This window comes from Nostoc sp. PCC 9305, assembly GCF_963920915.1.
Classification (GTDB): domain Bacteria; phylum Cyanobacteriota; class Cyanobacteriia; order Cyanobacteriales; family Nostocaceae; genus Nostoc.
Genome location: NZ_CAWUDN010000048.1, coordinates 1 through 57,036 on the forward strand (window position 1 = coordinate 1; position 57,036 = coordinate 57,036).

32 protein-coding genes and 1 pseudogene are annotated in these 57,036 nt (G+C 42.0%); 21 read left to right on the forward strand and 12 right to left on the reverse strand.

The window, feature by feature from the left end:
* Positions 1–177 precede the first annotated feature (177 nt).
* The gene (locus ACM0OX_RS18705) at positions 178–2,394 is read right to left on the reverse strand and encodes an AAA family ATPase (RefSeq protein ID WP_414516563.1); all 2,217 of its coding nucleotides are present in this window, start codon (positions 2,392–2,394) and stop codon (positions 178–180) included.
* Positions 2,395–3,079: 685 nt separating this feature from the next.
* On the opposite strand from ACM0OX_RS18705, the gene zwf reads away from it, so the two are divergent.
* The 11 genes from zwf to ACM0OX_RS18760 all read left to right on the forward strand — a co-directional run bounded on the left by zwf (position 3,080) and on the right by ACM0OX_RS18760 (position 24,939).
* Positions 3,080–4,459 carry a glucose-6-phosphate dehydrogenase gene (gene zwf, locus ACM0OX_RS18710; RefSeq protein WP_414516564.1) on the forward strand — a complete coding sequence of 460 codons (1,380 nt, stop codon included), beginning with the start codon at positions 3,080–3,082 and terminating at the stop codon, positions 4,457–4,459.
* 289 nt (positions 4,460–4,748) lie between these two features.
* Positions 4,749–6,239: a glutamine synthetase family protein gene (locus tag ACM0OX_RS18715; RefSeq protein WP_414516565.1), complete on the forward strand. Its 1,491-nt coding sequence runs from the start codon at positions 4,749–4,751 to the stop codon at positions 6,237–6,239.
* Positions 6,240–6,941: 702 nt separating this feature from the next.
* On the forward strand, positions 6,942–8,306 hold the full coding sequence (gene gntT / locus ACM0OX_RS18720; protein WP_414516566.1) for a guanitoxin biosynthesis MATE family efflux transporter GntT: 1,365 nt from the start codon (positions 6,942–6,944) through the stop codon (positions 8,304–8,306).
* A 71-nt stretch (positions 8,307–8,377) separates the two neighbouring features.
* A complete protein-coding gene (locus tag ACM0OX_RS18725; RefSeq protein WP_414516567.1) occupies positions 8,378–11,749 on the forward strand; it encodes a non-ribosomal peptide synthetase in 3,372 nt (1,123 codons plus the stop codon).
* Positions 11,746–17,886, forward strand: coding sequence for an amino acid adenylation domain-containing protein (locus ACM0OX_RS18730; RefSeq protein ID WP_414516568.1), 6,141 nt, complete (start codon positions 11,746–11,748; stop codon positions 17,884–17,886). Before ACM0OX_RS18725 ends, ACM0OX_RS18730 begins: the two co-directional genes overlap by 4 nt.
* A gap of 109 nt (positions 17,887–17,995) precedes the next feature.
* Entirely contained in the window at positions 17,996–20,161 is a 2,166-nt protein-coding gene (pabB, locus tag ACM0OX_RS18735) for an aminodeoxychorismate synthase component I (protein ID WP_414516569.1), read from the forward strand.
* Between the two features lie 129 nt (positions 20,162–20,290).
* The gene (locus tag ACM0OX_RS18740; protein WP_414516570.1) at positions 20,291–20,887 is read left to right on the forward strand and encodes a hypothetical protein; all 597 of its coding nucleotides are present in this window, start codon (positions 20,291–20,293) and stop codon (positions 20,885–20,887) included.
* A gap of 16 nt (positions 20,888–20,903) precedes the next feature.
* Positions 20,904–21,542, forward strand: coding sequence for a cupin domain-containing protein (locus ACM0OX_RS18745; RefSeq protein WP_414516571.1), 639 nt, complete (start codon positions 20,904–20,906; stop codon positions 21,540–21,542).
* A 119-nt stretch (positions 21,543–21,661) separates the two neighbouring features.
* Positions 21,662–21,961: a chorismate mutase gene (locus ACM0OX_RS18750; RefSeq protein ID WP_414516572.1), complete on the forward strand. Its 300-nt coding sequence runs from the start codon at positions 21,662–21,664 to the stop codon at positions 21,959–21,961.
* A gap of 188 nt (positions 21,962–22,149) precedes the next feature.
* Positions 22,150–23,565: a GNAT family N-acetyltransferase gene (locus tag ACM0OX_RS18755; RefSeq protein WP_414516573.1), complete on the forward strand. Its 1,416-nt coding sequence runs from the start codon at positions 22,150–22,152 to the stop codon at positions 23,563–23,565.
* 396 nt (positions 23,566–23,961) lie between these two features.
* Positions 23,962–24,939: a hypothetical protein gene (locus ACM0OX_RS18760; protein ID WP_414516574.1), complete on the forward strand. Its 978-nt coding sequence runs from the start codon at positions 23,962–23,964 to the stop codon at positions 24,937–24,939.
* A 216-nt stretch (positions 24,940–25,155) separates the two neighbouring features.
* Here the strand turns inward: ACM0OX_RS18760 and ACM0OX_RS18765 are convergent, their stop codons facing one another.
* The 6 genes from ACM0OX_RS18765 to iolM form a co-directional block, all read right to left on the reverse strand.
* On the reverse strand, positions 25,156–26,292 hold the full coding sequence (locus ACM0OX_RS18765) for an aminotransferase class I/II-fold pyridoxal phosphate-dependent enzyme (protein WP_414516575.1): 1,137 nt from the start codon (positions 26,290–26,292) through the stop codon (positions 25,156–25,158).
* A gap of 54 nt (positions 26,293–26,346) precedes the next feature.
* Entirely contained in the window at positions 26,347–27,582 is a 1,236-nt protein-coding gene (locus tag ACM0OX_RS18770) for a DUF4336 domain-containing protein (RefSeq protein WP_414516576.1), read from the reverse strand.
* A gap of 156 nt (positions 27,583–27,738) precedes the next feature.
* Positions 27,739–28,494, reverse strand: coding sequence for a sterol desaturase family protein (locus ACM0OX_RS18775; protein ID WP_414516577.1), 756 nt, complete (start codon positions 28,492–28,494; stop codon positions 27,739–27,741).
* A 284-nt stretch (positions 28,495–28,778) separates the two neighbouring features.
* Positions 28,779–30,143 (reverse strand): guanitoxin biosynthesis MATE family efflux transporter GntT, encoded by a 1,365-nt coding sequence (gntT, locus tag ACM0OX_RS18780; protein WP_414516578.1) that lies wholly within the window; start codon positions 30,141–30,143, stop codon positions 28,779–28,781.
* Positions 30,144–30,542: 399 nt separating this feature from the next.
* On the reverse strand, positions 30,543–30,971 hold the full coding sequence (locus ACM0OX_RS18785) for a VOC family protein (protein ID WP_334843000.1): 429 nt from the start codon (positions 30,969–30,971) through the stop codon (positions 30,543–30,545).
* A gap of 165 nt (positions 30,972–31,136) precedes the next feature.
* Complete coding sequence (gene iolM / locus ACM0OX_RS18790) at positions 31,137–32,324, reverse strand: scyllo-inosose 3-dehydrogenase (RefSeq protein ID WP_414516579.1); 1,188 nt, start codon at positions 32,322–32,324, stop codon at positions 31,137–31,139.
* Positions 32,325–32,502: 178 nt separating this feature from the next.
* On the opposite strand from iolM, the gene ACM0OX_RS18795 reads away from it, so the two are divergent.
* The 10 genes from ACM0OX_RS18795 (at position 32,503) to urtD (ending at position 46,089) form a co-directional block, all read left to right on the forward strand.
* On the forward strand, positions 32,503–32,670 hold the full coding sequence (locus ACM0OX_RS18795) for a hypothetical protein (protein WP_414516580.1): 168 nt from the start codon (positions 32,503–32,505) through the stop codon (positions 32,668–32,670).
* Between the two features lie 253 nt (positions 32,671–32,923).
* A complete protein-coding gene (locus ACM0OX_RS18800; RefSeq protein ID WP_414516581.1) occupies positions 32,924–35,941 on the forward strand; it encodes a UPF0182 family protein in 3,018 nt (1,005 codons plus the stop codon).
* A gap of 397 nt (positions 35,942–36,338) precedes the next feature.
* A complete protein-coding gene (locus ACM0OX_RS18805) occupies positions 36,339–38,375 on the forward strand; it encodes a bifunctional metallophosphatase/5'-nucleotidase (RefSeq protein ID WP_414516582.1) in 2,037 nt (678 codons plus the stop codon).
* Positions 38,376–38,379: 4 nt separating this feature from the next.
* Positions 38,380–39,270 carry an isopenicillin N synthase family dioxygenase gene (locus tag ACM0OX_RS18810; RefSeq protein WP_414516583.1) on the forward strand — a complete coding sequence of 297 codons (891 nt, stop codon included), beginning with the start codon at positions 38,380–38,382 and terminating at the stop codon, positions 39,268–39,270.
* A 39-nt stretch (positions 39,271–39,309) separates the two neighbouring features.
* Entirely contained in the window at positions 39,310–40,449 is a 1,140-nt protein-coding gene (locus ACM0OX_RS18815; RefSeq protein WP_414516584.1) for an NAD(P)/FAD-dependent oxidoreductase, read from the forward strand.
* 159 nt (positions 40,450–40,608) lie between these two features.
* The gene (locus ACM0OX_RS18820; RefSeq protein WP_414516585.1) at positions 40,609–40,959 is read left to right on the forward strand and encodes an ester cyclase; all 351 of its coding nucleotides are present in this window, start codon (positions 40,609–40,611) and stop codon (positions 40,957–40,959) included.
* A gap of 644 nt (positions 40,960–41,603) precedes the next feature.
* Positions 41,604–42,920: an urea ABC transporter substrate-binding protein gene (gene urtA, locus ACM0OX_RS18825; protein WP_414516586.1), complete on the forward strand. Its 1,317-nt coding sequence runs from the start codon at positions 41,604–41,606 to the stop codon at positions 42,918–42,920.
* A 138-nt stretch (positions 42,921–43,058) separates the two neighbouring features.
* Positions 43,059–44,219, forward strand: coding sequence for an urea ABC transporter permease subunit UrtB (gene urtB / locus ACM0OX_RS18830; protein WP_414516587.1), 1,161 nt, complete (start codon positions 43,059–43,061; stop codon positions 44,217–44,219).
* A 30-nt stretch (positions 44,220–44,249) separates the two neighbouring features.
* Complete coding sequence (urtC, locus tag ACM0OX_RS18835) at positions 44,250–45,368, forward strand: urea ABC transporter permease subunit UrtC (protein ID WP_414516588.1); 1,119 nt, start codon at positions 44,250–44,252, stop codon at positions 45,366–45,368.
* A complete protein-coding gene (gene urtD / locus ACM0OX_RS18840; protein WP_414516589.1) occupies positions 45,343–46,089 on the forward strand; it encodes an urea ABC transporter ATP-binding protein UrtD in 747 nt (248 codons plus the stop codon). Before urtC ends, urtD begins: the two co-directional genes overlap by 26 nt.
* A gap of 18 nt (positions 46,090–46,107) precedes the next feature.
* Here urtD and ACM0OX_RS18845 read toward each other — a convergent pair whose 3' ends face one another.
* The 5 genes and pseudogenes from ACM0OX_RS18845 to ACM0OX_RS18865 form a co-directional block, all read right to left on the reverse strand.
* Positions 46,108–46,716, reverse strand: a complete 609-nt coding sequence (locus ACM0OX_RS18845) for a Uma2 family endonuclease (protein ID WP_414516590.1) — start codon at positions 46,714–46,716, stop codon at positions 46,108–46,110.
* A gap of 334 nt (positions 46,717–47,050) precedes the next feature.
* Positions 47,051–49,609, reverse strand: coding sequence for a CHAT domain-containing protein (locus ACM0OX_RS18850; RefSeq protein ID WP_414516593.1), 2,559 nt, complete (start codon positions 49,607–49,609; stop codon positions 47,051–47,053).
* 564 nt (positions 49,610–50,173) lie between these two features.
* Positions 50,174–51,280 carry a calcium-binding protein gene (locus ACM0OX_RS18855; RefSeq protein WP_414516591.1) on the reverse strand — a complete coding sequence of 369 codons (1,107 nt, stop codon included), beginning with the start codon at positions 51,278–51,280 and terminating at the stop codon, positions 50,174–50,176.
* Between the two features lie 445 nt (positions 51,281–51,725).
* Entirely contained in the window at positions 51,726–54,917 is a 3,192-nt protein-coding gene (locus ACM0OX_RS18860) for a filamentous hemagglutinin N-terminal domain-containing protein (RefSeq protein ID WP_414516592.1), read from the reverse strand.
* Positions 54,918–55,163: 246 nt separating this feature from the next.
* A pseudogene (locus ACM0OX_RS18865) lies at positions 55,164–57,036 on the reverse strand (filamentous hemagglutinin); the annotation flags it as partial.

Here is a 57,036-nt window from a genome sequence, read left to right on the forward strand (position 1 = left end):
TCTGATTAACTCAGCCCTGCTGGGTCATTTTGTATGGCTTAGTCTAAACTCCAGAGAATTAATTACACAATGTCATTACGAATTGAGCAAAGCAGAATGTTCGCGTAGTCTTTTGTAGAGAAGATAAGTAATTCGCTTGCGGCTACCCACAACTGTGATTTGATAGCCAGAAAGCGTTCATCCGCTAATATTTAAAAATGCCACACTGCTTGACCAATTAACGGTTTGGTTGAGTAAGTAACGAATAAACAAATTTTTAATAGTCTGTATTTCCTCAGCAGTCAAATTTGCCGCCAGACGGTCGGAAAAACTTGGTCGATTAAGATTAGAAGTAAATAAACGCTTGATAAAATTATCCGAGATGTGCATTGGTGTCAAATACTGTTCAAGAACCACTTGTACGTAGTGTCCATTTGAAGCAAAAGCGTGGCGCAAATCGTCAGCGTCCCAGTTAAGCATGGGGTCAGAGGTATCTGTATAAATAGCTTCTTCCGCTAAAACTAATCGCTCATACAATTGAGTATCGAGATTTTGACTGGGCAGTAAGCGGTAAAACCTTTGGGTATGCCGAGGTACTGTCTCAGCTAAAATAAGCTTGACTGAGTGCGGGAGCAATTGACTTAAAATTTCAGCAGCAAGTCCCTTGTCTGATTCCGAGGCTAGTATATTGCGCCCGATAATAGAGTCAAACTGTACATTTGGGGCAAGAGATGCCAGCATTGCAGGTATCTGTGCAACAGATGCAGTAAAAACTATTGGTCGCATTGTTTCAGGAAGTGCCGCAGCTTGTTCAATTAAAGCATTGGCATCAGAGCGATCGCGAACACAGGCATAAACCCCACCTTCTGGAACTTGTCGGATTGCTTCCCAAGTAAGTAAACCAGTGGCGGCATTTAAATCTAATACTAAATGATGACGTTGTAATTGAGCGAAAGTGAAAATGCGATCGCGCACAGATGCTAATTGTGTACTTACCTGAGAAAGTGTGCGTTGCAACCAGCGCTCATCTGCTCGGTCAACAGTTCCATAAGTCATGATTTCTATTGGTGCAACACCAATACCTTCTACTATTGCAGCAAGTTGAGCTTCCCGACGACGTGCCACTTGTGTAGCGATTTGGTGTTCATAGCCTTGGGTTGATGGTTGGTAAAACAATTGACCTTGCAAGCTGGTGGGTAAATATTGCTGTTCTACCCAATGATCTCGATAAGCGTGAGGATAGAGATAACCCGCCCCATGTCCAAAACCTTTTTTATCCCGACTAGCATCTTTTAGATGAGTGGGAACTTCTGCAACATTCTCAATTTCTACTGCGGCTAAAGCATCAAAAAAACCCATCAGGCTATTGGACTTTGGTGCAGTTGCTAAATAAAGTACTGCCTGTGCCAAATGATAACGCCCTTCCGGCATCCCCACGCGATCGAATGCTTCGGCACAGGCATTTGTGACCACAACCGCTTGTGGATCGGCTAATCCGACATCTTCACTGGCCAGAATTAACATCCGACGGAAAATGAAACGCGGGTCTTCACCTGCATAAACCATTTTAGCCAACCAGTAGAGTGCTGCATCTGGGTCAGAACCTCGTAAGCTCTTGATAAAAGCACTGATGGTATCAAAATGGGCATCCCCTTCTTTGTCGTATAAAACAGCACGCTGTTGAATTGATTCTTCTGCCACTGCTAGGGGAATATGAATAACACCTGTAGCATCGGGAGGTGTAGTCTCTACAGCCAGTTGCAAAGCATTTAATAACGAACGAGCATCACCGTTAGCAACATTAACTAAATGATCTAAAGCATCTGCGTCAATTTGTACTGTTAACTTGCCATAACCGCGTTCCGAATCAGCTAGTGTTTGCTCAACAATTTTGTATAAATCTTTATCAGTTAATTGCTGAAGTTGAAAAATCCGCGAACGGCTGACAAGTGCTTTATTGACTTCAAAAAAAGGATTTTCGGTGGTAGCACCAATGAGAATGATTGTACCATTCTCTACCCAAGGCAATAGAGCATCTTGCTGAGACTTATTAAAACGATGGACTTCATCGACAAAAAGAATAGTTCGTTGGTTATGGAACTTGCGCTGTTGTTGGGCTATTTCAATTGCCGCTCGAATTTCTTTGACTCCCGAAAGTACAGCATTGATAGCGATGAAGTGAGCGCGGGTGCTGTTGGCAATAACCCGCGCTAAAGTAGTCTTGCCAGTCCCTGGTGGCCCAGAAAAGATTAATGAAGACAGTTGATCCAAGCTAATAGCACGCCGCAGTAGCCTTCCTTGTCCGATAATATGATCTTGACCAACAAATTCATCAAGTGTCCGGGGACGCATCCGAGCCGCTAGGGGTGCTTCTTCTTCAGTTATTTTTGCAAGATGCCGATCAAATAAATCCATTATTTAATTACTGCCAACTCTGATTTTTAAGAAAAATAAATTACTATCTCATTAATTCTGACAACATTTGCTCTAAAATTTCTTCGTCTAAGGAGTGCAGCATTGGTGGGCACTAAGAAATTCTTTGATCGCCCAAATCAAATCAATTGTCTTTTCTGAGAAATTCCTCATCGTAATGTTGCATACTCTATTGGCTGTCTCTTCTATCCACCGGAATGTTATTTATTCTTCAGGTTTTTGAGTATACATTCTATGCATATCTGAGAGTTGCAAGAATTTTTCATCTAAAATCCCAAATTGGTATGATTTATTTGTCGCAAGTCCCTGAGTATAATTCTGATACCAATTGAAAAAATCTAAAAGCCAGAATTCAAAAGTTACAACTTACGTAGTAAGGGTCTTAAACCCCTATAATTTATCCATTATAGGACTTACGCAAAAACCCTCTCAAACTCTCATTCCTCCGTGAACTCTGCGCCCTCTGTGGTTCGTTTTCCGTTACCCGTGCGTAAGGCCTACATTAGTAAGACTCCAATACAAGTAAGAGAATTCTGGCAAAGGTCGTTGGAGTGCGATCGCAGCAATTGATGAATCGGTGTTAAGTGCATGACAACAAACTTTTATCAGCCATGCACCATCAGTTTGGCGGGCATCATAAAAAAGCTAATTCCTAAAGAGGTTAGTCATGGGAACTCCTGATTCAGACGCACTGGTATTTTTTGGGGCAACAGGTGACTTGGCCTACAAGAAAATCTTCCCTAGCCTTCAGGCAATGGTACGACGAGGCAATCTCAATGTCCCAGTAATTGGGGTTGCCGGACGACCTTGGACGACGGAGCAACTTCGGGAAAGGGCACGTGATAGCCTAGAACATCATGGTGGTATAGATCGAGACGCATTTGAGAAACTTTCTGGTCTACTCCAGTACGTTGCTGGTGACTACAATAAACCAGAAACTTACGAAAAATTACGTCAAGCCCTTGGTGATGCTACTCATCCTCTATACTATCTGGCAATTCCACCAAGCCTGTTTGCACAAGTAGTATCAGGATTGGGCGAATCAGGGTGTGCTAAAAATGCGCGGGTGGTAATTGAAAAACCATTTGGACGGGATTTGAAATCAGCACGCGAGTTAAATCAAATTCTGGCATCAGTTTTTCCCGAATCAGCCATCTATCGCATCGACCATTACCTGGGCAAAGAACCACTGCTGAATTTACTCTATTTTCGATTTGCCAACTCTTTTCTCGAACCCATCTGGAATCGCAACTATGTTGAAAGCATCCAGATTGTGATGGCTGAGGACTTTGGCATTCAAGGAAGGGGGCGCTTCTATGAGGAGACTGGTGCAATTCGAGATGTAGTGGAAAATCATATGCTGCAAGTATTGGCTTCAGTGTGCATGGATGCTCCTGCCAGTACTGCTACCGATTCCATTCGGGATGAAAAAGAGCGTATTCTCAAAGCTATACCTTCAGTGCAACCCAATGAGATTATTCGCGGTCAATTTTCTGATTACCGCAACGAAGAAGGTGTTTCGCCTGACTCTCAAGTAGAAACTTTTGTTGCCGTGCGGTTATTTATTAATACGTGGCGGTGGTCAGGAGTTCCCATCTACATCCGGGCTGGGAAGAAATTGCCTGTTAAAACTACTGAAGTGATGGTCAAATTCAAATGTCCACCTTTAGATGTGTTCCAAGAAGGAGGAAAAGAAAACGCTAATTATGTTCGTTTTTTACTAGATCCAGAGGTAATTGTGGGATTGGGCGCTCGCACTAAAATCCCTGGAGAAAATATGATCGGCTCTGCGGTTGAACTCCTGGCCTTTTATGGGGGTGGCGACGAGATGGAACCCTATGAGCGTTTATTGGGTGACGCTATGCGAGGCGATCCCACCTTGTTTGTACGGGAAGATACTGTCGAAGAGGAATGGCGGATTGTCCAGTCAATTCTCGATAACGTCACACCTGTTTATGAGTATGAGCCAAATACATGGGGGCCACCTGAGTCAGATCAACTGCTCTTGCCAAAGGATCAGTGGTACAATCCCTTGTCTAGAGAGTAGTGTATATTACTCGTAATCTGAGCAATATCAAGGAATTTGGCGAGATGCGATAATTTTAATCATTTAAAAAGTATTTTTTGCGCATTTAGCAGGAGATAAGCTAAACCACATCTAGTTTGCATATCTAAAATTTATATAACTCTTGTGGGGTGGGCATCTTGCCCGCCGTAATTATGCAATTTAAATGTGGAACAGCTTACCGTTTATTTATCACCAAGAATGGAAGCGCCTGATGAAAGCTATTTTCAAACTAACCGCACAAGCAGTTGAACATGATTAGGCAATCCAAATGAAAAGACCTGGATTTATTGAGCGTCATCACCTGTGGACAGCAATCCAAAAAGAAGCATCTGAAAAGATCGAGGCTGTTGTCAAAGAACGGGATCTATTGTTGATTCGTACAGCTTGGTCAGACCAGCATGGGATTGTTCGCAGCAAATCGCTCTTACCCCAGACATTTTTCAGTGCCTTAGAAAACGGTATGCAAATCAGCACAGGGACATTCCTGTTTGATACTGGTGGTGCAATAGTATTTAACCCGTTTGTTCCTGGTGGTAGTTTAGATATGCCTTTGATGACAGGTGCGCCAAATCTTGTGGCTGTTCCTGACCCTGATACCTTCAAAATTCTCCCTTGGGCAAAACGTACTGGCTTTATTCTCTGTGACGAGTACTTTCAAAATGGTCAGGTAATGCCCTTTTCCAGTCGCGGTATTTTGCGCCAATCATTGGTAGAGTTACATCAAAGAGGATTGGAGCATATTGTCGGCTTAGAAGTTGAGTGGTATCTGGCAAAGTTAGAAGATCCGATGTTAGCGATCGCTAATGTTGGTACTTCTGGAAAACCTGGTGAACCTGCCAAAGTTAGCGCTGTAGAGCATAGCTTCCAATATCTTTTAGAATCACACAATCCAGAGATTCACGACTTGCTGCGCGTTCTGGCAGAAAACTTAGTTGAAATGGGATTGCCTTTAAGGAGTGTAGAAAACGAAGGAGGTGCGGGTCAATTTGAATTTACCTTTGACCCTATTCCGGCATTACAAGCTGCGGATACAATGATGATATTCCGAATGGCGACCAAGCAAATCTGCCGTCAACAAGGTTACATCGCATCATTTATGTGTCGTCCAGGATTGCAAGGTTCTTCTTCCAATGGCTGGCATTTGCACCAATCCCTTGTAGACGGAACCACAAGCGAGAACGCTTTCATGTCTGCAAACACCAAAACCCTAATGTCAGATTTAGGTAAACATTTCGTTGGTGGTCTTCTGAAACACGCCAATGCTGCTTCTGTGTTCACAACCCCGACAATTAACGGCTACAAAAGATTTAGGCCTTATTCTCTAGCTCCTGACCGTGCCGGATGGGGATTGGAAAACCGAGGGGCAATGATTAGATTACAAGGCGGTTATGATGACCCCACCACCCACATTGAAAACCGAGTTGGAGAACCAGCAGCTAATCCCTATCTATATATGGCATCGCAATTGATTTCTGGGTTAGATGGTGTAGATCGTAAAGTTGACCCTGGCTCCCCAACAGAGTCACCTTACGCTACAGAAAGTCCGTCCTTACCCAAAAGTTTGCCAGAGGCGATTTCATATTTGAGTCAAAGCGAACTTTTTTCTCAAAAAATGGGGCAGCAGTTCATCAACTTCATTATAAAGATGAAACAGAGTGAAATTAATCGCTTTTTGCAGTCCGTCGCCGATCGGCTACCAGAAGACTATTTAAAACAGGTTACTAACTGGGAGCAAAGAGAATATTTTGAATTATTTTGAAGTGAATAATTCTTGAAAACTTCGCGCTTTTAAAGATGATTATTAAGATGTTGAAGTGAATCTTTTGACAATTGCCTGAACCTTACTAATTACTTCAGCTTTGACGCTTATTTATTTCTCTTTGGGCTGATTTTTCTTTTGCTCTCCGATTACTGAATCGGTATTCTAGCGTTCATGCACCCTTCGGGAAGCAAGCTAAACGGAGCGTCTTTGAAAGACAAGTGTGCCGTAGGTATCACTCTATTATTAGGCAATCCCTAACTCAGTTTATAGTTGAATAATAATGATAATCAAACTGCAAGGAGTGAAACGAGCGTCGCTCGTTGCACTCCTCCTATTTACTACACGATAATTATTAATAAAAAAACTTGAATATTAAAAGTGAAGGATAAGCTAGATAATCATGTTTGAAGTATATCAATAATTAAAGCTTTATTTTTAATTTTAAATAATAATATATATTTTTTCCAAGTATAACTTTAGATTATCAAAGTTTAAAATTTTATGAAATATTTCTTAACTGTCTTAACTGTCTTAACTGTCTTAACTGTCCTTGCATTCTCATGAACAATCTGAAATATTAAAAGTGTGAAGTAAACTGATATAGCAATCTTAATCGAATTGTGAGAGAATACGTAGATTTAACATCAAGGCTAAAAGTAACATTTACATGTTGAGCGATCGCTCTCTTAACCACAATTTATGAACCTGACGTTTCCAAGCCAGTATGACTTCGTACCACGCTATTTCCGGCTAGCTATTGCTAATGTTTTGTCGAATATCATGGTACCACTGGCTAATTTAATTAGCATTATCTTCTTAGGTCATCTCTCGGAAATCAAACACTTTGCTGGAGTCGCGCTCGCTGTAAACCTGCTTAACTTTATCTACTTCGTTTTACTCTTTTTACGCATGGGAACTACTGGAGTAACAGCGCAAGCAGTCGGACGAGATGACCGAGAAGGTATGTTGTTGGTAGGACTGCGTAATGGTTTAATTGCTTTGGTGCTAGGTATCGCGCTCATACTCTTGCAGTACCCTTTGGGAGAGCTTGGGTTTGCCCTACTAAATGCTACCCCGGATATAAAATCTTCAGCTCAAGCCTATTTAAATACCCAAATTTGGGGAGCGCCTGCGATTTTGCTCAATTTTGTCCTACTAGGTTGGTTACTAGGACGGGAAAAAAGTGTTTTAGTTGTGCTATTGTCAGTCATTAGTAATGGAGCCAAAATCGCACTTGACTACCTGTTTATAGTTTATCTGGGATGGGAGAGTACGGGTGCAGGAGTTTCTTTTGCGACAAGCCAATATCTGTCGTTATTGGTGGGATTGATATTTTTTTGCACAGAATTCAAGTGGTTTGAGGTAAGAGCAGTAGCTGGAAAAATATGGGATATCCCAGCTATAAAATCTAACTTGACTCTCAATGGAAACATCTTTATCAGCAATTTGGTTATTCTGTTTACCTCTTTAATATTTAACTATCAAGGAGCGCAGATGGGAACGATGATTTATGCTCAAAATACCTTGCTGATGTTAATAAGCAGTTTGAATATCTATTTTGTAGAAGGACTGGGATTCGGTACAGAAACTTTGGTCGGAAACTTTAAAGGAAAAGGCACTTTACAACAGTTAGCACCCGTTGCTGGTGTTTCTGTCTTAACTGCTCTGCTGGTAGGACTGTTTTTCGGCGGAGTGTGTGTGCTATTTCCCGATACTGTTTTTAGCTTGTTAACTAACCATACTGAAGTTGTCTCTAACATAGATACTTTTATTCCCTGGTTGCTACTCGTTCTGGTATTTGGTTCAATAGGCTTCACCTTGGAAGGATACTTTTTGGGTTTGACACAAGGACATATTCTCCGTAATGTTAGCTTGATAGCTTTTGCAGTAGGGTTTGTGCCTGCGGGTTTTGCTGCTATTAAGTTTTCGAGTAACCATATCTTGTGGTTGACTTTATCTTTGTTCTATGCAATCAGAATGGTGATGCTGGTGGCCAGCTTACCTACTACATTTGTCCTTGATGTTGAGGATGGTGATGCCTCCCTCCCAGCTTTAGACAGATAGCATAAGCAAAAATGAGTGAGTGTGCCTATGCTTAAACGAAAAGACAACCCAGTTTGGATGATAAATTAGCAATGCAGAGCAATTCTTCTTTGGAAAAGTACCCACAACTAACAAAGGAAGCAGAATTATTTCCCCTTTCCTACGGTCAACAAGCGATGTGGTTTCTCTACCAGATAGCACCCCAGAGCATCGCTTACAATCTCTATACCACAGTGCGGATCGGCTCAGAGTTAGACTTGCGGGCATGGCATCGAGCTTGGCTCCAGATTGTAGAACGTCATCCTATCCTGCGAACTACTTATACACAGCATCAAGGTCAACCTATTCAAGTCGTTCACCCATCCCAAGAAGTGGATGTTAAGGCAACAGATGCAACTTCATGGAACTTAGACTACTTGAAGCAGCAAATTCTGGCAGAAGCTGACCGTCCCTACAATTTGGAAACAGACCCAATGCTGCGGGTACATCTGTTTACACTGTCAGCGACCGAACACGTCCAATTGCTAGCCATGCACCACATTGCTGGGGATATGTGGTCTTTTGACATATTATTAAACGAATTCCAACTTTTATATGCCAATGAAGCAAAAACATTGCCTCAAGCTTCCTTACAGGTTATTGAAAATTCAGATATTTCAAATTCTAAAATAGATAATATCCTCCCCCTTCCCAGGCTATCATACACAGATTATGTGCGTTGGCAGACCGAGATGTTGGCAAGTTCTCAAGGTGAGAAACTCTCGGCATACTGGCATAAGCAATTAGTCGGTGAATTGCCGCTTTTAGATTTGCCTATAGATAAACTGCGACCAAGTGTGCAGACTTACTGTGGAGCAACACATACAATTAAGTTAGACGAAGAATTGCTCCAAAGGCTGAGAAAGTTGTCAGAATGTGAAAAAACCAGCCTTTATAGAATTTTCCTCGCTGCCTTTTTCGTACTGTTTTACCGCTTATCGGGTCAAGAAGATATCCTCGTAGGCTGTCCGGTGGCGGGTCGGTCAGGTCGAGAGGAGTTTGAAGGTATTGTCGGCTACTTCACAGACCCTGTGGTTTTGCGGGGAAATTTGGCGGAGAATCCTACCTTTAAAGAATTTCTCGCTCAAGTACGTCGCACAGTTTCTGAGGCTAAGAAGCATCAAGATTATCCTTTTCCCTTATTAGTAAAAGAGCTTCTGCCTGAGAGAGATTCTAGCCGTCCCCCTCTGTTCCAAGTTTCCCTAACTTGGCAAAAGCATCGCTGGTACGAGAATAGCCAAAAATCATCTTTGGTGATGTCGCCATACATGATAGAAGGACATCAACGGGGAGCAGCATTTGACATAGATTTAGCAATTATTGAAGCTGGTAGTGAAGTTCATCTTTGTTGGCAATACAACACTGATTTGTTTGATGCTGATACTGTAAAACGAATAGCCGGAAATTATCAAACTTTACTATTGGGCATCTTAACCAATCCAGAACAAAGGATTGCAGATTTGCCATTGTTGACCGAGGCGGAACAATACCAATTGTTAGTTGAGTGGAACAATACAAAAAAAGATTATCCATTAGATAAATGTATTCATCAATTATTTGAAGAGCAAGTAATAAAAACGCCCGACGCTGTAGCGGTGGAGTTGGAAGGAGAGCAACTGACTTACCAGGAGTTAAATAAACGAGCAAACCAACTTGCACACTATCTGCAAAAACTGGGTTTGAATCCAGAAGTGTTAGTAGGGATTTGTGTAGAGCGATCGCCACTCACGATCATCGGATTATTGGGAATTCTCAAAGCAGGTGGTGCTTACGTACCTCTAGATCCAGCCTATCCTGCCGATCGCCTAGCATATATGTTGAATGATTCTCAGGCGCAGGTGTTGGTAACTCAACAATCGCTAATCAATGCAATTCCGAATACTGGCTCAAAAGTAATCTGTTTAGATACAGATTGGGATTTAATCAGCACTCAAACCGAGAAAAACCCACAGACTGAGGTAAAAGCCAGTAATTTGGCTTATGTGATTTACACCTCTGGATCTACAGGTAAACCCAAAGGAGTGATGATTGAACATCGTTCCTTGGTGAATTTCAGCCAATCAGTCAGAGATAAGTATGAGATGAGCCAGAGCGATGCCTGCGGCGGGCAAAGCCAACGCGTCCTCCAATTTTCATCGCTTAGTTTTGACGCAGCTGTTGAAGAAATCTATCCTTGTCTAATCTGTGGTGCAACCCTAGTGTTGCGTACTGCCGAGATGTTGAGTTCTATCTCCACATTTATACAGAAGTGCCGGGAATGGCAGCTAACAGTATTGATGGTGGGAACAGCGTACTGGAATCAGTTAATTTCTGAATTAACAACAACAAATCAAACCCTACCGACCTCAGTACGACTGTTGTCTATTGGGTCAGAAAAATGGCTACCAGAAAAATTGAAGCTGTGGCAGCAGTATATGGACGAGCGATCGCGTCTCCATAATGTAGCCAAACCCCCACTATTGATGAACGGATACGGCCCGACGGAAGGAACAGTATTGTCAACGGTATACGACTTATCGCAGCTGGTTATAGAGGATACGCGATCGCGTCAATTGATTGGTACAGCTTTTGATAATGTGCAAACCTACATCCTCGATAGTTCCCTGCAACCAGTCCCCATCGGTGTACCAGGGGAATTGCATATTGGCGGTGTCGGTTTAGCCAGAGGTTATCTCAACCGCCCAGATTTAACAGATGCGAAATTTATTCCCAACCCCTTCAACAAATCAGAACGTCTCTACAAAACAGGGGATTTGGCTCGTTATTTACCCGACGGCAATATCGAGTTTCTGGGTCGAATTGACAATCAAGTGAAGGTGCGGGGCTTTCGGATTGAACTAGGGGAAATTGAAACCGTATTGATCTCACATCCGCAAGTATCAGAAGCAGTAGTCATAGATTTAGAAGATATTCCGGGGTCAAAACGCTTAGTCGCTTATGTAGTAACTCGCGCCCCAGAAATCAAAAATCAATTCCGCTCCTTCCTGAAACAGAAGTTGCCAGACTACATGATACCTTCTGCCTTTGTGATATTAGATGCCCTACCGCATACTCCTAATGGCAAGGTCGATCGCCGCGGACTTCCTCAGCCTGACCAAACTAGACCTGATATAGAAGCAAATTACGTAGCACCTCAAACTGAGGTGGAGCGAACCATTGCTGCTGTTTGGCAAGAGGTGCTTCACTTAGAAAATATAGGCATCCACGACAACTTCTTTCAAATCGGTGGTCATTCTCTGCTCGCCACCCAAATCATATCTCGACTAAGCCAAGTCTTTCAGATGAATCTGTCCGTACTCACTTTATTTGAAGCACCAACCATAGCTAGCTTTGCCGAGTATTGTGAGATAGTCCGGGGGAAAGTGCAAGGATTACAGGATTCTTCTGATACATCTGATGGTGAGTACGAGGAGATCGAGGTATGAATATATATAAATTTCTGTCTCACCTGCGTAGTTTAGATGTAAAACTCTTTCTTGATGGTGAGAAGCTACGATGCAAAGCCCCCAAAGGAGTTTTGACACCCGAACTGCAAGCTCAGATAGCTGAACGCAAAGCAGAGATTCTGGCATTTCTACACCAGGACACTGTTTCAGTAATCAAGCCAGTTAGTAGGGCGGAAAATCTACCCCTTTCCTTTGCACAAGCGAGGTTGTGGTTCCTTGACAAATTACAGCCAGATAGTGGGTTTTACAACATCCCCATCGCCTGGCGTTTTAGCGGTCAACTCAACGTAGTTGCCCTACAGTCAAGCCTTAACGAAATTATCCGCCGTCACGAAGCCTTACGCACAAACTTTGTAACACAAGAAGAGCGACCCGTTCAGGTTATTGCTGCAACTCTTTCTCTGCAACTAGAAATCGTAGACTTGCTTCATCTGCCTCAAACAGAGCGAGAAGTCGAGATGCAACGATTAGTTACAGTTGAAGCAGTACGACCATTTGACCTAGAGCGAGAACCTTTAGTACGTGCCACCCTCTTACAGGTTGGCTCAACAGAGTATTTCTTTATACTAACAGCCCACCACATTATTTTTGATGGTTGGTCAACAGGCGTATTTGTCCAAGAGTTGATCGCGCTCTACACTGCATTTTGTACTGACAAATCTCCCCAAAAAGTTGTTGTACCAGAATTACCAATACAGTATGCCGACTTTGCTGTTTGGCAACGGCAGTGGTCGGAACAAGAGATGCTTGCACAGTTATCTTATTGGAAGCAACAACTTCAAGGCGCTCCCACCTTACTAGAACTTCCCACCGACAGACCAAGACCTGCCATCCAAACAAACCGGGGAAGACATCAACAATTTATACTTCCTCTGGAGCTAGGTGAGGCGATCGCTAATCTCAGCAAGCGTGTGGGCGTTACGCCGTTCATGACGTTTTTTGCAGCATTTGTTACCTTGCTTTATCGCTACACAGGGGAAAAGGACATCGTAGTAGGTACACCGATTGCTGGTCGCAATCGTCCAGAAATAGAAGGGATAATTGGTCTTTTTGTCAATACTTTAGTGCTGCGTACTGATTTTTCTGGCAACCCCAGTTTTGAGCAGTTGCTGATTAGGGTGCGGGAAGTAGCAGTGCAAGCTTATGCTCATCAAGACCTGCCTTTTGAGAAATTGGTAGATGCCTTACAACCTGTGCGTTCCTTAAGTCACTTACCGTTGTTTCAGGTGATGTTCGATCTCCAAAATGTTCCCATACCATCTTTGGATTTGCCTGAGATCGCTGTAAGTTCACTTCCCATAGAAACGGGAATAGCAAAGTTCGATTTGGCTTTATCAATTGAGCATACCTCTTCTTTATTGATAGCCGAATGGGAATACAACAGCGACCTGTTTGATGATGCAACCATCGCTCGCATGGCTGGAAATTTCCAGACTTTGCTGGCAGGAATTGTAGCGAATCCACAGCAGCCTATTTCCCAATTACCACTGCTAACAGAAGTTGAGCAACATCAATTGTTAGTGGAGTGGAACAATACAAAAAAAGATTATCCATTAGATAAATACATCCATCAATTATTTGAAGAGCAAGTCAGAAAAACGCCCGACGCTTTTGCGGTGGAGTTGGAAGGGGAAAAACTGACTTATCAGGAGTTAAACAAAAAAGCAAACCAACTAGCACACTATCTGCAAAAAATGGGTGTGAATCCAGAAGTGTTAGTGGGGATTTGTGTAGAGCGATCGCCGTTAATGCTCATCGGGTTGTGGGGAATTCTCAAAGCCGGTGGTGCTTATGTACCTCTAGATCCCGCCTATCCTGCCGAGCGTTTGGCTTATATGTTGAATGATTCTCAAGCTAAGGTGCTGCTCACTCAACGGCAGTTGGTGGACTCATTGCCAAATACGGGAGCAAAGACGATTTGCTTAGATAGCGACTGGGATTCGATCGGTGCTGAAAGCGAAGAAAATCCACCCACTCAGGTTAAAGGCAATAATTTAGCTTACGTAATTTATACTTCAGGTTCTACGGGTAAACCGAAAGGGGTAATGATTGAACATCGGTCTTTAGTGAATTTTGTCCAAGCGGCAAGAGATGAGTATGGGATAAACGATCGCGATCGCGTCCTGCAAGCTGCATCAATTAGTTTTGATCCAGCAGGCGAAGAAATCTATCCCTGTCTAATCAGTGGTGCAACACTAGTGCTGCGGACTGCTGATATGTTGAGTTCTATCCCCATATTTTTGCAGAAATGCTGGGAATGGAAGCTAACAGTCTTGATATTGGTAACAGCTTACTGGAATCAGTTAACTTCTGAATTAGCAGCAACAAATCAGATCCTACCGACCTCAGTACGACTGTTTGCGACTGGAGGGGAAAAATGGCTACCAGAAAAATTGAAGTTGTGGCAACAGTGTATGGACGAGCGATCGCGTCTCCATAATTTAAAAGAACCACCGCTATTGATTAACGGATACGGCGCTACAGAAGCAACGATATTCACAACAGTGTATAAATTATCGCAGCTAGTGCTAGACGATACACGACCACAGCAACTGATTGGTAGACCTATTGGTAATACACAAACCTATATTTTAGATAGCGAACTGCAACTCGTTCCCATTGGTGTACCAGGCGAATTGCATATTGGCGGTGTGGGTTTAGCCAGAGGTTATCTCAACCGCCCAGATTTAACAGATGCGAAATTTATTCCTCACCCCTTCAACAAATCAGAACGTCTCTATAAAACAGGGGATTTGGCTCGTTATTCACCCGACGGTAACATCGAGTTTTTGGGTCGAATTGACAATCAAGTGAAGATTCGGGGCTTTCGGATCGAATTAGAGGAAATTGAAACTGTATTGATCTCACATCCGCAAATATCAGAAGCAGTAGTCATAGATTTAGAAGATATTCCGGGGTCAAAACGCTTAGTGGCTTATGTAGTAACTCGCACCCCGGAAATCAAAAATCAATTGCGTTCCTTCCTGAAACAGAAGCTACCAGACTACATGATACCTTCTGCCTTTGTGATTTTAGATGCTATACCGCTTACCCCCAATGGTAAGGTAGATCGACGCGCCCTACCGACACCTGATACAGCACGTCATGAACTAGAAACAGAGCTAGTAGCACCGCGCACAGAGTCTGAAGAAATACTAGCCAAAATCTGGCGTGAGGTGCTGCATCTTGAGCAAGTTGGCATTCATGACAACTTCTTTGAACTGGGTGGAGATTCCATTCTCAGCATTCAGATTATTTTTAAAGCCAAACAGGCTGGACTGCAACTAACTGCCAAGCAGATATTTCAACATCAAGCGATCGCAGAATTGGCAACAGTGACTAACATTACTCAAACGGTGACGGCAGAACAAGGGCTGGTAACTGGGTTATTACCTCTGACACCCATTCAGCAATGGTTTTTTGAACAAAATTTCCCAGAACCTCATCACTTCAACCAGTCGTTCCTACTAGAAGTAACGCAAACACTAGACCCCACCCTGTTGTCGCAAGTGGTGCAACAATTATTGTTACATCATGATGCACTACGCTTACGTTTTGTGCAGTCTGACTCAGATTGGCAACAGATTAACACTAGTCCTGATGATACTATTCCTTTTTCCCATGTAGACTTATCAGCAATCCCAGAGGTAGAACAAAAAGCTGCCATTGAAGCGGCTACTGCTTCCCTACAAACTAGCTTGAACCTTTCTGCTGGGCCAATAATGCAAGTAGCCTTTTTTACGCTAGGTGCTGATAAACCCAGTCGATTACTCATAATCATCCATCACCTAGCAGTAGACGGCGTTTCTTGGCGGATTTTGTTAGAGGATTTGGAAACAGCTTACCAACAACTCAGTCGCGGCGAAAAGATTCAGCTTCGCTCTAAGACAACATCTTTTAAACACTGGGCTGAGAAACTGACTGCTTACGCCCACTCAGATATTGCAAAGCAAGAACTGAATTATTGGCAAGGCATTTCACGCACGCAGATAAACCGTTTACCAGTTGACTATGCCTTGGGTGCAAACACTGTGGTATCTAGCCGCATTGTATCGGTGTCGCTCTCATCTGAGGAAACCCGCGCTCTGTTGCAGGAAGTTCCCAAAGCTTATAAAACTCAGATCAATGATATCTTGCTGACTGCTTTGGTGCAGACTTTAAGTAACTGGACTGGTAGTAACTCTGTGTTGCTTGACCTTGAAGGTCATGGGCGGGAAGATATTTTTGACGATGTAGACTTATCGCGGACAGTTGGTTGGTTTACGACGATCTTCCCCGTACTTTTAGAGTTAAAAGCAACAGATAATCTGCGAGATGCAATTAAGTTTATCAAAGAACAACTTCGTGCCGTACCAAAGCGGGGTATTGGTTACGGTGTGTTGCGCTATTTGAGTAGGGATGCAGAAATTACCTCTCAGATATCTGCATTACCACAACCAGAAGTAAGTTTTAACTACCTGGGACAATTCGATTGGGGAACGCAAGCAAATTCTTTCTGCAAACTAGCCTCCGAATCAGTGGGTGCAGAACACAGTCCACTTGAAAGTTGCGATCGCCTGCTAGAGATCAACGGACTCGTAGTAGAGGGACAGTTACAGCTAGACTGGACATACAGCGAGAATTTCCACCAACGTAGCACCATTGAAAATCTCGCTGAAGATTTTGTGATTAGTTTGCGATCGCTAATTGCTCATTGTTTATCTGCTGATGTATCTGAACAGACCAGTCAAAGCCTCGCTCGACAAATTAATAATTCCCAGCCTGCGCCCCTACATTTATTAGAACTGCCACAGGAGATATTAGAGTTACTGCCAGACGATACAGAATCGGCATATCCTCTTGCCAAAATGCAGGAGTTTATGTTGCATCATTACTCGAATGACCATCAAAAAATGGGGGTTTACCACGGACAGGAATCATCCGATATATATGATGACAATCTTTCTTTAGATGCCTTTAAGCAAGCTTTCAAACTTCTGGTAGAAAAACACCCAATTTTTAGAACGGTGTTTATTATTCAGAATGGCAAACCAGTATGTCAGGTGGTTAAAAAGAATCTGAGATTTTCGATCAACGAGGAAGACATTAGCAACCTCAATCCAGATGATCAGGAAAACTACATTGATGCATTTGTCAAGCAAGATAGACAAAATTTATTTAACGTTGAAAACCCCAATCAACCACTTTTTCGAGCCTGGATTTTTCAGAAAGCCAAAAATAGATTTGAATTCTTCACGTCAATTCATCACGCCATTACAGACGGCTGGAGTAGCATTGAATTTCTCAACCAACTGTATGAGTTATATTCTGCCATTAAGAAGAAAGAAGAAATAACAGTATCCTCTATCGCTAATGTGTACAAAGAATTTGTTGCTTTGGAGAAAGAGATAATTGGCTCACTAGACGCATCAAATTTCTGGAAGCTTCACTTAGAAAACTATACATATAAACCATTGCAGCCGTTAACCACTTCAGGAGCTCAAGTAGAAGCTGTTGCTGAAGAATATAATTTAGGCTCAGAAATCATTGCTGATTTACAGCAATTCTGTAGAAGATTGAAAGTTTCACCAAAAGCAATTTTCCTGAGTACCTACCTTGACCTCATTGGTACTGTGATGAAAGAAAACAGAGTTTCTGTAGGAGTCATTTCCAATGGTAGGACAGAAAAATTATCCGATCCGTTCGGTGCTTTGGGTTTGTTCTGGAATATTGTTCCGTTTTGTCAATCAATTACAGAAGATAAAGCCGTACAAATTAAAAATGTCCAGCAATCTCTAATTGATATCGAACCTTATGTTAGGTATCCACTTCTGCAAATTATGTCAGACCAACAGTTAAAATATAATGCTGAGGCAGAGTTATTTTTCGCTACGTTTAATTTTGTGCAGTTCCATAATGCTAAAAACATTTCTGATTATCCTGGTTTGAAAGTAAACAGGAGAAGGTTTCATGATAAATTCAACTTCCCTTTAAATTATGTTGTGTCGCTGGAATCAGTTTCAGGAAATGCCAGCATACATGTAGAATACGATCGGATGTATTTTAATAGTCAAGATATTCGTTCAACGCTGCAAAATTATCTTGAAATATTAAAACATACAATAAATAGCAGGTGAAAGAATTACTATTTATAACTGAATACTTTCACTCGCATTCTCTGAGATTCAAAATATAAAATCTCATTCCCTATTCCTGACCAAAATTTGCAATACCGGGACTGACAAGATGAAAACCCTAATCATTGATAACTATGACTCTTATACCTTTAATCTTTACCAATTAATTGCAGAAGTCAATGGAGAGTATCCCACTGTAATTTATAACGATCAATTTGCATGGAGTGAACTCAAACAGTGGGAATTTGACAACATTGTAATTTCACCAGGGCCCGGCCGTCCTGAGAACTCAAAAGATTTTGGAATTTGTCGTCCAGCTATTCAAAATGCCCAAATACCGCTTCTAGGCGTTTGTCTTGGACATCAGGGGCTTGGTCATGGGTATGGAGGAAAAGTTATTCATGCGCCTGAAGTTCGGCATGGTCGGCTCAGTAAAATTTATCACACTGAAACTGATTTGTTTGCGGGAATTCCTTCTCCATTCTCTGTTGTGCGCTACCATTCCTTGCTAGTTGCAGATGATCTACCAGACTGTTTAGAAAAAGTAGCGTGGACAGATGACAACCTGATCATGGGAATGCGTCATCGATCTTTACCGCTATGGGGTGTGCAGTTTCATCCAGAGTCAATCTGCACTGAATATGGACATACCTTATTGGAGAATTTTAAAGAGATTACCCTAAAATTTGCCCAAGAGCGCGGCAAAACTCCAATAAAACAGTATTGGACAGGAGATAGCAAAGCTGCTCCCATACCTGCGAGTTCTTCTAGTCAAAAACAGCAGCAAAAATTTGAACTTTGCACGCGCAAGCTAAATCTGAGTCCTGATACTGAGCAGATGTTTGTGCATTTGTTTGGCAAATCACCGAATGCATTCTGGCTAGACAGCAGTCGTGTTGAACTTGGTCTTTCTCGTTTCTCGTTTATGGGAGATAGCAGTGGCGACAACAGTCTGCTGATTCGTTATCAGACCCTAACGCAGGAACTCACGGTTACACAGTCTCACACCGTAAGCTTCAGGAAACAGGGGATTTTCGAGTATCTCAAGCGGGAACTGGAACAGCGACACTGCTCATCTGAGGAGCTACCCTTCGATTTCAACTGCGGGTTTGTGGGTTACTTTGGGTATGAATTAAAGGCAGAATGTGGATCTAAATTAAAATATCCTTCTAGCTTACCCGATGCCATGTTTTTGTTGGCCGATCGCACGATCGCAATTGACCACCAAGAGCAAACCCTCTATCTGCTTTGCCTAGTTCAGCAGGGAAAAACAACCTCAGCAGAAGCCTGGTTTGAATCGATCGAACAACAGATTGAGAACCTTCCTCCCCTGTCGCCGATTGTTCCTGAGAAGAAACAAACACCTGTAATTTTTCGATTAAGTCGATCGGAAAAAACTTATCTGAATGATATTGAAAAATCATTGCAGGAAATTCACGAAGGCGAAACTTATCAAGTTTGTTTGACAAACCAGATTCATACAGATACCACACCCGATCCACTGGAATTTTATCGGACATTACGCCAGATAAATCCTGCGCCATACTCTGCATTTTTACGCTTTGGCGATGTAGCGATCGCTTGTTCATCTCCAGAGCGATTTCTACGCATCGATCGCCAAGGTTGGGTGGAAACAAAGCCCATCAAAGGGACTCTACCACGAGGAAAAACACCAGAAGAAGATTTTATCCTGCGTGAAAGATTACGCAACAGCGAAAAAGATCGAGCGGAAAATCTGATGATTGTAGATTTGCTCCGCAACGATCTGGGACGGGTATGTGCAGTTGGTACTGTGCATGTTCCGAAATTGATGGATGTAGAAACCTATGCGACGGTGCATCAACTGGTGACGACGATTCGCGGTCAATTACGTGCCGGGATGAGCGCCACAGACTGTATTCGTAATGCTTTCCCCGGTGGTTCTATGACAGGCGCTCCTAAGCTCAGAACCCTTGAGATTATCAATCGATTAGAGCAGGAAGCACGGGGAGTTTATTCAGGAGCGATCGGCTTTTTGGGATTGAATGGTTCAGCTGATTTGAATATTGTCATTCGTACTGCTGTGCTGACAACCGAGCAAACCTCAATTGGCGTTGGCGGTGGTATTGTGGCGCTTTCCGATCCCCAGATGGAGTTTCAAGAAATACTGCTGAAAGCAAAGGCATTGATTCATGCCATGATACTCACAACTCATGGAGCTTTTGATGCCAATCAATATCACATCCAAGGAATAGAAACAGAAGTTTCTGATAGCTATCAAAAAGTGCAAGCATAGGTGCTTAAAAATTCAAAATTCAAAATGAAATTTAATTCAAGTAATTCCAAAACTTCTTGGATTTTGTGAGCAGTTGGCAATACTTTTTGATCGGGTAAACGATTGGATTCTCCTTCACAGATTATCGTCATGAATAAACAACTAATTTTCGCAACACTAGGGCCATCTGGCACTTGCCATGAGCGAGCAACTAAAGCTTACATTGCATTTCAGGAATTGCCTAATGCAAAAGTAGAACTGTTCAACGATCTTTTAGAAGCACTGGAGCAACTACATGATGGTAAAGTTGACTTTATCATTCAAAACTCTGCTCATCCTAAAGTGTATGAATTAACAGAAAAGTACTTTCGAGAAGTATTCGTAATTGATAGCTTCTTATGTCCAACTACCCCTATGGGAGTGCTAACTCGTCGTGATGTAGAACATCCTCGTAGTTTAGGACTAATGCCGGCTACCCAGGCTTATGTCAAGACAGAACGCTGGGATAAATTAATCTATGAAACAGCAAAGCCCATAGTAGGACAAAACTTACTAGCAGGTAAGTATGATAGCGGGATCGCAGCTTTAAAATTTGCCGAAGAAAATCCCGACATTTTAGTAGTTGATGAAGTTATTGGCTCTGTCCAAACGGCTTGGCTCGTATATGGTCGCCAGAAAAATCAACAGCAGGGAGTGATTGGCATCAAAAATTCCCAACTTTTCCAATTAGAACTTGCTCATGCATAATTAATTAGATTCAAAAATGTCAATATTTTTCCCAGTTCCTCAAATTATCAAACCGCGCCCAGATTTAGAATTGACTATTTTCCAATGTCAAGAAATACTTGTGCAATTAGCTAATATCTTACCGGGAGCAGTTTTTCAGCCTCATCAACATCCAGAAAGTCAAATGGGTATGATTTTTAACGGCTGTGTAGAAATCAGTGTCGATGGTAAGAAAGAAATTTTAGAACCATTTGAAAAAGTGTATGTTTCAGGGAGTAATATTCCTCATGGTTCTGTGATTCTTTCTCAAGAACCTATTCTCGGAGTTGAGATGAAATATCTCATAAAATCTCAATTAGATGAACATATTGATGACCCTATCCTCAAGCTAGAGCCTTCAATAGATAAAACTACAGGTTTTCCTTGTAAATTTGGTGCTTGTTCCTGGTTTGAAATAGCGATTCTAGAAATTCCTCCACATGAGAAATTGCCCACATGTATAACTAGTACAGAGGAAATTGGCATTATTCTCAACGATCAATTAAGAATGAAAATAGGTGAGGAAGAAAGACTCCTCGAATATGGTATTGTTTACTATGCTCCCGCAGGTGTTTCTCATGGTGGATATAGCATTTCAGATCGAGCGGTTTCTTTAATTAAAATTTCGCTGCCATGAGATTCCCATTTGGTTGCTTGAGGATAGTAAAAGGCGATTTCTCAATAAATGTAAAGAGGATAAAATTAGGCGATCGCTTTATTCAAAGATCGATAAATCAGCAAGGAGTAAAAATAGTAATGAAAACCCTAAGCGGACTGGAAGGTTTTAGACAAGAAATTGATGTCGTAGATTCTCAGATTATTGAGGCATTAGCCAAGCGGTTTGAAATTTGTAAACGGGTGGCTGAGTTTAAGAAGCAACAAGGAATTCCGATGATGCAACCGGAGCGGGTGCAAGCTGTGAAACAACGTCGTCGGGAACTGGCGATGCAGCATGGGCTAGATGGAGCATTCATGGTTGAACTGTACAGCCTCATCATTCAGGAAACATGCCGTATGGAAGATGAGATTATAGAAGCGCAACCTCAACACCACTGATTTTTCCACAAAACTCATGAGTATGGTTTCTATATCAACAGGACTTACGCAAAATATCTCTCAAACTCTTATTACTCCGTGTTCTCTGTGTCTCTGTGGTTCGATTTTCCGTTACTTGTGCGTAAGTCCTAATCAATTGAAACCAGGCGATCGCTAATTGCATATCACAACTGATTAAGGATTTTTATATGGCTTTAGAATTTTGCTCTTGGACTTACCTGAATGGACGCATCGTCCCAACAGAGCTTGCATGTTTGCCAGCAGATAATCATGCCCTCAATTTTGGAACTGCTGCTTTTGAAGCATTTCGAGTTTACCCCACTCCCAATGGCTCAAAGATATTAGGATTAGATTTACATCTCAACCGACTAAGATTGTCAATGTTATCTTTGGGACTATCCCCTGTAGAACCCGAAGAAATTACCAAAGCATTGTGGCAAACCATAAAACAGAACAATTTACAACAGGGATATGTGCGATTGTTAGTGTATCCAAACGGAAATTGTTTAGCGTTAGATCCTTCTCCATTCCCAACGGCAGCACTGGTTCTAGCTTGGCGCTCTGACAGACCGGGATTTTTACCACCACTGACTTTAGGAATTAGTCATATCCGCCGTCCTTTGCCTGGTTCTAGCCTCTCTAGAGCTAAAATTAGTGGCTTCTATGCTATTGAAGCTGCTGCCGATCGCAACGCTAAAAAACAAGGATTTGACGGTAATCTCATGTTAAATCCAGATGGCACCATCTGCGAAATGACAGGAGCAAATATTTTTATCGTCAAAGATTCTGTTTTGTATACTCCTATTCTTCCTCAGAGTATTGATGGAGTCACAAGGCGTTTGCTGATTGCATTGGCGAGTGAATTGAGTATCCCTGTCAAAGAAGTACCCCTGCCTTTGGGAGACTTAATGGTGGCGGATGAAGTATTTGTTACCGGAACTTATCACGAGATCCGTCCCATTGCAGCGGTGGACGGAAACGCTCTTGGTAGCCAAATTCCCGGCCCTATTACCCAACGGCTACAAGAGCGTTTCCAGAAAATGCTGGACAACGCAGAAGATGAAATAGCCTCCCGTTGGCTGACAGGTTCAGTTTTAGAAACAACTACACCCAAGCCTGTAACTCGACAACCATACCAGATTCGTTCTGCTGAGTTAACCGACATTCATGGCATAGTTGCAGGTGTTTGTTCTTTGGTAGCGGAAATCAGAGGTACTCCAGAATTTCAACTTCCTGCTACAGCAGCAGAAGTTTGTCAGCGTTTGATTGAAGGAAAATATCCTGGTGCTATTTTCGTGGCTAATCCACAAGGGGACAACGACTCTATCATCGGTTTGATTACCTTAAGCGTGCAAGAAACGATTCATGTGGGAAGTTCCTATCTACTAATTCAGGAATTATGGGTTCATCCAGACTATCGAAGTCAAAATATCGGAGACAATCTCATTCAAACTGTTGAAACCTACAGTCGTCAACAAGGAATTTCTCGGATAGAAGTTTGTTTACCAACTCATGAATTTCCTAGCTTTTCTAACACTTACCATTTTTATCAAAAGAGTGGCTTTGAAGATTTTGGCCCTCGAATGCGGAAGATGTTGGAATAGGCAATTTTGCATGGGAATATAATCCCTGAAAGTCCATTAGATTACTAATATAGGACTTACGCAAAAACCCTCTCAAACTCTCATTCCTCCGTGAACTCTGCGCCCTCTGTGGTTCGTTTTCCGTTACCCGTGCGTAAGTCCTATAATACTTTAGTAGAACTCAATAGCTGAAAGCCTTTCAGGGCTTAAATTTCATTATTTTGGCTACAAAGAGTTACTGTTAAGGGACTTCCAAATAAAAAAATATACAACTATTTATTGTGGGGTGGGCGACACGATAGCCCATAGTCAAAGGCGGGCAAGATGCCCACCCCACAAGATTGGATAATTTATTTCTTGGAAGTCCTTAAGGAAAGACATGACAAATACAGATATACGTCTAGGGAAGGTGATGGCATGAGTCATTTGTCGTTGGAGGTGAGCTTGCAAAAAGAAATGCAAGGAGCATCTCCAATCATTGTTACTTCTGAGGGGAATCAAGCTGGTAGAGAAGTTGAAGAGCGCACCCAGTGTATTATTCAAGGTTTACAGCGTCTTCCTGAGTGCAATTTTTCCACAGCAGAGGTTAGCGATCGCTACATTGATACCATTCTCCAACAAATTCATCATCAGGAGTATCTGGAATTTTTAGCTCATTGGAATCGGGCGCTAGTCGGAGAAGAATTACTGTTTGAATATCCCTATGTTGACCGGGGAATTGAGGCAGATACTCCTCTATTTGCAGGTGTCTACGACTTATCTCGTGAAGGAGCTAGAACTGCGATCGCCGCAGCACAACAAATAGCTAAGGGAGCTTCCTTGGCTTATGCTTTGTGCAGACCTCCCGGACATCATGCTGGCCCTGCTTGGTTGGGAGGATATTGTTTTTTAAATAATGCGGTTGCTGCTGTAGTTACTCTTCAGGAATCTGGGATCGGCCCAGTAGGATTGATTGATATAGACTTTCATTTTGGCAATGGTTCTGCTGCTTTACTAGCATCACGACCAGATGTTTGGTTTGGTTCTATTCACAGCTCAACAATACTGAGTTATCCTTACAAAGAAGTTCATCCTGCTAGCGACGGACAAGTTTTCATTCCTTTTTCCCATTCACCTAGTTCAGAAGAATATTTAACCGCAATTGAGCAGCTAATTAAAAAGGCTTTAAGTTTTGGTTGCGCGGCTATGGTTGTTTCGGTTGGCTATGACATTATTATCAACGATCCTCATGGAGGTTGGCATCTACCACCCTCTATTTTCGAGAAAATTGGTCAGATTTTTGCCCAATCATCTATGCCACTTTGTTTAGTGCAGGAGGGAGGCTATCTGTTAACTGCTCTAGATGAATGTGCCTATCAATTTGGCTTGGGATTGTTGGGGTACGATCAAAAGTAGTTGATTTCCAGAGTCCGAAGAAGCAATCTTTGTAGAGACGTTCTCTGGAACGTCTCTACATCAAGTCACCAGGGTATAGATCAATACAGTTCAGATAAGATCAAAACACTTGTAGAGACGGCGATTTATCGCGTCTCAAAAACCCAAAATTTTTGCCAGTAGCCCTTAACCCAAGCGTATTGGGGTATAAGTCGTGAAAATCAAGGAATCAACTCCTCAAGACTGACAACTGTTGTTTAGATATCTGCTCACATAGGTTTCAAATTTTTCTAACACTTCAGGAAAATTTTTTCTTCCAAATCCAATCCGAAATGTATTTCCTTCTATATCAAAAACAGAACCTGGAATAATCAGAACACCTGTATTATCTACTAACTCTTGAGCAAATATGTCTATTGGTGTTGCTATATGCGAATTAACTAATCCTACGCATCCACCAGCAGGACGTACCCAAGAAAAGAGAGTGTGATTGCGACTAAAAAAACTATCGAGTAGGGATAGATTATGGTCAATAATTTCACAATTCCTTTTCAGGACTATATCTTTTGCACGAAGTGCTATGAGAGAAACCACTTCTGAAAGCCCACTATTACAAATGGTTGTATAGTATTTTGTAAACTCAATTGATTTGAGTAGTTCCTTGTTCTGTGTTGCTATCCAGCCTATGCGAAGCCCAGCCATACCAAAGGCTTTACTCATAACACTTAAACTAATTACCTTTGGATACAAACAAGCAAGAGGAACATCCCAAGTCAAACAAGAGCTTCCCAACAATCGATATGCCTCATCAGAAAAAATATACATATCATGACTTGATGCAATATCTATCAAATCTTTGACTTCATTTTCATTAAGTAATGCTCCAGTCGGATTGTTGGGAAAGTTGATAATTATTAATCTTGTGTTTGGTCTAATTGCATCTTTGACTCGATCGAGGTCAAGCTTCCAGCCATGAGCTTCGTCAAGTGCAATTGTCGTAACGCTTCCGGCAAATGATAAAGCTAATGTATGGAGTGATTGATAGCAAGGAGTGACAACTATAGCATGGCTTTCTTTGTTAAGCAGTGAAAAAAAGGTACAAAATATTCCTTCTTCTGCACCTGCACAGCACAATATATTATCTGCTTGTAACCCAGGGTAGAGGTGGGCAATCTCACTTCTTAAAAGAGGACTACCTTGAACTTGAGTGTACCCTAATCGCAATGTTTCCCATATACTCCTTGTTTCATCATCAGCCAATGCTAAAATTTCTTGCAAAGAGAAACTTTCTGCATCGCTACAGCACATCAAATAAGGAGCTTTAAACTCCGTGCGAGAGAAATATTCTTCTAGTTTAAAAGTGGGAAGTTTCATAGTAATAAATAAGATAAATTTTGATGAATGGTTTTAAATAATTCAGCTAATTGATTACAAATTCTCTTTAGCTGGCGTTGCGATACCGCGTTTAACTAGACCCGCTTCAAGTTCCTGAATGAATTTTAAGTCTTCCTCCAATAAAAGCTGGCTTTCGTTAGAAGAAAGATTTTTTTCCAGAAAAGCAAATGCTTGCCGAAATTGACGCGGATTTGCTTTAATTAGCGAGTCAAAGTGACAGGGAATAATCTGCTGAAAATCCCAACTTGCAACTGTATCAGCCCATTTGAGGACTTGGCTTGGTGCTTGAGGAAAAATGAGGATTTGCAAAATCGGGGCGACAAATGGTCGTCCCTGACCTCGTAGAGCGTCGAATGCCTGCTTCCAGTTTTCTTGCCAGCGAAAAGGAAATAAACCAAAGTACGTTTTTAGCGATCGCTGTGGTGCTTTGAGAGCATCACGAAACATCTGTCCGATTGAAGTAACTTCTAAGGCACTTGGACGGAAGTAAATCGCAAACAGTGAAATGCGTTGCCATCCCTTGCGACGGTTGTCTTCATTGTCCTCGATTATCTCCCAGGCATTATCCCTGGCATGAAACAGTAAGGGATAAGGATCTAATTGGAGGATTTCTGGTGGGTCAGCTGGCACAGAAAGGATAGAATCAGTTACAAGCAGAGTGCGCGATCGCTTGTGAAACAATGCAACTTCTGCAAAAGATCCTCGTCCCAAGTCGATGTCCAATATTGCATAGTCAAACTCCAGAGCGAAGGGAGCAAGGCTTGAGTCCTCTGGGAGTTCTTGAGTTCGTTTTTGGGGAAAGCCTAGCCAACTAAGCGGCAGGTTGAACGGGAAACTCCATTGGTGCGGGGCAACAAAGACTTGTGCTTGAGGAAAGCGACGAGCAAAGGGGCCAACGAAGACTTTATGCTCCAGACCAGAACTGGTTGGCAGTATGATGTACTTAACTTCACCGTGCTTTGCTACCAACTCATTAACCAAGCGGACACACTCAGTTGTTGGAGCAACGGGTGCATAGACCAGAAGTCCTCCGGCAGAGAGCTTGACGATAGTCATGCGAATCGGCACGATGGTGTAGAGAATGCCGTGAAGCTGATCGAATGTCCAGATAGTATCCTGAACTATTTCCTGACGAAGTGTCCGCCGCCTGCCGTAGGGGTAAAGTGGGACAGCAGCCCAGAATGGCCATGACCAATCCTTGGGGTTGTTCAAAGGAGACATCCCTCGATCTTGTAGTTCAACCCTCGACTGAGATCCAAGTGAATTCATCGTCGTTCCATTATCCTGGCGCGCGCCAGTTATGAGAGTGCTGTAGTGGCTACTAAGATTGATATAGCACGCTTGTTGAGCATTTTGAAGTATTTCGTGACCGTTTGGCTAAATTATCGTTCAAATCACAGATACCCAATTAGACAATTAGGGGCTTCAATGTAATTTTTCAATGTTGTTAAAGGGTGACATGAGTTGTCCCAACACTGACGACGGCAGTCGTTCGCTTTCTTGCAGCCCAAACTGCCAGTCGCAACGGTTTCCATAGGGCTTTTCAAAGGTTCCAAATAGGATATCCCAAAATGGAAAAAAGTCTGCCAGATTGGCATTATATCGACAGTGAACCGTGTGATGCCACCCATGAAAATTGGGGGTAACGATTAGGTAAGCAAACCACGGAAACTTTTCATTTAGACGCGGAAAGTTCAAATTTGAGTGAGCAAGGTAGATATCAAAGATTAAACTACACGCTAGGGTTAATACATAAGCCTCTTTTGTGATGCCGATAAGATATGCAATCCCTAAATAGCAAATAGTATTTCCTATCCTATGGTTGGGGTGCGCTCTTTGAGAGGAAATAACATTGAATTTGGAGATTCCGTGATGGATCTTGTGAAAACGCCAAAGAAATATAAAAGAATGGTCTAATCGATGAAACCAATATCTTTGGAAGTCTATCAATACTAAAAATACTACCACTTGAAGCCAAATCGGAACTCCTATAGTGACAAGTCCCCAGTTTCCTGTTCCTAATGGAAAATCTTTGAGTAAATGCCCGAACGTGAGTGCTACAACAACTATAGTTGAGAGGTCAGCACAAGCATTAATGCCCAATGTTTCTAATATTTCTTTTGTAGACCAATTATACCAACTCTGAGACCACGGTGCTTCTATCAATAAAATGAGAAGCATTATGCACGGTATCAGCCAATTATACAAAATTACTGTTCTTCCAAACAACAATGTAATTCCTACTATCGCCAAACACAAACAAACTCGCTTCCACTTTGGGGCAACCCAGTCCGCAAATAAGGCTAAACCAAGTAATGCACAGTCCAAAGAAATATTAGTTATAGTTTCAATAGATAAGCTGAACATTAGTATTTTCTCTTAAGCGAGTCTTCTCCCAAGGGGAGACGCTACGCGAACGAGCGTCAAGATTGCTGAATTCTGAATTCTGAATTCTGTATTCTTCTTCATGAAGCTTGAGTCTTTTGAGCAGGAACAATATCTTCTGTCGCTAGTTTCAAGGTTCTAGGGATCTGAATTCCCTGCACTGCAACTCTAGTCACCATGAATAAAGACATCGCCAACCACAACAGATGGACACTCTGTAACTTCCAAGCCAGGGCTGCTGTGGGAATAAACCCTAACCCAGTTGCAATAAAAGCCGCATTTCGGAGTATTAATGCTTCTGCTAAACCAAAGAAATAAGCCTCAATTGAGACGACGAAGGCATACAGCGCCAGTACGCTCATTAGCCAGGGAATATAGCGATCGCTCTGGGTGGTTATTTCCGTATGATTTGTGAGTAGCCCAAATACCGTCTGAGGAAACAGGATGCAGACAAGGGACATGGTAATTGCAAATATCAGAGTCACGCCTACAGAAATGCCAAGTAGTGGCACTATCCGCCTCTGCTCGTTTGTGCCATGAAAGTTGCCTGTCAAAGTTTCTGTTGCATAAGACAAGCCATTGAGTATTTGAATTCCTAGCGTCATCAACTCAAGCAGCAAGACATTTTCTGCAAAGGCGATTCTTCCCATCCCAGCAAACAGATTGGTAAAAGCCCAAAAGGTAAACCCAACTGCCAGTGTCCGCACAAAAAGCTCCCGACTCAGGGCAAAAGTCTCATTCCAGGCAGATTTGTCCCAAAGCTGAGGCGCGACGGCACGGATATCTTGCCACTGGATTTCACTCTTGACCCAAATTAGTGCAAGCACCATCATGAGAAATTGGCTCAAAGCTTGTGCCAAGCCTGCTCCCACGCTGTCCCAACCCGCTCGCAGAATCATCTGGTAACTTAAGACAATGTTAAGGATGTTGCCAAAAGCCGACAAAACCAACACTTTCTGGCTCTGTTCGCGCCCCATCAACCAGCCGAATAGCACCATATTCACCAGAACCGCAGGTACACCCCAAATCCGCATGTTGAAGTAGTCCACTCCGGCCGCTTTCACCTCTGGAGCATTATTCAAGACAATAAACCCCAACTCTCGCAGTGGGTATTGTAGGAGCAAAACAGCAAATCCCAAGCTGAGGGCAATTAAAACATTCCGTAAGCCTAGCAGTAGTACTTCCTCGCGATCGTTCCTTCCAGTCGCCTGAGCAGTTGTGCCAGTCACAGAGAGACGCAAAAAATTGAATGTTCGATAGAAGTAATTAAACAGAACTGTCCCCAGTGCAACGCCAGCTAAATGACGAATGTCTTGCAAGTGTCCTAAAAAGGAAACACTAACCATTCCAGACAACGGCACCATTAAATTGGAGAGCATATTCGCGATCGCTAATCTGAAATAGCGAGGAATCCATCGGTCTTGCAAGTCATTATTTCCTAACATTTAAAATTAGTTAGCTGATGCGATTAGATATTTATAGGACTTACGCAAAAACCCTCTCAAACTCTCATTCCTCCGTGAACTCTGCGCCCTCTGTGGTTCGTTTTCCGTTACCCGTGCGTAAGTCCTAATTTAGCTAATTCGTAGTTCGTTATTTTCGGCGCAACACCACACCAAATTGTCAAATTGGTAATTTTGAATTAGTTGTAATTGAAGAAGAATCCAGAATCAATTAGCGGGGGTCTTAAACTCACTTATTCATCCACCAGTCGTGCATAATTCATACTGAATTCTGACTCCTGAGTTCTGAATTCTGTTTGATAAATCTCCTCCTCATTTAATCACGAATTACGTTAGCGAGGTAGGAACGTTATTACAAATTACGAATTATTTTAACCCCTGTCAAACCCGTTCTTCTATTTGCGTATAATCATAATACCCAAAGATTGCTTCCGGGTGACGATAATGTTTAAACTCTATCAAGTTATAGAAAGGATCTTCTAAAAAAAATGTGTCATGCTCTATAAAAGAATCAGCAAAACGGAGTTCAGGTTTTTGTCTAAAAGTGAGCTTTTGTTGCTCTGCCCTTGAAAGTACTTCTTCCCAATCACTTTTTAAGCTAAAGACAATTCCGCAATGCCTGGGGTATATAGGTTGAGGTACAAGGGTTTCTTTAGTCAAGAAAGCAACAAATTGATGTCCGTGGAGATTAAGAATTAAAAGTTGGCGGTTTTCTCGACCAGGAATACAACCCAAACCATCAACATAGTATGTTTTTGCCAGAGCAAGGTCTGTCACAGGGAAAGTCAGATGAAATAAAGTTTTGTTCATTGCTAAAGACTACTTTCAAAAATTCCAAGTAAGGTAATTAATCGCTTGTTTTAAACTCCTAATAGTATGCTGAAGTAGCCAACAAGATTAGAGGTGTAAATGCATTAATGATATTAATCCCGCAGGCAATAATTCTGCTAAATAAGTAACTATTTTCTGATTATCTTATACAGAGTGCATATTAATTAGTATTTTTCCATCTTTTCTGGAACGCGAAGACTCGAAAACATTTAAAATGTCTCTCAAGGGGAAAGATGAAGTTATAAGTTTTTCAATTCCACAAAGTTTTCCTTTGTGAATCATGGCGATTACGTTATTAAATATGCCATACCCAGAATGTCCGCGAGAACCTACTATTGTATGTGCCCCACTTACAAGACTATTCAAATCTATAAATGCTTCTGACTCTGCCCTACCTAAATAAATAATTTTTCCTCTTTTGGCAATATTTCTTTCCATCATTGGGATGGTATATTTAGCTGCTCCTGCGGCTTCAACTTGGATATCGGCTCCCCAACCTCCTGTAATTTCTTGAACCATTTCCGAAAAATCATTTTTGGAGGCTATATTGTAAGCGTAATCAGCTCCCATTGATTTAGCAATATTGAGTCTTTCTTCAATAGAATCAACTGCTATTACTATTGCTGCACCTGCTGCTTTAAGTAACATCACAGCACCTAGTCCAATTGCTCCTACACCATAGACTATGGCAAATGCACCAGGTAAGAAACCATTTCCCGATATAAAGATACCGTTATAAGCACAACCGATAGGTTCTATTAAAGTACCTATTTTACAAACCTCTTCAAAAGAATATCTTTCTTGTAAGTGATTAAGTTTCCAACAATATTTTGCTTTGAGAGTTATATATTCAGCGAAGCCACCATCTACTGTTAATCCCAACAGTTCTACATTTTCACACTGATTCGGCATTCCTGTGCGGCAAGGAGTACAGTGTCCACACCATAAAATGCTTTCTGTAGTTATAATATCACCCTGGCAAAATCCTTTAACTTCTTGACCAACTTCGACTATTTCACCTGAAAGCTCATGTCCTAAAACAATGGGTAACTTGGTAGGGCCAGAAAATAGAATATACCCTTCTTTATCTGTCTCATAAACGTGAATATCTGACCCACAGACACCGCAATATTTAACCCTTACTAGAAGCTCATCATGCTTAAGAACAGGGAAGCTTTTATCAACAATCTTAAATTGTGGATCTTTCCAAGCAAGGCTCCCTATAACACCTGAATTTTTGTTAAGGTTTTGCTTCTTGGGTGTCCATGTAGCTTCAGCTAGTAACGCTTTCATTAAATAATTTCCAATTACTTGTAATGAATGATTTTTCACAGAGGGATTTCTCACCCCACTCCCGCGATGCCTGCAAGCGGATTGTCTTAGTAAAACACTGGAGCAGAATACTATGGCAGTAGTTTGTGAAGTGGCAAGATATATGTGTTGATTGTGACAAATGCTATGTGAAATTCCTGAAGTATGATTTGAATATGCATATACTCTAAGTTTTTCAATGAAAATACAAGGACAGTTAAGACAATTAAGACAGTTAAGCAAAAAGTTATTAAATCTTTACAAGAAACTGTTGAGCGATCGCCGTTTCAACTACTGGCATATTGCAATACTCGTTCTCACTCCCAATGCCAAGCCATCTCTACGGTTATCTCCTTACCATTGGTGAATTTGATGAATTCTTGTTCTAACGGGGCGACGAAATAGCCTAAAAAGCCTAGTGTGGTAAAACTTACTAGAGAAGACGACTCTCTAAATTACCCAAGTAACCCTTGGGGTCTGTGCGAAATCGATATTGTTCAATTCTGGCTTTGTGGTGTTTTTGCAGTTGATGTATAGATCGCAACATCTAATATTCGAGAATTTCAAAGAGTAAACGGCTTGAAAATACAGAATTGGCGTTCTTCTTAAATTACATATCAATGTATTGGAAATGGGGCTTTAGGCTATTAATCGGATTTTTGGGGCTGTGGCTACTTCTGGATCTGGGTTCCCGTCTGGGAGCAGAGATTTTTTGGTTTCGGGAAGTCGGCTATCTTCAAGTATTTTTGTTGAGGCTGCTGACTCGTGGTATTTTGTGGGTAGTCGTGGCTGGGATAACTGCTGCCTATCTACTGCTAAACCTGGCTTTAGCACAACGGCTAAAATATTCCCAGTCTGTAAAAATTGAGCAAGCAGAACTCAACGGTGAATTAACAAATTTTCTCAGTCCTAATTATCCAAGACGCAATGAAACTCGGATACTTGCGCCACAACGCTTTCAAGCATTAAAATTACGCTGGTTATTACCCTTAACTCTGATATTGAGCTTGTTGATTGGGTTAATGCTGGCTCACTATGGTCAAATTGCTCTTTTCTACTGGCATTCTCCAGTCAATCAGGCTATTCTACCCGTTCCCGCCCTATTTCGACCGGAGACAATCTGGCAGCTTTTGAAGCAGATTGTCTCTCAAGTCTGGTATCTCGGTTTAATTGGGGGAGTAGCGATCACAATTTTAATCTATCCCCAATTTTTACTCACTGCGATCGCAATTCTCTTCAGTCCCATTTTTGCCTTCATCATATTCCGACACTGGCCAAAGGTGCTGGAATATTTGCACCCTACCCTTTTCAACAGCACTGAGCCTTTATTTGGTCGAGATATCAGCTTTTACGTATTTTCCTTACCCTTTTGGGAACTGCTAGAACTCTGGCTGATGGGATTATGTTTGTATGGCTTTGTCGCCGTTACTCTCACTTATCTCTTATCGGCGGATAGTTTGAGTCAGGGAATTTTCCCCGGTTTTTCGCCCCAGCAGCAGCGTCATTTATTCGGCATGGGTGGCTTGTTGATGCTGGTAGTGGCTTTGAGTTATGGGCTGAGTCGCTATGAACTTGTATATTCTAGCCGGGGAGTGAGTTATGGTGCTAGCTATACCGATGTGACAGCCCAGTTGCCAGCTTATACCGTTTTGTGCATTGTGGCAGTAGCGATCGCCTTTTACCTACTTGGGCGAACGTTTTTCTGGAAAGCAAAATCTCAGTATCGTCGTTTTGTCTTTTACGGGTTAGGGGTTTATTTAGTATTAGTTGTAGCTGCTGATGTTGTTTTACCGACTGTGGTGCAATATTTAATTGTTCAACCTAATGAGTTGCAACGAGAGCAACCCTACATTCAGCGGACTATTGCCTTAACTCGCCAAGCATTCGATTTAGAGGCGATCGATGTTAGAAGCTTTAACCCGCAAGGAACATTGACTGAAGCTGATATTCAAAAGAATGACTTGACAATTCGCAATATTCGCCTTTGGGATGAACGACCACTCTTAGAAACTAACCGTCAACTGCAACAAATTCGCCCGTATTATCGGTTTCCCGATGCCGATATCGATCGATATACTCTGAAAACAGATGTAACTTCACGCCGACCCTCTGCCCCGCAAAAGCCACCAGAACCTAAGCAGGAAGCAGTTGAATCAACAGAACGGCGGCAGGTACTAATTGCCGCACGAGAATTAGACTACACTGGCGTACCACAGGAAGCTCAAACATGGGTTAACCGCCATTTAATTTATACCCACGGTTTTGGGTTTACTGTTAGCCCAGTTAATACAGTTGGGGCGGGTGGTCTACCAGAATATTTTGTCAAAGATATTAGCGGTAATAGTAGCGCTCTGACAACTTCTAGTGAAAGCATTCGTGAAAGTATTCCGATTGGGCAACCACGAATTTATTACGGTGAAATCGCCAATACCTATGTAATGACTGGCACAAGAGTTAGAGAGCTAGACTATCCTAGCGGTAGTGACAATGTTTACAACTCTTACGATGGTCTGGGTGGTGTTGAAATCGGTTCAGCATGGCGACGCTGGCTATTTGCCACGTATTTGAAAGATTGGCAGATGGTGCTGACGCGGGACTTTTTGCCAGAGACAAGGGTGCTACTGCGACGAAATGTCAAGGAAAGAATTCAAGCGATCGCACCTTTCCTGAAATTTGACAGCGACCCCTATTTAGTTGCTGCTGGTGCTGCTGATCAAGATTTCCCCAGTAATCCCAGTTATCTTTATTGGATTGTTGATGCTTACACAACGAGCGATCGCTATCCCTACTCAGACACTGGTAGCGATGGTATCAACTACATTCGTAACTCGATCAAGGTAGTGATTGATGCTTACAACGGCAGCGTTAATTTTTATATTGCCGATCGGAGCGACCCGATTATTGCCACTTGGTCAGCGATATTTCCCAATATGTTCAAACCGCTCAATACAATGCCAGTCAATCTCCGCAGTCATACCCGATACCCGGTGGACTTTTTCAAAATTCAATCTGAGCGGTTGATGACTTACCACATGACCGACCCCCAAGTATTTTACAACCGGGAAGACCAGTGGCAGATTCCTAATGAAATCTATGGCAGTGAACCCCGTCCGGTAGAGCCGTATTATTTGATTACTAGTTTACCCACTGTAGACTTTGTTGGCGCAGCCTCTCGTAGAGAAGAATTTCTTCTGTTTTTACCCTACACTCCCAGACAGCGGACTAATTTAATCGCTTGGTTAGCGGCGCGATCGGATGGCAAAAACTACGGTAAGCTGCTGCTATATGTCTTTCCTAAAGAACGCCTGATTTACGGAACAGAGCAAATTGAAGCGCGGATTAACCAAGACCCAGTAATTTCTCAGCAAATTTCCTTGTGGAATCGCCAGGGTTCGAGAGCAATTCAAGGCAATCTACTAGTAATTCCCATTCAGCAATCGCTGCTGTATGTCGAGCCAATCTATCTAGAAGCCACACAGAATAGTCTGCCAACTTTGGTACGGGTAGTAGTTGCCTACGAAAACCGGATTGTCATGGCGCAAACCTTAGAACAAGCATTGCAGGGAATCTTTAAACCAGAAGTTACACCAGCCCCGGCGATTATCCGTCCCTTTGAAGAAGCAGCCCCACCAGGTTAAGCGATTTTAAAACTAAAAAGTTACATAAGTATCAACATAAAAGGAGTTAAAAAAAGCGCATTTTTTTAACTCTATGTTCCCTATGTTATTTCAGTTTTTTCATCTGAAAACTTTCCTTTCAAAATTGCAGTGACTTTTTTACATACCCCCAAACTCCTTTTCCCAAGCTGCACATAAGATTCAAATTATCGTGTAATAACCTGATAATCAAGGGGTAATAGAAAATATCCTACTTTTCCTACCTTTGTTACTCTTTATCTATAATCTTTTCCTATATATGGGCAATTTCCAATCAGCTATGAAGATGAATATTAAAATTAACTTATGAAATATTGCTTATGGAATATTGATAATACACTAAAAAATTATTCACCACTGATGAGCTAGAAAATTTATTATGTCTTTTTTAGATCGGAAAAGTCGATTTTTCAGTAAATTTAATCGCCGAGATTTAAGAACTAGCTATTTAAGTTGGTTCATTATATCTAGCATCTTTTTATTTTTAGGAACTACTGGTAGTGTGGTGCAAGTTAAAACAGCACAGAAGTCAGGTTTCACACTACAACTTTTACATACTTCCGACCAAGAAGCAGGTGTCCCAGCGCTGAAAGATGCACCGAACTTTTCGGCGGTGTTGAATGCACTGAAAAATCAGGATGCTAATCGTGATGGCAAACCCGATTATCCTAATACCTTAATCCTTTCATCTGGAGATGCTTATATTCCCAGTCCCTTCTTATTTGCCAGTGACACAGTTTTTGGTGGTCAGGGGCGGGGAGATATTTTAATTTTAAATGCTCTTGGGTTTGGTGCGATCGCCTTTGGCAATCACGAATTTGACTTAGGTACGGGTGTTGTTGCCGACTTACTCCGTGCTAAAGAAGATTACCCAGGTACAAAATTTCCCTATCTCAGCGCGAATCTCGACTTCAGCACTGATAAAGACCTGGCAAAATTAGTTACTGCTGATGGGCAAGAAGCAAGTAAAATTCCCAATAAAATTGCCCGTAGCACCATAATTACCGTCAACGGTGAAAAAATTGCTGTAGTTGGGGCAACAACTCCCACACTGCGGACTATTTCTTCTCCCGGTGGTGTGACTGTGTTGCCTAAAGAATTTAATGACCGCGATGCCGCAGATATCGCCGCTTTGGCTGCTGAAATTCAAACTTCTGTTGATACGCTGCTAACCAAAAACCCAGAGATTAATAAAGTAATTCTGTTAGCACACATGCAGCAAATTACCATTGAGCAAAAGCTAGCACAATTACTTAAGGGAGTAGATATTATTGTTGCTGGTGGTTCCAATACCTTACTAACCGACAAAACAGACCGTCTGCGCGTGGGTGATAAATCTGCTGGAACTTATCCAATCATCAAAAAAGCCGCAGATGGTAATCCAATAGCTGTAGTTAATACCGATGGAAACTATCGCTATGTTGGTCGTTTAGTAGTTAACTTTGATGCCAATGGTGTGATTATTCCTAAAAGTATTGACCCTAAAATCAGCGGTGCTTATGCGACTGATTCCCAAGGTGTAGCAGCTGTAGGCGGGAAACCCGATGCTAAAATTGTCGCCATTACAGAAGCACTTAAAAAAGTGATTATTGCCCAAGATAGTCAGATTTTTGGGAAAACCAACGTTTTTCTTAACGGCTGGCGGGGTGATGTCCGCACTCAAGAAACCAATTTAGGGAATTTGACAGCCGAAGCTAATTTAGCGATCGCTAAACGATACGATCCTAAAACTATCATTTCTATCAAAAATGGTGGTGGTATCCGTGACAATATCGGTATCTATACCTTTCCCCCAGGTTCGACTCGCTCACAGGATGTTATCAAACTGCCACCCCAAGCAAATCCTGTAGCAGGTAAGAAAGAAAAAGACATTTCTCAACTTGATATCGCCAATGCTTTACGGTTCAACAATGGTTTGACTTTAGTTACTTTGAATGCTAAAGAACTAATAGCAGTAATTGAACACAGTGTAGCAGCGATCGCACCCGGTGCTACCCCTGGTAGTTTTCCCCAAGTTGCAGGATTAGCCTTTAGCTTTGACCCAGATTTGCCAGCAGGTAAGCGTGTTAAATCTCTGGCTATCAAAGATGGGAAAGGCAAAATTATTGATGTAGTGGTGAAAAATGCAGAGTTAGTAGGTGACTCTAATCGCATCTTCCGCGCTGTCACCTTAAACTTTCTAGCAAGTGGTGGTGATGGTTATCCTTTTCCGAAAAGAGAACGGGTTGATTTGATATCAAAAGATGCTAAACGCACAGGTTTAGCTACCTTTGCTGCTGATGGTTCTGAGCAAGATGCATTAGCAGAATACCTGGCTGCTAACTTTAAGCAGATTCCATTTGCTCAGGAGGATGTATCACCTAGCGAAGATACTCGCATTCAAAATCTGAAGTTGCGTAAAGATGTGGTGTTTTAAATCAATGGTTAGAATTCCAGTAATTGATTTCACTAATTTTACTAAGGGAAACGCAATAACTCGGCAAGCTGTCATCAAACAAATCTATGAAGCTTGTCATGAAATTGGCTTCATGTACTTGCAAAATTCAGGAATATCAAAAGACCTGATTGAGGAAGTATTCACTCACAGCAAATCTTTTTTCAATTTACCTTTAGAAGTTAAGCAAAAGCAAGCCTGGAGTGATGAATTTAGTAATATGGGTTACGTTGGGATTGAAAGAGAACGTCTTAACCCCAATCAACCAGGCGACTTAAAAGAGGCATTTAATGTAAACAAAAAAGCAGTAGGAATAGATGCTTCTCTTGTCACCTTTTATGATAATTGCACAGAATTTGCTAATACGATATTACAAGCTTATGCGTTGGCGTTGGAATTGCCAGAAGATTTTTTTACTGTAAGACATAATCAACAAAATCATACCTTGCGCTTACTCCACTATCCGCCATTGCAGACACCACCGAAACTCGGACAGGTGCGTGCTGGTGAGCATTCCGATTATGGCAGTATTACCTTACTTTTCCAAGATGACATTGGCGGGTTAGAAGTACAGACAGCATCTGGAGAGTGGATTGTTGCGCCTACAATTCCTGATACTGTAATAGTCAATACTGGCGATTTAATGCAACGGTGGACAAATCATCGATTTTGCTCAACTAAGCATCGAGTGATGATTCCCACTGATAAAAGAGTGAATCAGTCGCGGTATTCTATGGCTTTTTTCTGTCATCCTAATGATGATACAAAAATTGCTTGTTTGGAGAGTTGCCAGAAAGAACAATCGCCTATCTATCCCCCTATCCTGGCGGGAGAATATCTTTTAAGCCGTTTACAAGCAACTTATGGTAATTCGTAATTCGTAATTCGTAATTCGTAATTAAGAAAGATATTTAATATGAAAACCTACGATTGGATTGTGGTTGGTGGCGGAATTACGGGTGCTGCACTCGCTTATGAACTGGCTAAAAGTGGGTTTTCTGTACTTTTGTTGGAGCAATACAGCAGACCGCAGAATGCAACTCGCTATAGTTATGGTGGGCTTGCCTATTGGTCGGGTACTACACCACTAACTCGGTTATTGTGCGAAGAAGCGATCGCACGTTACCATATCTTATCTCAAGAGTTAGACGCTGATATTCAATTTCGAGAATTAGATTTATTACTGACTATTTCAGCCCATAACAACCCAGAAACAACTGCGGCATTATATAATAATTGTGCCATTCCACCTCGTTTACTCAGTATTCAACAAGCTTGTGAGTTGGAACCGCAGCTAAATCGAGAGGCGATATCTGGGGCTTTAACTGTCAAACACGGTCATATTCACCCAGAAAAAACAGCACAAGCTTACATCCAAGCTTTTGAGCGGGCTGGGGGTGAAATGCAGATTACCCAAGTATTGCAAGTATTGCAACATGGTGTCCAAACCACCACTGCAACTTTCCACAGCGCTAACGTTGTTGTTTGTGCGGGTGGACTCAGCCGCCAGATGCTCAAATCTGCTGGTGTTTCCATCAAGCTGTATTTTACCCACGAAGAAATCATTGAAACCCCAGCCGTTGATGTCAGGTTACGCACCTTAGTTATGCCAGCGAATCAGCAACGGTTTCAACTAGAAGCTGAATCTACTCAAGTTGATGAATTATGGGATGAACTTGGTAATGAGTTAGTACCACCGATTTTAGACGTGGGTGCAATTCAGTTTCAAGATGGTAGTATCCGCATCGGTCAAATTAGCCGTGCGATCGCAGATCCTCAAGCCGAGGTAAACTCAGACGTAAGCGAAAAATGGTTGCGCAAAGGTGTTGGTCAAATTTTACCAGCATTGGAGAATTTACCAGGGACTTGGTATCACTGCTTAGTCGCATTTAGTAGCAATCAACTTCCCTTAATTGGTGCTATTCCAGGATTGGAAGGCGTTCATGTTTTCTCTGGATTTAGTAATCCCCTAGTACTTATACCACCTTTGGCAAAGCGCTTTGCTAATTTTGCAACTGGCCAGGAAGATGAAATTATTAAACAAATGCTAATCTAAAGACCCGCAGTGAAAAACACAAATATTACTGATGCTGGCAGATTAAGCGCTGCACTGATTTTAATTCAATCTCAAACTTGGTTAATTGACAATAGTGCATCTTGTCTGTCTAAATAAACAATTAGAGTTCGCCTAATTTTCAGTAGAGGAACAGCAGCAATGTCTTCCATTGAGGACAACAAAATCATTGCTCAACGGTGGATGGAACTTATTAGCGAGCATAAAATCGAAGAAATTTGCGAAATAACCGCCCCGAATTGGAAAATGCACGGCGGTTTACCGGGACTTCCCCTTGGCCCTGAAGGGGTACGCAAACTCTTTGGTTCATTTGGCCCTATCCAGCAGAAATGGACAATTGAAGACGTAATCGCTGAAGGTGACAAAGTTGTTGTGCGTGCGACTAATACCTGCATTCAGGAGAGTTTTCTTGGCATACCTAGTCGCGGCCGTCAACAGACTTTCACTGCTACGTTCATTCATTACAGCGCTTCCGGCTATTATGCAATATAGTTTTCTCCTTGCCCCTCTCCTATCATTGCTTTCAGCTTTTAGGATGTACCTCATAGCTGCCGAAACTGCTGTATATTGCCGACGGCAAGATAATTGAAACCTGGCGAAACGCTGACGACCTTGGACGGGTTCTTCAGCTTGGGGCACGGATTGAACCAGGAATATCTGAATAATAGCAGTAGTTGATTAAAACTATTGTTGTGTTAACCAGCTATCTGTTAAGCACATACCAGACTTTTGAAAAGAGATAAGTAGGTAGACATAATTAAATATAAAATAAACTCGTAGTTTGTAGTGAGCGATTCATCGCTCAGAGCAAGAATTATCGGGACTAAAGTCCTGACTACAAACAATAAATTTATTTATGCCTAGATACTTGGCAGTTTTTAACTGTCTAGAATCAAAGACGTTCGTGGAAGAGAAAGGTTTTGTTCTTCCATAACGTATTGCATAGATATGAGAATCTTTATAAAGTTAACAAAGCTTAATCTTAAAAAGTTTGTTTTTTATTACAAAAACAAACTTTTTTGTATAAGGCGTCACTTTTTGCTAGTAAACTATCGCACTAATATCACACTTTAAAGATTGATATTGTCAGCTTTCTATAAGTTGGCTAATTCATCAACAGGAAAATTCATAAAAAGATGAGAAGACAATTTAACCGACGCAAGTTTATAATTTACGGTTCTTTAACTTTTGGAAGCAGCTTTTTTTTGAAAGCTTGCGCGAATAATTCTCCAACTGCTACACAGAGTCCAGCCGCAACTCCTACGACTTCACCAGCGGCGGCGACTGCTGGTGACACGATCAAAGTAGGTATTTTGCACTCTCTGAGTGGTACGATGTCTATTAGTGAAAAAAGCGTTGTTGATGCTGAAAAGTTAGCAATCAAAGAAATTAACGCTGCTGGTGGTGTCTTAGGTAAACAAATTGAAGCAATTACCGAAGATGGTGCTTCTAACTGGGATACTTTTAGAGAAAAAGCAACTAAGCTAATCGATCAAGATAAAGTTGCTGTAGTCTTTGGTTGTTGGACTTCTGCTAGTCGCAAGAATGTTAAGCCAGTATTCGAGAGCAAAAACCACATGCTCTGGTATCCTGTGCAATATGAAGGTCAAGAGTGTTCTAAAAATATTTTCTACACTGGCGCTGCACCAAATCAACAAATTGAACCATCTGTTGATTGGCTGTTAAAAAATAAGGGCAAAGAATTCTTCTTAGTTGGCTCTGATTACGTTTTTCCCCGGACAGCTAATACCATCATTAAAGCTCAACTAGAAGCTTTAGGCGGAAAAACAGTTGGTGAAGATTATTTACCTCTTGGTAACACAGAAGTTACACCAATTATCACTAAAATAAAGCAAAACTTGCCCAATGGTGGCGTGATTTACAACACCTTAAATGGTGATAGTAATGTTGCTTTCTTCAAACAATTAAAAGGGGCTGGATTGACACCAGATAAATATCCCTCTATGTCTGTAAGTATTGCCGAAGAAGAAGTCAAAGCAATTGGTGTAGAGTATCTCAAAGGTCATTATGCAGCTTGGAACTATTTCCAAACAGTAGACACCCCTGCTAATAAGAAGTTTGTAGCAGCTTTCAAAAAAGAATACGGTGAGAATCGGGTGACAAATGACCCAATGGAAGCAGCATACATTGCAGTTTATTTGTGGAAGCAAGCAGTACAAAAAGCTGGTAGTACAGATATAGCTAAGGTAAGTGCTGCGGCTTATGGTCAAACTCTAGATGCGCCTGAAGGTAAAGTGACAATGGATGCTAATCATCACATATCCAAAATTGTGCGGATTGGTCAAGTTAGGCAAGATGGTTTATTTGATATTGTCTATGCTACTCCGACAGCAGTTGAACCAGTTCCTTGGAATCAATTTGTGAAAGAAACTAAGGGATTTGCTTGTGATTGGAGTGACCCTGCTAAGGGTGGTAAGTTCAAGAAAGCTTAAATAATTCGTAATTCGTAATTCGTAATTCGTAATTAATTACAAATTACGAATTAGTCAATTTTTTCTCGTTTCGTCTGAGACTGGGAACGAGGTACATGAGGTACTAACTATTAGCTGATAGTTTTTGTGGAGAAATAAGTGTTAGCAGGATTTTTAGAAGCTGTATTTAATGGTATTAGTATTGGCGCGGTATTATTGATTGCCGCGTTGGGACTAGCCATTATATTTGGATTGATGGGCGTCATCAATATGGCGCATGGTGAATTAATGATGTTCGGCGCTTATACAACATTTGTTGTGCAAAATGTTTGTAAGCAATTGGGCGGGGTGTGGTTTGAAGTCTATATATTTTTGGCTTTGATTATTGCGTTTATATTCACGGCTGCTGTGGGATTAATTTTAGAAAGAGGTGTAATTCGTTATCTCTATGGACGGCCATTAGAAACTCTATTGGCAACTTGGGGAGTAAGTTTAATTTTTCAGCAGTTTGTTCGCAGTGTGAATTGGGTATTGGTAATTGGTCTAGGCTTATTTTCTCTGCTGTTTTTTGGAGGTTTATGGATTTTAAATTCCCGCACAGATTTAGGAAGGGTTCGTAACTGGATTGTGGCGGTGATATTTTTATTATCGCTGGGGGTGACAATCACAACGGGCAATTTATTGAGTCAAACTTATCAGTTAGCAGTAACTCAACCTTGGTTTGGCGCTCAAAATGTAGATGTAACAGCACCGACTTGGTTACAAGCAGGGATATCTTTAGGTGGTGTGCAATTACCCTTTGCCAGATTATTTATTATTGCTTTAACAATAATCTGTGTGGCAGGAATTTATGTATTTTTACAACGTTCTAGCTGGGGTTTAAGAATTCGGGCGGTGACGCAAAACCGGAGTATGAGCGCTTGTTTGGGTATTCCAACTCAAAAGGTGGACGCGATTACTTTTGCGCTGGGTTCGGGTTTAGCTGGTGTGGCGGGATGTGCGATTAGTTTGCTTGGTTCTGTGGGGCCAAATACTGGGCAAAACTATATTATTGATACTTTTATGGTGGTTGTCGTTGGGGGTGTGGGCAATTTAGCCGGGACGATTGTGGCGGCGTTGGGTATTGGCACGGCTAATTTTTTAATTGGTTCTGGGACTCTGGCTTTGTTGTTGAGTCCTGTTAAACCTTTGGCTGATTTGTTTACTTTTTTTGCAACGACGAGTATGGCGAAGGTGATGGTATTTGCGCTGATTATTGTGTTTTTACAGTGGAAGCCTGGGGGGATTTTTCCGCAGAAGGGACGTACTGTTGATGTTTAACGAACCGCAGAGACGCAGAGGACGCAGAGAATGAAGAAGAGGGGAGGAGGGTTATTAATTGAGGTGGGGGTGACGATCGCGATCGCACTTTTCCTTATAATTATCATGCCACTTGTGCTGTCGGAGTTTCGCCTGAATTTGTTGGGGCGATTTCTGTCGCTGGCGATCGCAGCTTTGGGTATCGATCTGATTTGGGGGTATACTGGTTTATTGAGTTTGGGACATGGTATTTTCTTTGGTTTGGGTGGATATGCGATCGCAATGTACCTGAAGTTGCAAGTCCCTACTGGAGAATTGCCTGATTTCATGGGGCTTTATGGGGTTACGGAACTTCCCGCCTTTTGGCAACCTTTTTATTCTTTTCCTTTGACAATAGCTGCTGTGGTACTAATTCCGGGGTTATTGGCGGGTTTGTTGGGATATTTGGTTTTCCGTAATCGCCTCAAGGGTGTTTATTTTTCTATCTTGACTCAAGCCGGAACTATTGTATTTTTCAACTTCTTTAATGGTCAACAACAATTTTTCAACGGCACGAACGGACTGATAGATTTTACAACTTTGTTTGGCGCAACGGTGAGCGATGCCAAAACACAGTTTATTTTCTACACGCTGACGGTAGTGTTTCTTGCAGCCACCTACGGTATTTGTCGCTGGTTGACAACTGGACGCTTTGGGAGGTTGTTGATAGCGATTCGGGATGATGAAAGTCGGGTAAGATTTTCTGGCTATGACCCTACAGATTTTAAGGTGTTGGTGTTTGCAGTTTCCGGTGCGATCGCAGGTATAGCAGGAGCATTTTACACCATTCAAAGTGGTTCTGTATCACCCAGAGCAATGGATATTGCCTTTTCGATTGAAATGGTAATTTGGGTAGCTGTAGGCGGACGCGCTACTTTAATTGGGGCGATTGTCGGAACTTTGTTAGTCAATTATGCCCGCACTTTTTTAAGCGAACAATTTGCCGAAATCTGGCTATTTTTCCAAGGCGCACTATTTTTGATAGTCGTCACAGTCCTTCCTGACGGTATCGTGGGATGGTTGCGTAGTCAGAATATTTCTCTTTTCCACCGTCGTCAAGAAATTGCTACATATCCCACCTTGGAAGAAGACCCGGAAGTGCAACATGAACGCGAAAATATTGGAAACTGAAAATGTAACTGTTAGCTTTGACGGTTTTAAGGCTTTAAACCAGCTTAATTTTAGTATGGATGTGGGTGAATTACGAGTAGTAATTGGCCCCAATGGTGCGGGAAAGACGACGTTTTTGGATGTAATTACCGGGAAAGTTCAGCCAACCGTGGGGCGAGTTTTATTCAAAGGAAGAAACCTGCGTTCTTTACCTGAATATAAAATTGCCCGATTGGGAATTGGACGCAAGTTTCAAACACCTCGAATTTACTTAAACTTAACGCCCCGTGAAAATCTAGAAATTACTAGTAACAAGAAGAAAAATGTCTTTTCTACTTTGTTTGAACGTTCTAATGCTATTGAAAAGAATAATATTAAAGGATTATTAGAAACCATCGGTTTAACGCCAAAAGCCGATATCAGGGCAGGTTTACTTTCTCACGGAGAAAAACAACGTTTAGAAATTGGGATGTTAGTAGCACAGTCTCCAGATTTATTACTTGTTGACGAACCCGTTGCGGGTTTAACAGATGAAGAAACCTACAACATCGGCGAACTACTTTTAGCATTAGCGCAGAGTCATTCAATTTTAGTAATTGAACATGATATGGAATTTGTGCGTCAAATTGCCAAGAAAGTAACAGTATTACATGAAGGTTCGGTGCTATGCGAAGGTAATTTTGAAGAAGTGCAAAATGACTCTCGTGTAATTGAGGTTTATTTGGGAAAACAAGAAGAATGAAAAACTCAATTGTACTTTCTATTCGCCTGGTAATTTTGGTAGGTTTGCGCTGTTAAACACCTGCTCTACTGTTAGCGCCCAATCAGCAACTACCACTGATTCCATGCAAGTCGCACCTGTAAATATCTTATCCTCATACTGTCCCTCTACCCACTGGCAAATTGTAATTTGTTGCATCTGTGGGTCAACAATCCAATACTCTAATATTTCCCTAGCAGCATACTCTGTCCGCTTGTAACGATAATCACGAACACGGTTTGCTGTTCCCGGAGAAACAATTTCAATCACTAGCGCAGGCGGCGGCATATCACGGGTGATAGTAGCACGAGTAGCACCGATAAGGGCAGCATAAGATTCTTCAGTGTGAACCATTAAGTCAGGTAAACGACATCTCGCCCGTCGCCCCGCCACCTCAATTTCTGTATCCTTGTGAGCAACTAAATAAAATGCGAAATATTTTAGTAGTTCAACAAATAGAAATCTTGCCAGATTGCTATTCTCCTGACTTTCTGGTGGCATCTCGACTAGTTCTCCATCCACCAACTCATAGCGCGTGTCTGTACCATCGTCATAGGTAAGATACTCCTCAAAGGTCAGCAGTTTTTGGGTTTTCGTCGTTTGGGTCATTTGCTTTGCTTTCTTACCCTATACAGACTACCACTGAATCTTATTGCTATTCTAATCGAATACGGTTAGCTGAAGAATTAATCAACTCTAAATCCCAATACGGTTCAGTTAAGCATTTTTTTCCTCTCTCTGTTCCCTCTGTGCCTCTGCGGTTCGTTAAAAAAATTGACTTTAATAAAGAGTTTTAGCCTTAACTGAACCGTATTGCTCTAAATCCCCAGAATAGTAGGTTAGTTTGAGAACAGCGAAACCCAACAAAGCCTTGATAATGTTGGGTTTCGTTAGCTCTAAAATTCAGATAGGGCAAACTTTTCAATAAGTGGATAAGAATTTGTCAAAGCCAGTTACCAACTAAAACATAAGGTGCCCAGTAACCAGGACGACTGTAATTAGGATAATCTTTTAATAATTTTACTTGGGCACGACGCAAGGCTTCAGCCTTTGTCACCTTAGTTTTAACTAACTCACGATAAAATTCCCCAATTAAGATCGCAGTAGATTTATCACTGATATGCCATAGTGAAGCCAAGGTACTACGGGCACCAGCTTTTACGGACGCTCCTGCTAGCCCTAGCGTGGCGCGATTGTCACCAGTAGCGGTTTGACAAGCACTTAACACCAGCATTTCCAAGGCTTCTGAGCGAGTTTGATCTCGACGGCGCAACAGGCTATCAAATTGCGTGACGTTGATTGGCCCATCATCTGCAAGTATAAAAGTATTCTCAACATTAGAACTAAATTGACCGTGGGTTGCCAGATGCAACACATTAAATGGTACACTATTTACCTTACTCTCTAGGTTTTTGCTGTTGAAGTCTCGGTCTAGTAACTGGGTGGTAGATGCGATCGCTTGGGAAATAGAATCGAATTCTGCTTTAATTTCTGGTAGCGGTGGAAACTGCTGTTGAAAGCCTTTTGGTGGTTGCACTAACCCAGCAGCTAGGACATTGAGTTTTGTTTGTGTCAAGGGTTTGAGTGCGAGTAACTGGAGTCCTAAGCTGAGGGCTACAGCGTATTTTTCTACCAGATATTGCTGACCGTCATACAATATGGCCATTGGCACATTTCGCAATATTCCATCCAGTACGAATACAAGGGTTTTGACTCCACTATCTTTTAAATCTGACTCAATTTCTTTGATTAACCACCCATAAACTTCTTGTGATAACGCCTGCACTTCCTCAGTCCGATCGGGTTCTAATAGATACTCTCTGAGTTGTTTTATAGTACCTTCTACCTCATGCTGGGACTTATTTACTGTATAACTACGCAGTGGTTGTTTAGGAATTTTGACAATCACTTGGAGTTGAGAAGGCAGAATAATTGGATAAACGATCGCGGCTGTGGGATTATCTTTATCTACCACTGTGTCAAGCAAAACAGTTTTGGCATTAATGCAAGCTTCCCGGAAAAAGTCGTCTAATTCCGCTAGTTGCAGTGCTTCAATCCTTTGTCTAGCTTTGTCTAGGATTGGTTCGCTGGGATGAGTTTGCTGAAACTGCAACAATAATTCTACGGACTCTCGATATACAGGTTCTACACTTTCTTTAAAAGAAAACTGGACATCTCGATTCACAACTACTAAGTCACTACGGAGAGTCTGCAATTCACCGATCGCAGTATCATAGCTGGCAATAGCACCCTCAATCTCTTTTTGCTGTTTTAACAAGCGTCCTAACTGCCAATGCCAACGATAAGCGATATCTGAGGCGTTGATTGTTTGGGCTATGTTCAGTGCCTGTTGGGTGAGGTTCTGGGCTATTGACCATTGTTTAGTTTGTTCGTATACACTGCCTAGAGTCCCAAGGGCAAAGCTTTCGGCTCGTTTATCTGCTAAATCTTCAGCTTGTTGCAGGGCCCTCGCGCAGATTTGAGCGATCGCTTTGGGTGTAGTTCCGAATTTCATCAAGCTTTGAGCTAGATTAATCTGCGCATAAATAGTTGTCACAGAAGCAGGTAGTTGTGTCAGTTGAGTTTGGATTTGCGGCAATAATATCTGTACGGCGGCTGTTTGTCTTGCGTTCACTAGTAAATTCAACTGATTAACTTGAGCCTGAACTTTACTAATCGGGTTAGGAGCGATCGCAGCAGCTTGCTGATAGAATTCTATTGCACCCTTAAAATCTTGCTGTCCTTGTGCCGTGTTGCCTAAACTGAATAAAGCCGCGCTGATATCCTGGGGAGAATCCAATTCTTGGGCAATTGACAAACTTTGCTGTAATACCTGACGAGATTGATTCAAATCTCCGGCTAATTGCAGAGCATTGCCAAAAGACCGTAATTCTACTGCTTTACTGACTGAATTAGGTTTTGATTGTAACTCTTGCTGCAATTGAGTCAAGATTGTCAAACCCCGACGGTAAAATCCCAAAACTTGCCATGCTTGTGCTTGATTGATGCGATCGCGGATCATGCCATTGCGATCGCCTAATTGCTTATAGCTGGCTTCTGCACGTTGCCAGGTGTTAAGTGCCTGTTCAGCTTGTCCCAAGTCTAGTTGAATACTACCTTGAATATCTAGAATTGGAGCCAAAACCTGAATATCTTGGGCAGGAGAGGATTTTTCGAGCAACTTTAAGCTATCCGTAATTGCCTGTTGCGCTGGTTGCAAATTACCCAGTTTTTGATGTGCTAACGCCAAATTACTTAATGCCACAGCTTGCTGCAATTCATTGCCTTGGCTGCCAAAACTTTTAACTGCTTGTTGCAAAACTTTAACCGCTTCTGCAAATTTTCCTGCCTCATACAGCACTTTACCCTGTTGCAGCAAGTCTTGTGTTTGTGCAGGAGGATTTTGGATTGAGACTCCAAGAGTTGCGATATTTTGTGTCTCTATTGCAACAACAGGAAAAGCAGTAATGCACAAAAAAGCTGTCACCACAACCAAGAGCATGAAAACAGGCAGCTGATGGATTTTAAAGAGATGAATCAACCATATCTTAAATCCGTCACATATCCGTTGCCACTGATTGTTTTGATGAATCTTGGGTTTCATCGGAATTCCTCCCTTGAATCTTGGAGTAACGAATTATTGACCACAAGACATGGCAGAGGGAATAAAAGAACTTTGCACATATGTGAGCCACAAGCATAATATCACCGTTACCATCAACAATCTATCCTTGAGCCTCCACAATCTAATGAACCTTAGTTCGGGATCGGGAAAAGGACAGGTAGTAAGCTGAAAATAACAACAAATCCAGTAACCTGTCCTATGTTTAGTTTAGATGCTTTGCTTTGTCATGTAGATGATTGCTGTAAAGCGTTTTGTCGTCAATAGACTTCTTGCAAAAGTCGGGGTAAAGGGGAAGGGGAAAAAGGGAAAAAAACTCAAAATCCTTTCCCTTTAACCTTTTCCCTTTTCCCTAAGAGTGCAAAAATATATTTTTGCAAGAGGTCTAATGAACTTGGTCAACTCTTAAAGGTAACTCTTACTCCTGGTAAAATTAGTCCTGTTTTAAACCAAAACGATGTCAAAACTAGGAAGAAATCCGCTCCCTAAGTTGGTTTGGAGAGAGGCAAATTGAACCGATGCGATCGCATCAAACGGAGATTTATCAAAAGACAAAGCACCTGTGCTGTTGTTATAACTAAACTGACTGGTAGAACTCGCACCAAATCCAACTTTAGAAATCTGAATTTTATCTCCTTCAAAGTACTTAAAGTCTGCAATGTAATCAATTCCATCAGACAGAGAGTCGAAGACAAATTTATCGGCTCCACTTCCTCCCACAAGGTAATCGTTGTCTTTACGACCATTTAAAATATCATTGCCATCGCTTCCGTAGAGAGAGTCATTGCCTTCCCCACCATTGAGAAAATCATTGCCACTGTTGCCGTCAAGAATATCGTTATCCTGCTGACCGAAGAGAAAATCATTGTCACTACCCCCATAGATGGTATCTTTGCCGTAGCCTCCGTAGAGATAGTCATTACCACTACCGCCATTAAGATAGTCATCGAAAGCCCCGGCATCCAAGATATCATTGCCACCATTACCGTATAGGGTATCAGTGGTATTGTTGAAGGTAAAATTATCAACTCCGTTACTGCCATTGAAGGAAACTTTTTCGATGTTATTGAAGGAAAAGCTGTAGGGATCGCTGACATTAGAGTAGTCGACTACGAGTAAATCAATCCCCGTGCCGCCATCTATATAATCATTAACTCCAGATCCAGGATTAAGGGTATCGTTACCATCACCTCCGTAGAGAGAGTCACTCCCACTACCGCCATTAAGATAATCATCGAAAGCTCCGGCATCCAAGATATCGTTGCCACCATTACCGTATAGGGTATCAGTGGTGTTGTTGAAGGTAAAATTATCAACTCCATTACTGCCTTTGAAGGAAATTTTTTCGATATTATTGAAGGAAAAGCTGTAAGGACTGCTGACATTAGAGTAGTCGGCTACGAGTAAATCGATCCCCGTGCCGCCATCTATATAATCATTAACTCCAGACCCAGGATTAAGGGTATCGTTTCCTCCAAACCCAAAGATACTATCAGTAAAAATACTACCGATAATATTGTCATTTCCGTTAGTTCCACTATAGATTGGCATTTTAATTATTCCTCTGATTAGTAAAAGTAAAAGGTTTTAGTTTTTTGGTTTCAATAAGGTCTATCTGGGGTGATATTTCATCACATAGAGACGCAATTGGAAGTCCGGTTTTAGCTCGACTTTATTAGTTTTGTTGGTAACAAGATATCTGCAAAAAACCGCTAGATAGGGTCTACGCTATCCCTGAAACCTTTAAGGGAAGGTAGTTTTACTTAAAAAGTATTTGCCCAAGAGCCAGGCTTTTTGTTGAATAAAGTTGAGCTAAGTGAATCTCCCTGCTAAACTCATATACGATGAGTTTTATTTTTTATGCACCCAAACAGAAATTTTGTATTATAGGTCGATAGACTTCTTGCAGAAGTTGCTTTTGCAAGATGTTGGAGAAAGGTTAAAGATTACTGGGTTTGGGAAAATTCCATACCTTTACCCCACAATGCCAAGAAGTCTATTGACTACAAGATATGGCAGAGGGAATAAAAGAACTTTGCACAGATTGAGCCACAAGCATGATATTACCATTACCATCAACGATCCATCCTTGGGCCTCGACAATCGGATCGGTAGATTTGGTCATAGATGCAGTAGATAATTTGTCCGTCATGGCTGTTGCTTGTGCGGGCAAATCTACCCAACCAGTAATCACTGCTCGTCCTTGCAACGGTTCATTAGGACTTTGGGGTAATCCACCTCGTCCTGTAGCGATAAAACGACTGGCATTTTGTCTTCTTCTAGCAGTGCAACCTTGGGCAATTTGTTGAGATGCATCCACGAGGTTGGAGGGTAGTTGAGTTAAGCCGCGACTGGGGTCAGTATCAGGACTGTTGATAGTTACTTCCCCGCTTACCCCCAATTCCGAACTCGCTGTAATGTCACTGTTTTCCGTTAGGCGTTTTTGCGGCAGAATACCGAAAATACCGTTTGTTGTAATGTCAACTCTACCACCAGTTCCAGTGAAGGCGTTAGCGCTGATATCGCTATTTTCTTGTGGGACGGCGACAATGAAAGGGCTATTAATTATGAGATTACCGCCATCGCCACCGAATTCGCTACTGCCGGCAGTGGTAGAAATTTGACTATGATTGCGTAGTAATAATAAGTCTTGCAACTTCAGGGTAATATTACCACCATTCCCCGCTCTGGTTATGGCGGCGATCGCTCCTTGATTATCCAGGCTCAGAGAACGAGCTTGGATCTCAAGGTCGCCTGCCGTCCCCGCTCCGGTACTACTGACAGTGACTTCACCTCCATCCCGAACACTCATCTGCCCAGCTTCAATCTTTAAACTTCCCCCACGACCAGTACCTTCTGGCGTCACCGCAGCGCTGATTTGGCTGTTAAAGTTACCATTTGGTGATTTTCCAACGACTTCCACAGATTTCGACGCATGAATTCGCAATCTACCTGCATTGCCCACTCCAGCAGTGCGAACTGATATTATTGCACCACCTCTCACACTTAAGCGATCGGTTTCGATTGTTAAATCGCCACCGTTGCCTCTGGGTGGAATAACTGTTCTTTCATCTGCGTCTACTTCAATACCTGCATTGATCCCTGTAGCAAAGAGGTTATCAACAGGTGTATCAAATACCTCTACTTCAGAAGCACGAATTGTGAGATTACCAGCGTCTCCTTGACCAAAAGTAGCGACTTGCACTCTGCCTCCATGACTGACACTCAAGCGTTTTGTCTCAATAGTCAAGTTGCCACCGCGACCCTCACCTCTAGGGTTGACCTGAGCGAATAAGCCAGCAGGATTTTCAAGATTAGATGTAAACGATTTGATTTTTCCACTGATTTCCACTGACTCGGCAGCGTGAATAGTCAAATTTCCTGCAAACCCTTTACGGTAAACACTGCTTCCCACTTGACTATCAATGATATTCATCGTGACAGTTTCAATGTTTATATTGCCAGCATTCCCTTGTGCAAAAGTACTGGCAGATAGTTGTCCTTCTCGGACAATCAACTGATTGGTGTTAATTACCAAATCTCCAGCTGTTCCTGTACTTTGTGTTTGAGTCAACAAGCTGCTGGGAAAGGGAAATAGACTATTACTATTAGTAGCAAATCCTATCAGTTTAACTGATTGGGAGGCATTTACCGTCAAACTTCCTCCAGCCCCACTACCGCTAGTTCGAGCTGAAATCGCTGCTCCATCTTGGATTAACAACTGATTGGTATTAATCGTAATCTTTCCTGCGGGCCCTGTGCTATAAGCGTTAGAACTTATTTTGCTAGGATACCATCTATTAGGAAACTGTGGCAGAATCGCAGTACCGACTAGCTGCACTGATTCGGCATTTACTGTTATACTCCCTCCAACCCCTTTACCTTCGTTATCAGTTGTGATTCCGGCTCCATTTTGGATGAGTAACTGTCTAGTGTTAATCGTGATGTCCCCGGCGTTTCCCACTCCATTAGATGCAGCAAATATACCACTAGAGCCTAAATTCGGATTATCTGGAATCCCAATTAGTTGCACTGATTCTGAGGCATTCACGGTCAAATTTCCTGCCACACCTGCATTCGTTGTACTAGATGAAATCTTGCTTCCTGCTAAGATTTGTAACTGTCTGGTGTTAATTGTCAGGTCTCCTGCATCTCCTGTCCCAAAACTTTCAGCAAATAAACCGCTACGAATTCCAGTAGGTGATTCTCCAACGACTTGCACTGATTCGGAAGCATTTACACTCAATCCTTTTCCAGGTAATGCTCCTAAAGTGCTGGCTTCAATCTGGGAACCTCCATTGACTGTAACTCCTTTACCCCACACCTGAATAGCGCCGCCACCTTCGCCACTGGTACTAACCAAAGCTTGATTACTGAGTGAGATATCGGCTTTAGCTACATTATCAGGAACAATCAAACTCAAATTATTACCATCCACATTCAGTCCGACTGTCCCCTCACCTGCAATTCCTGCCAATTCCACTCGCCCACCCGGAGCATTCAATTTACCTCCGTTGATGGCAATTTCTCCACCCACTAATAGTAAACTCTGACCATCTGGTACTCGTAGACCAAAGATATTATCTCCTGCTGGTGCAATTGACCTATTTTCAATTCTGCCAACCTGAAGTTGATTGAATAGTAAAGCGGAAGGATTAACTGTTAGTAATGAAGAAGGAGTCTGAGGATTAGTTGCACTAAATTCCAAGCCATTGCCAAACACAAAAGAATTCGCCGTAGTCCCTACAAAGGAACCCGCCACATCCAGCCGTGCATTATTGCCAAATAAAATACCATTGGGATTGATCAAAAACAAATTTGCACCACCATCTACCCCCAATGTGCCGAGAATATTGGAGATATTACTTCCCGTCACCCGTGTGAGAATATTGGAGATTCCCGTGGGATTGGCAAAATAAACACGTTGGGATTCTCCGACATTGAATTCCTGGAAACTATGGAACAGGTTTGCACCGCGAGTTGCTCCACCATCAATCCGGTCAGCAGCATTACCTTTAATATTGACATTGGGAGCGATCGTTGAAGAGTTATTATCCAATGTTCCATCAGGCGTAATCTGGGCTAAGGCGTGATTTTCAGAACAAAATATGCCGTGAGCAAGCACTCCAATAATCCCAAAAACTTCTAATAAATCTGAGTGCCAATTCCTATCTTTACAGGTTGTCATATCAGAACCAGCCTCGCTTGCTCATTTCCTACCTGTGAATATGCAATTTTCTTACGCCACAGCTTTGAGCCACATCTTCAAGGGTTTTCAGCTATCCGTCCCGATCAATTTTTCTACAATTAATTTCAGCAGATATTTTCACTAGATCGGAGTAAACTTTTTAAAACTTAAAATTAGGTAATGCATCTGATTGTTTTGATTGCTCTTGGGTTTCATCGTAATTCCTCGTCCGATTGGAGTAACGAATTATTGACTACAAGACATGGCAGAGGGAATAGAAAAACTTTGAGGAGATTGAGCCACAAGCATAATATTACCATTAGCATCGACAATCCATCCTTGAGCCTCGACAATGCGATCGCTAGATTTGGTCATAGATGCAGTAGATAATTTATTCGTGATGGCTGTTGCCTGGACGGGCAAATCTACCCAACTAGTAATCACTGTTCGTCCCCGCAACGGTTCGTTAGGACTTTGGGGTAATCCACCGCGTCCGGTAGCGATAAAACGACTGGCATTTTGTCTTTCTCTGGAAGTGCAACCTTGGGCAATTTGTTGGGATACATCCACGAGGTTGGAGGGTAGTTGAATTAAGCCGCGACTGGGGTCAGTATCTGGAGTGTTGATAGTTACTTCGCCACTCACCCCCAATTCTGAACTCGCTGTAATGTCACTGTTTTCGGTTGGGCGTTTTTGCGGCAGAATACCGAAAATACCGTTAGTTGTAATGTCAACTCTACCACCAGTTCCAGTGAAGGCGTTAGCGCTGATATCGCTATTTTCTTTGGGAACTGCAACGATAAATTTTGAGTTGATATTGATATTACCGCCATTGCCACCTAATTTGTCTGTACCTGCGTCAGTGGATATCTGACTATTGCGACGGAGTAAGAGTAAGTCGCTGTTGAGGTTGATGTTACCACCGTTACCAGATGCAGATTCGGCGTTGAGTTTACCTTGGTTATCTAAGGTAATTTTGGGTGAGTTTATTTCGATGTCGCCTGTGATTCCTGAACCAGTGGAACTGACAAATAAGCCACTGTTAGCACCGATATTTAGTACGTTGTCAGGAAAGTTAGTAACTCGGTCATCATAACTAAAGTCACTACTACTAATTATGACCTTATCAGTAGCATTGACAGTTATTTTACCTGCACGTCCATTGCTTGAGGTAGTGGTGGTGAGTTGTCCGCGGTTGAGTGCTTCAAAAATATTTGCATTTACCGTAATATCGCCACCCTTTTGATTATTTCTAGTGCGTGCATCCAGTAATGCACCGTCGGAGATGCGAAAGATATTGGTGTTTATGGTAATATCGCCACCAATGCCAGTGGAATTAAAATCAGTAAATGTGAATAAACCACTAGAAAATTTGCTCTGTTGATTACTTCTAGAAACAGTTATTGTATCTTTTGCATTGATGCGAATATTCCCTGCATTCCCCACTGCTGAAGTTGAGGCAATAAGTTGAGTGCCATCTCGTAATGAAAAGTCACCAGAATCGATGGTAATGCTACCGCCATTCCCAACAGTCCCCGTTTCCACATTGCTGCGAATCCCACTAGGAAAACCGTTTTTCTCCCCAGCAATATCAACAGCACTTGTTACAAAAACATTGACATTGCCTGCATCCCCTCTTCCTGCTGGTTGGGTAGCAGATGCACCACGAGTAATGGTTAGCAGTTGAGCGCCATCAGTGAGTGACAGTGTTGTAGCATTGATGTTGATATTGCCTCCTTTACCTACGCCTCCTGCTGACACTGCGCTGAAAATGCCACTATTTGCAAGGTCAACAGCATTTTTTGCACTCACTGTCACATTCCCCGCATTCCCCACTCCTGAAGTTGAGGCTGAAAGAAAAGCGCCATCTCCTAATGAAAAGTCACCAGAATCGATGGTAATGCTACCGCCATTTCCAACAGTCCCCGTTTCCACATTGCTGCGAATCCCACTGGAAAAATCGTTTTTCTCCCCAGCAATATCAACAGCACTTGTTACAAAAACATTGACATTGCCTGCATCCCCTCTTCCTGCTGGTTGGGTAGCAGATGCACCACGAGTAATGGTTAGCAGTTGAGCGCCATCAGTGAGTGACAGTGTTGTAGCATTGATGTTGATA

Bases quoted from the DNA above. Each gene is read 5' to 3' on its own strand.
- ACM0OX_RS18770 (WP_414516576.1), bottom strand. From the start codon at position 27,582: ATGAATTCACTTGGATCTCAGTCGAGGGTTGAACTACAAGATCGAGGG.
- ACM0OX_RS18785 (WP_334843000.1), bottom strand. From the start codon at position 30,971: ATGAACAAAACTTTATTTCATCTGACTTTCCCTGTGACAGACCTTGCT.
- ACM0OX_RS18855 (WP_414516591.1), bottom strand. From the start codon at position 51,280: ATGCCAATCTATAGTGGAACTAACGGAAATGACAATATTATCGGTAGT.
- ACM0OX_RS18800 (WP_414516581.1), top strand. From the start codon at position 32,924: ATGTATTGGAAATGGGGCTTTAGGCTATTAATCGGATTTTTGGGGCTG.
- ACM0OX_RS18765 (WP_414516575.1), bottom strand. From the start codon at position 26,292: ATGAAACTTCCCACTTTTAAACTAGAAGAATATTTCTCTCGCACGGAG.
- ACM0OX_RS18755 (WP_414516573.1), top strand. From the start codon at position 22,150: ATGGCTTTAGAATTTTGCTCTTGGACTTACCTGAATGGACGCATCGTC.
- zwf (WP_414516564.1), top strand. From the start codon at position 3,080: ATGGGAACTCCTGATTCAGACGCACTGGTATTTTTTGGGGCAACAGGT.
- ACM0OX_RS18740 (WP_414516570.1), top strand. From the start codon at position 20,291: ATGAATAAACAACTAATTTTCGCAACACTAGGGCCATCTGGCACTTGC.
- urtC (WP_414516588.1), top strand. From the start codon at position 44,250: ATGAAGAAGAGGGGAGGAGGGTTATTAATTGAGGTGGGGGTGACGATC.
- ACM0OX_RS18850 (WP_414516593.1), bottom strand. From the start codon at position 49,609: ATGCTCTTGGTTGTGGTGACAGCTTTTTTGTGCATTACTGCTTTTCCT.
- ACM0OX_RS18750 (WP_414516572.1), top strand. From the start codon at position 21,662: ATGAAAACCCTAAGCGGACTGGAAGGTTTTAGACAAGAAATTGATGTC.
- pabB (WP_414516569.1), top strand. From the start codon at position 17,996: ATGAAAACCCTAATCATTGATAACTATGACTCTTATACCTTTAATCTT.
- ACM0OX_RS18860 (WP_414516592.1), bottom strand. From the start codon at position 54,917: ATGACAACCTGTAAAGATAGGAATTGGCACTCAGATTTATTAGAAGTT.
- ACM0OX_RS18820 (WP_414516585.1), top strand. From the start codon at position 40,609: ATGTCTTCCATTGAGGACAACAAAATCATTGCTCAACGGTGGATGGAA.
- ACM0OX_RS18715 (WP_414516565.1), top strand. From the start codon at position 4,749: ATGAAAAGACCTGGATTTATTGAGCGTCATCACCTGTGGACAGCAATC.
- ACM0OX_RS18745 (WP_414516571.1), top strand. From the start codon at position 20,904: ATGTCAATATTTTTCCCAGTTCCTCAAATTATCAAACCGCGCCCAGAT.
- ACM0OX_RS18760 (WP_414516574.1), top strand. From the start codon at position 23,962: ATGAGTCATTTGTCGTTGGAGGTGAGCTTGCAAAAAGAAATGCAAGGA.
- gntT (WP_414516578.1), bottom strand. From the start codon at position 30,143: ATGTTAGGAAATAATGACTTGCAAGACCGATGGATTCCTCGCTATTTC.
- urtD (WP_414516589.1), top strand. From the start codon at position 45,343: ATGAACGCGAAAATATTGGAAACTGAAAATGTAACTGTTAGCTTTGAC.
- ACM0OX_RS18725 (WP_414516567.1), top strand. From the start codon at position 8,378: ATGCAGAGCAATTCTTCTTTGGAAAAGTACCCACAACTAACAAAGGAA.
- gntT (WP_414516566.1), top strand. From the start codon at position 6,942: ATGAACCTGACGTTTCCAAGCCAGTATGACTTCGTACCACGCTATTTC.
- ACM0OX_RS18815 (WP_414516584.1), top strand. From the start codon at position 39,310: ATGAAAACCTACGATTGGATTGTGGTTGGTGGCGGAATTACGGGTGCT.
- ACM0OX_RS18775 (WP_414516577.1), bottom strand. From the start codon at position 28,494: ATGCTTCTCATTTTATTGATAGAAGCACCGTGGTCTCAGAGTTGGTAT.
- ACM0OX_RS18795 (WP_414516580.1), top strand. From the start codon at position 32,503: ATGAAAATACAAGGACAGTTAAGACAATTAAGACAGTTAAGCAAAAAG.
- ACM0OX_RS18730 (WP_414516568.1), top strand. From the start codon at position 11,746: ATGAATATATATAAATTTCTGTCTCACCTGCGTAGTTTAGATGTAAAA.
- urtA (WP_414516586.1), top strand. From the start codon at position 41,604: ATGAGAAGACAATTTAACCGACGCAAGTTTATAATTTACGGTTCTTTA.
- ACM0OX_RS18705 (WP_414516563.1), bottom strand. From the start codon at position 2,394: ATGGATTTATTTGATCGGCATCTTGCAAAAATAACTGAAGAAGAAGCA.
- ACM0OX_RS18805 (WP_414516582.1), top strand. From the start codon at position 36,339: ATGTCTTTTTTAGATCGGAAAAGTCGATTTTTCAGTAAATTTAATCGC.
- ACM0OX_RS18845 (WP_414516590.1), bottom strand. From the start codon at position 46,716: ATGACCCAAACGACGAAAACCCAAAAACTGCTGACCTTTGAGGAGTAT.
- ACM0OX_RS18810 (WP_414516583.1), top strand. From the start codon at position 38,380: ATGGTTAGAATTCCAGTAATTGATTTCACTAATTTTACTAAGGGAAAC.